We start from the raw sequence: 56,696 nt of genomic DNA on the forward strand, positions 1-56,696 counted from the left end.
GTATGGCAGCGCGCCGTTCTGCATGATGACGGAGTTGTTTCCGACACGCACACGCTACAGCGCCATGTCGGTAGGCTACAACGTGGCCATGGTGCTATTTGGCGGCACCGCTCCTTTAATCAGCGCTTCTCTGACGAAGCTGACCGGAAACCCTTCATCACCCGCCTATTTCATGATGGGGGGCGCAGTGTTGTCTATTTTTGCCATCTTGGCGTCTCCTGAAACGTCACGAGTACCGATTGATGAGCTCGGACAGTCGGACGAGCACATTCGCCGCGTGCGCATGGCGCTCAAGGCATCGGCTCGCGTTGAGTGATCTCCTGATTATGAAAACCGCTACATACGACTACATTGTTATCGGCGCCGGCTCGGCAGGGTGTGTTCTCGCTTCTCGGCTGAGTGAAGATCCCAGCGTCAAGGTACTGCTGATAGAGGCGGGCGCTCCCGCGTCATCCATCTTTGTTCAGATGCCGGCAGGGATCCGGGTTCTCTATAAGAGCCAAAAATTCAACTGGCGCTATTGGACGGAGCCCCAGACACAACTGGACAATCGGAATATTTATATACCCCGGGGCAAGGTGGTGGGCGGTTCATCCTCGATCAATTCCATGATTGCTATCCGGGGGAACCGATCCGATTACGACAACTGGGCATCTCAGGGCCTGTCGGGCTGGGACTATGAATCCCTTCGTCCGTACTTTCGAAAGATTGAGGATGCATCACTGGTAACGAAGGCGAGGAATGACGATCGCGGGTACGCGGGTCCGATTCGCCTGTCATACGGCACGCAGCAAAACGCCATATCGACTGCGTTCATAGAGAGCGCAGTATCGGCCGGTATGCCGGAGAACAACGGATTCAATGGGGCGTCGCAGGTAGGCGCAGGATTCTACGAGCTTACGATTGCCGAGGGAAAGCGATCCGGTGCTTATCGTTACCTGGATCGAGCAGGTAACCGATCCAATCTGACATTGATGGCGAACTGTAAAGTCCGCAGGATTCTCCTTGCCGGAAAGCGAGCGCAAGGCGTAGTGATTGAGGATGGATGGGAGGAGGTGGAGCTTCGCGCGGACCGCGAAGTGATTCTGACAGCAGGGGCCATTGCCTCACCGCAACTCCTGATGCTTTCGGGGATCGGACCGGCCAAACATCTGCAGTCGATTGGTATCGCTCCCGTGGTCGATCTGCAAGGCGTCGGTGAGAACCTTCAGGACCATCTTGATTGCGCGATTCGCTTAGAAGCGTCGCAGCCCAATACGCTCACGCCCTATATCGGCCTGGTAAGAGGCGGAATGGCAGGAGCTCGCTATCTTCTTTCAGGAGGCGGGCCGGCTTCCTCTCAAGGCGTTGAGGCAGGAGCATTTTACAACTCCGACAGAAATCCGGATCTGCCTGAGTGGCAGGCCCATCTGATCATTGCGCTGCGCAATCCACCGCCTAACGAAAAAGTTCCCCACGGATTTGCAGTCCGCGTATGCCAGCTGCGTCCAAAAAGTAGAGGCGTGCTGCGACTGCGTTCTTCAGATCCGTCCGATTCTCCCCGAATCGACCCTCGCTTCCTCTCAGACGAGTCTGACCTGGAGAGTTTGGTGCGCGGCGTGGAACGCACGTGCGAGATTGTCGACCAGCCGGCGCTCCGGAAGTACATCAAACGAAGGCTCGACATCGATGCTTTCTCCACCGGTGCAGCCCGTAAGGCATGGATACGCTCGCATGCGGAAACCATCTATCACCCGGTTGGCACGTGTCGCATGGGAGTCGACGACAACGCTGTTGTTGACGAGGAGTTGAAAGTGCGCGGGGTTGAGAACTTGAGAGTAATTGATGGATCTGTGATGCCAACGATCATCAGTGGGAACACGAACCTTCCCATTATGGCCATGGCAGAGAAGGCCGCAGACTTGATACGAAATTCACGCACATCCGCTCGTTGAAGTTTTCGGAGAACTCTGTTCACTGGCGTTTCGAGCTTGCTCCGTCGCCTTCTTCCCGGTTGTCCCCTTACACGGGGACGAAAGGTTGCAGCATAGATTTCCCAGCATCGAATGGGAACGTCTACGGGCTTGCGTCGTTTGATGGAAGCGTTGGGCCACACCCTTTCTCTCAAGCGCCGAAACCGCCGGAATGCCAAAGCGCGGGTTCCAGCAAAGAGGACCACGTGAACAAGGGACTCGCCAGTCAACACATACCCATCACGGGCGCGTCACAGGGCATCGGCCGCTGGACATTCCCTGTACTTCAATAACCTTAAGGAGATAAGAATGGTCAAGTTCACCTATCTGGTACTCACGAACGCGGTTCCGGGGCGTGAAGAAGAGTTCAATCGCTGGTATACCGAGCAGCACCTTCCAGACGTGTTGCGCGTACCGGGCGTGGTGAGCGCACAGCGCTTCAGTCGCACGGAGCAGCAGCGAAAAGCGGGGCCTCATCCGTGGCAGTACCTGGCACTCTATAACTGCGAGGCCGCTGACCCGCAGGTCGTCACAGATGGGATCCAGGCTCGCGTCAACACAGCGGAGATGCAAATGAGTGACACGGTGGGCGATGTCAAATATGGTTGCTATTTCGAGCCAATCACCGAGGTGATTCGCAGTAAGTAGACGGCATGGAAGTACCTGCTTTCCCGTCGTCTCAAAGATGAGTCGGGTAGAAGCTCAACAGCTTCTCCGCCACGTGAGGCGACGGGCCAGGGCGGGTCGCTTACTCCGCCGTAGCGGCGATGGAAGGCCATGCAACCCGGTGCGAGAGCTTGGGACTTGGGCCGAGGAGGCCAGCCTAAAACCTTCAGCGCTGCAATCACATGGGCGACTGCGCTGTTGCCCGTAGCGGATCACGCATCCATTTCGCGGCGCCAGGCTTGCGGGCTCTGCGATGTCCATCTCCGGAATGCGCGAGTAAATGCACTGTGCTCCGAGTACCCAAGTATCCAGGCCACCTCAGCGAGCGAAAGCCGTGGATCTTTTAGGTAATTCTCTGCAATCCGGCGTCTCGTGTCGTCACGTAGCTCGCGAAATTTCAGACCCAGTTTGTCGAGTCGCCGCTGCAACGTGCGGGGGGTCATGTGCATGGAGGAAGCCACTGTTTCAAGGCTCACTTCGCCTTGACGCGCGAGCCCGGCTACCGCTTGCCTGATGGCATGTTCCATGTCATCCATCTTCGGCATGGCACCCAGCAGAGCCTGTACCTGAAGCTCCATGATTCGCAGTAGCGCTTCATCAGGTTGACGCAGAGGCGCCTGCAAAAGGTCGACGGGGAAGCGCAGACTCGTCTCCGGTTGGTCGAACTTCACCGGGCAGCCGAAGTATGCAAGATAAGGGGTGGTGTCTTGAGGTGTTGCGTTAACAAAGCACACCTCCTCCAGCCTCACATCACCATCTGTCATGGCTCGCGTGAAACGGGTCATCGCAGCCAAGGCCATTTCGTCAACGAGCGGCCCCGTTGGTTCCGTCGAACGGGGCCACGTCATCACGACGGACTTACCTTCGGTTCTTAGCTCCGCCGGCGTTACGTTTGCAACCACACGGTCGTACTGTTGCCAGCGTTGCAAGACAGCCCCGACGTCAGGGCAAGCCCCAAGTGCGTATCCAAGCACGCCGAGATGCGCAGGCGCAATGCGCTGGCCAACGTGCAATCCGAGGAGCGGATCATTGCAAACCTCGGCGGCACGCTCAAGCAAACGCCGCCAGTGATCGAGCGCGTAGAGTCGCACTTCCTGGCAATTAGGGCTGGATTCCCCCAGCACATGCACGGCATCCAGCCCTTGGTCCTGCAAGTAGTCGAAAAGCAGGTTCACGTAGGTGCTGGCGTAGTAAGCGGTGGGCGCGGACATGGGATGACAATGAACAATGTCGCGAAGTGTCAAGAAAGTGTCGAGGACTGTCAATGCGGAGGGTCACCAGTTTGATCAAACTGTCGGCAAGCCAAGCGAACAGGAGTCTAAATTGCCGTCCGATATGATGAACTGGCTGCATTCCATATTTGGGAAGTCCGTGGATTGGAAGCAGGCGTTCATGCTCAGCATGGTTCCTCTCTTCATCATTGCATTCAGTCTCGAGACCCTGATCAATCGAAGGCGTAGAGCCGAATCGACACTGAACTGGAAAGAGGTGTGGGCGAACATCGCATTGGGCACCACTTACCAGATCATGGAGCCCCTGGGAGTGGCTCTTGTGACAGGATCCATCTATGCGTGGGTATATTCAAAACGTTTGTTTGATATCCCGGTGGACGGTTGGACCATTCTCCCAATCATTCTGTCGGTCGAGTTCTGCTACTACTGGTTTCATCGCGCCAGCCATCGAATCCGCTGGTTTTGGGCGGCGCACGTCGTTCATCATACCGGCGAGAACATGAACTTCACTACGGCGGCACGACAATCGATGCTCAATGTGGTCGCTGGGAGTTTCATCTTTTTCCTTCCTCCCGTGCTCCTCGGTGTGCCGCCGGCCGCAGTCGCACTCATCCTGGCCGTGAATCTGTCCTATCAGTATTTCATTCATACCGAACTGATCCGCCGCCTTCCTGGCTGGATTGAGTACATCTTCAATACACCGTCCCATCACCGTGCCCATCATGGCCGAAACGACCAATATATCGACAAGAACTACGGTGGCATGTTGATCATTTTCGATCGCATGTTTGGCACTTTCGAAGAAGAACGGGAGACGGTGCAATACGGCATCACCCAACAGATTAAGTCCTACAATATCCTGGTGCTGAATCTCCACGAGTTTGTCGACATGTGGCGTGACGTGATGTCACCGGGGCCCGTGTGGCAGCGACTGCAACACCTGTGGCGGCCGCCGGAATGGGTGCGCCGTGGTCATGAACCCATCCACACATGGACGGTGGACAGGAACGAGCCGACCGGCAGTGAGTCGACACCCACTCCGTCAACGTCCGCTACCTGAGAGCCAACTCATGCATCGCCTCTCTCAAATATACCTGGCCGTTTCGGCACTGGCTTTCCTGCTAATTGGCTTGCATACGTTTCACGACCCCGCTACGGCAATGGCGGGCCTCGATATGCAACCCCATTCGGTGAATGCCTTCAATGAGATCCGTGCCAACTACGGTGGCATGCATCTCGGTATCAGTCTGTTGCTGGCCCTGGGTCTACTCTCGAAGGCGTGGCGAAAGCCCTCGATGTGGATCAACGTCGTGTTCACCAGCGGCCTGGTGCTCGGGCGGCTGGTCAGCATTTCCGCTGACGGGTGGCCAAATGATCTCGTTCGAATGTTGCTTGGAATCGAAGCAGCAGCGGCATTCACCGGCCTAGCGCTGTTGTGCTTCCTCAACAAACATGATGCGCGCTCTTCCATGAGATGAGCGCTCACTTTGAGCGCCCGCGACGCGTGGACATGAGGTCATCGTTCACCCAGTCCTATCAAGTTAAACTCGCACCGATCAACCTCCACCTGTCCTGATACCGGTCTTGCGGACAACGCGCGAGATATCCGCGTTGACGGGCTTCACCGCTTTCTAAGCATCCTTTCATCGCGACGGGTCCGACGCAGCGAAGAGAACGCTAGCTCTCCCGAGAGCAGTCAAGGTGTTGGGGCCTGGCCCCAGTAGAGACTACGGAGGTTGCGTCCAGGACCGTAGTGTTCGGTCTCTTCTGGGGTCTTTCGATGCCGTGTCTGCAATTGCCACCCTCTGCGAAGTGCTTATTAGCAGGCGCAGATCTTTGCCGGCATCCGGCCGCCATTGTGAGAGTATAATTTCACGATAGTGAAACAACACAGAAAACCGCTCTCCACGCTGGTGTTCCTTTTGCAAGAACGACCTCCATGCCACGACCACTACCTGATCCGAAGCCACCGTCGCGTGCGACGATTCGCACCATTCACCAACTGGGCGACCGCATTCGAGCAACGCGGGCAGGGAAAAGGATGCCCATTGACCAGGCGGCAAGACATTGCGGGGTCTCGGTCGGCATGCTGTCCAAGCTCGAGAACGGCAAGGGCGTCAATCTCGAGCACGCCCTGCGTGCGTTGGACGGACTGGGTTTGGCGATGCTGGTCGTTCCCAGGGCGCATGCGCCTTGGCTTGAACAGGCAGCGGCCCATACGGCCAAGATCGGCGAGGACGCGGCCAGGCGACAGCACGCCTGGCTGGAAGAGTAGTAGAGGCCTGCGATCAGGCTGGGCATCAATCTCTGATGCGATCCCAGATCGGTGCGGAAATGCACTTCGCTTGGTGTGCTGACGCGCCTTATGCTTTCCTGATCCATCCGATGCGGTGCCGCTCCTGCGTGGCCTCGTGCCGCGCATCCTCTTCGCTGTGCAGATAGCCGCTCGTCGTCGACAGCGAGCTGTGCCCAAAGTTGTCGCGCACATAACGCAGGTCGACCTGCTGGTCGGTCATATGCGAGCCGGCGGTGTGGCGCAGCCAGTGGGCCGAGGCGCTGGCCAGCACCGCGGCCTGCGCCCCCCACTCGGGCCCGCGCGCCCGCAGGCGCTCCGCGGCCATGCCAAACACCTCTTTCAGGATCAGGTGCAGCGCGCCGCGTGACAGGGGTTTCTCGCCACCCTCTCTGCCAATCACCGGCAGCACCAGTGGCCGCGTCTCCCCGAACTGCGGGGTAGGCGGCAGGTCGTGGGCGCGACGGTAGCGCGCGAGTTCGGCAATCAGTTCGTCGGTCGCCGGCACCAGCCGGGTCTTGTTGCCTTTGCCGGTCACCTCGAGCCACCAGCGCTCGATGCCCTGGCCATCGCGCCGGCAGAAGAACGCGCCCATGGGGGTCGCCGTCAGCTCGGAGGCGCGCAGGCCGCCCAGATAGAGCACGGTCAGCACCCACCGGCAGCGCGCGGCGTGCCGGCGTTCCCGCGCGGTCTCGGTCGGCATGGCCGCGACGGTGTCTTTGACCGTTTCCCACAGGTCGTGGCTCAGATAGCGGGTGATGCGCGCTCGGGTGGGGGCGCGCCGGCGGCGGGCGAGGGCAAGCGGGTTGCCGGCCAGGTAGCCCGCCTCGGTCAGCCAGGCGAACAGCGCGTTCAGGATCACCATCGCGTGGCGCACGCTGGACGGCGACAGCGGCCCGGCAAACGGGCGCCAGTCGGGGTGGCCGCGTGCAAGCTTCTTGCTGCCGGCCAGCACCCAGCGCGCGGCGGGTTGCGGATCGGCGAGGAAGCGCTCGTAGGCGAGCAGGTCTTCGTGCGTCAGCGAGGACAAGGGCTTGCCCACCTGGAGCACGGTCCACAGGATCAGCCGCTCCACCTCGCGGCGATAAGTGGTGAGCGTCGCGGTGCTGTCGGCATAGCGCGCGAGCCAGGCGGTGACGGCGGCCAGGTCGTCGGCCGCGGCGATCCGCGTGGCGCTGGCGGGCGCGCGGTTGCTGCCGGCCGCGCCGGACAGCGCCGGGGTCAGGCGCAGGCGCTCCAGCGGGGTGGGAAGCGGGGCGGCCAGGCCATCCAAAGGTTTAATCGGGAGCAGTTCCATGGTGTATCGGCCTAAGCGTCGGTTTGCACAAATTTGTTCCCGCTGGTCGCACGCCAGCAAGCCGATTGCAGGGCGATGGTAACAATATTGCGTCGAGAAACGCTGCAAGAAATTGTTCCCCCAGCCGACACTTGAAGCAATTTTGTACCTTCCCCCAACGCATCGGTCCGTCGTCAGCCTTCACCCCGCCGACGGCGCGGGGCGATCCGATGGACGGGATTCAGCTGCGCAAAGCGATGACGTTCGCCGTCAGGCGTGCCACGCAAGCTAGCCGAGTCACGCCGCGCCTGCCGCCGGTGCGTGCGCTCCAGCGCGCCAGCCAGGCGTGCCCATGGGGGTCGGGAACAAAATTCTGCAAAAAGAGGGCACAAATTTATGCATACCGACAGGGGCAGCGTGGGGAGGCGATTCGAGCCAATATTATAGACATAAGCGTACTTATGTCTAAACTTTTACACGAATCTTGTTATCCACTACGTATTACGTAGTAATATTTAACTCTGAATGTCCAAAAAGGTGCTCGACCATGACGCCAGACGCTGTAGATCCCCTTCGCCTCGAAGCCGAGGTCGAGCAGTTGCGGCACCTTCACGCCGACACGCGCACGCTCTACCGCGAGGTGTGCGGGCTGCTGTTCTTTCGCTACGGCATCACGCCCACCACCAACAAGCTCTATCAACTGGTGCGCAAGGGCAGCATGGGCACGCCGGCCCAGGCGCTGCAGCAGTTCTGGCAAGACCTGCGCGCCCGTTCGCGGGTCACGATTGACCATCCCGATCTCCCCGACAGCCTGAAGCAGGTGGCTGCCGACGCCGTCCAGACCATCTGGCGCGCCGCCGGCGAAGCCGTCTTGGCCGAACTCGCCGCGACGCGCCAAGACATAGAGGCGCAGGAGCAAGTCGTCGCGGCCGAGCGGGATGCCGCGCAGATGGCTTTCGCCGACGCTCAAGCCGCGCTCACCGCGCTCGAGCGCGAGCGCGAGGCGTTGCGGGCTGAATGCCGCCAGTTGCAGGAGCAGGTGGCGCAGGCGCGCGGCGCCGAAGCAGCCGCATCGACGCACCGGGAGGCCTTGCAGAGCGAACTGCTGGCGGCGCGCGAGCAGGCGGGCGCCGCGCGCAGTGATTTCCTGGCGGAGCTGGAGCGCATGCGCGAGCAACTCGAAGCGATGGAGGCGCGCGGGGACGCTGCCGTGCGGCGTGCCCAACTGGAATTGGACCAGGAACGCACGGCGCGGCGCCAGAGTGACCGGGGACTCGATGCGGCGCGGGTGGAGGTGGATCGCTTGCGCGACATGCAGCGGCAGGAAGCGGTGGCCGCGGCCGAAGCGCTGGGTAGTTGGCAAGCCCAGGCGCAGGCGGCGCAGGTACGTTGCGCGGCGCTGCAGGACGCGCAGGAGAGCGGACAGCAACAACTGGGTGCCGCCCAGGAGGCCTTGGCAGAAATGACCCGGCGGGCCGAGCGTGCCGAGACTGAACGGGACCTGTCGCGCGAGTTGCTGGGCAATTGGCGCGACGGCGCCAAGGTGCGATCCGGGGCACGGCGCAAGGCCGCCGCCTAACCGCTTCGAGCCACCGCCCATGCACGCGCCCCATGAGATTGCCCGCGCCGACGCCATTCGCTGGGTGCGTATCAAGATGGCGCAATCGGGCCTGACACTGGCCGATTTATTGGCGGCCGGCTGTTTCGCGCCCACAGCGGCACGGCCACGCTACCGCAAAATGCCGAGGGGCAAACCTGGGATGGGCGAGGGGAGCGTCCCGACTGGTTTCAGCGGGCCATCAACGCCGGACAGCAGCCGGAATTCTTTCAGATCGACTGAGGAATCTGCGCCAAACGCCCCTGGCTCAATGACGCGGGGCGCGCTTGCGCGGGGGCGTCACGTCTGGCACGCGAAACAGTTCCGCGACCGGGACTTCCAGGGCGAGCGCCAGCCGTTCAATGACGTCGATCGACAAATTGCGGGCCGCCCTTTCGACGTGTGCCAGAAACGAACGGTCCATGTCCGCTTGCCAGGCCAGATCTTCCTGCGTCCATGCATAGGCCGCGCGCAGTCGCCGAATATTCAGGGCGAGCAATTCACGAGCGGAGGGCTGATGGACACGGGACATGCGTCCATATTGCGGACCGTTCCCTTATCTGTCAGTGGTCGTTGAGTCACAATATTTTCCTGCTATATAAGCTCGCCGTTTCCATGAAAGACAAGGCTTTCCGAACATATTCTTGCGTCAAGGTCTTCTCATTCTGTAGTCGTTGAGACACAATGCCGCCTTTGCAGCGGCCCTTAACCAAGGGCTTCGCGCGGCGTCACACTGCTGCGCACACCGATCGCCGCCCCGCGCGCATAGCACCGAGAGGGCCTGCCGCCGAACGGCGGATCTGGGGCGGCAGGCACGAGCGGCTACGCATTGCCCTGCGTCAGCGCAACGACACGATGCACGATGATTTTGTTTCTGGACTACGACGGTGTTCTGCACCCCGATGCGGCCTATCTGGTCAATGGCCGGCCTCAATTGCGTGCGGCAGGCTCGCTGTTCATGTGGGCGCCGATTCTCGTGGAAGCTCTCGCCCCCTATCCCCAGGTCCAGATTGTTCTCTCCACGTCGTGGGTGCGCGTGCTCAAGAGCTTCAGCCGAACCCAAGCCTATCTGCCCGCTGCGTTGCAGGCGCGCGTGATCGGCGCTACTTGGCATTCGGCCATGGCGCGACACCATGAGGGTGCGCACCGCATCGACGCGAGCTGGTTCAGCGAACTCACGCGGTATGCCCAGATCGCGCGATACGTTGCGCGATCTGGGCTGCGGGCCGAACATTGGCTGGCCATCGACGACGACAGCGAGGGCTGGCCCGTCGCGCTGCGCGACCACTTGGTCGAGACGGATGGGGCGCTGGGGCTTGCGAGCGCGTCGACACGGTGCGACCTGACCCAGCGACTGCAGGGGATGGCCGCAAGCACGCTCAGCGGGAAGTGAACACCATGCTACGCGTGACCGTGGAACTCATTCCAGACGGACAGGAAGACTGCCGCCGAACACTTGGGCAGCTTGAGATCGAGAACATCGCGGGCGATTCGCTGGTGACCGGTGCCTACCGAATCGTCATGGACGAGTTCGATGCGCGGGGCCCGGGGCCGCGCACAACGTTCCGGACCATCGCATCGCTAGACAATGTGGAACGGGACCTCGTTCGCCCAATGCAATTGGTCGGCATGGCGCTTAGCGTCGTGGCACCGGTTAAGCGCACGATGCATCGTTCGGAGGACGTGCCGCAGGGCACCGTGCTATCGCGCGAGTCGATCTAAGACGGTTTCGAGTTGCTGGGAGGGGTACCATGGCTGAAAAATTTGTATTCCGAGACCTGGCGTTTCGCGCGGGTGCACACCTATGGTCCAACCCCAAACTGCGCGGCACCCCGGCGGAAATCCCTATCATCCTCGCGCGTCCGACCCTGTTTGATGTGGTCCAACTCGCCCAACGCTACCCGCTGGAAACGTTGTACCGGGCGAATCGCCGGCTCCGGGCGACCCGGGAGATTTCCGAGCGCCAGTTTCTTCGCACGCAGGAGATTCTGCGCAACATCCAACGCGCAAAGAATGATGGTGCGCTCAGTTGCGAAGATTGCGTGACGGCGGTGACCGTAGGTTACGAAGATCCTCCGAGGGAGGAACGAACGTCGACACCAGCGCAACGACACTGCGCATTGGCGAATTGGTTGCCGGGCGGACTGCAAACCATCAAATCTGAACCCGAAGAATACATCCGCCTTGACGACGTGCCGTCGGAGTTCACGGTGCCTCTCCGTCGATGGCTACGGTGGCAACTCGATTGCGCGCCGGGCCAGTCGTCGGGGTGGCTGATCGATACGCCTGACGGCCAGGGTCTCTCACACGGCGGATGGTGCGCTTTCCTGTCCTGGCTAACCGACGCCTTGCTTTGTCGATTAGATCAAATCGAAGTTGGTATGTGACGAGCATCGCTCCGCCGCCGCTTCGACAACTTTCATGTAGCCGTCCGATGCAAAACTCTCTCGTTGTTCTTTCCCTTCCGGGCGCGTGGGTCTCCCGTGCCGAATTTCTATCCGCGCTAAGTTCTCAAGCGCCAAAGTATCGTCTTGTTGACGGCATGCTCACGGATTTGCACACGGGGGAGAGCGTCCTCATCGAGTTTCGGAAAGGACGTCGTAGGAATACCGTGCTGGATTTTTGGTGTTTTGGTCTGCACTGGCACGACACCAGCGAGATGCGTGCAGTGAGGCAGCACGCGTCGTGCGTCATTATCAAGGGCGCGGGGGGCAGTTTGCATCGGATGATGCATCTGATGGCTGCGGCAAGCGCTGTGGTTCAAGCTGGGGCGCTGGGTGTGCTCGTCGAGCACGTCGGCATTGCCCATACGCCGCAAAAATGGCTGGACTTCGCGAGCGAGGGCGTCGATGGGATTCTTCGGGCGTTTGTCGTGACGGTCGATGGGGCCGGCAGCGGTGCCTATAGTTGCGGTATGCATAATTTTGGGATGAAGGAAGTCAGTGCCCCGGCCGAAATCCCAAACTGTGCGAATGTTGTCGGAATCATTACCCGGCATTTGTTGGTGAAGGGCGCGAGCATTGCCCGCGGACAAACTATCGCCATCGGCGGGAAGGCAGACCGGTATCAATTTTGGGATGTGCGATCTGCGGTGGCTCCCGATGGGGCCGTATTCGACCACCAAATTGGCACGTGGAAGCTGCTGCGTGCCGAGGCCATCCATTAGAGTTCGAGGCAGCGCTGTGGACTGACGAGAACGGCCGTAGGAGGCGCCCTTCACCGACGTCAAATGCCGCCGTCCCGTACGACACTCTTGGTCGCTCATCATTCATGCGCCGAGAGTCCAGTTCGTGACTGAAAGGCGGTGCAACTCCCAACAGTCCCGGAAATCGATGTGTTTTACCGCTTTGTAAGCAGGACGGAAAATCAGCGTTCATGAACACTGGGCCGGGCAGTTAAGCGCTTAGCGGTCTCCTCCCCGAAGTCATTGTCGGGTGCTGATTCCGGGAGCCCGGCGAACGAAATCGTGGTTCGCAATTTGATCAAACATGAATTTGGCCAAGTCTTCACGGGCGACCGTCAGCGAATGCTTGGCGTGACCATACAAGCCGACGTTGAGTTGCTCCGCGGCGTGGCGATTCTTCAATACAGCCGCTCGAACCATTGTCCAATCAAGCGACGAGATACGGATCGCTCTTGCAAGTCCGATCATATCTTCGTAAGCACTTGGCATCGCGAACTTGATGATTGCGGCAGGCAGCCAGATCTTGAGGTCGAAATCATCGCCAGGATCAGCGGCTGTCCCGGTCGAGACCGCGATGAACCGCTTCACCTGCTCGCGTTCCATCGCTGAGATGATTGCCCGGGTCGCCGTAGTGATTGGCATACCTTTCGGGTGTGGCTGCCTGGCAGGGCCCAGCGCCGAAAGCACCGCATCTGATCCACGGATTGCGTCTCGCAACAAGTCAATATCGGTAAACTCGCCTCGGACAATCTGCACATTGGCGTTCTCAAACTTACTGCTGGAACGTGCAAAGACGGTGAGTTCGAAGCCGCGCTGCAGGCCCTCGTTTACAAGGGATGGCCCGGTTTTCCCGGTCGCTCCGAAAAGGGTAACTTTCATCTCTCTCTCAATTGCCGCTTCACAGCCTCAGGTGCTAGTGGCCCGATCAAATTTGATAGCATTGCATACGTGTTCGAACCACGGACAGTTGCTCCGAGCTATCGAGCGCTGTCGATGATCGAGCCGCCGTCGGGGGTAAGGCTGTATCCGGTCAAAAACTGGGCATCCTTACTCGCCAAGAACAGGACGACAGGCGCAATATCGTCTTCCGGCGAACCATAGCGGCCGAGCGGGTTGGTCGGCGGAGGGACGTTGGTTTCCGGACCCCATGTCTCGGCCACCGGCAGTACATTATTCACCGTGATCTTGTCGGGGCCCCACTCACGGGCAGCGGTGCGGGTGAGAGCGCGCACTGCCTCTTTGGCCATGTTGTACGGACCATATCCCACCAAGCCCAGGACACCAGCCATTGAGCCGAAGTTGATGACACGTCCTTCACCGCTCGCCTTGAGGTAGGGGTACGCCGCCTGCATCGTCCGCAGATACGCAATCGGTCCCATCTCGAAATTGCGCTGCAACTGTTCCGTCGACAGATCGGTAATGGAAGAGAACGGCGCGGATGAGTCGAAGGCATTGTTGACGAGGATGTCGATCCCGCCATAGGTAGCGACGACTTTATCCACCGCTGCCTTAATCTCGCCGGCATTGGCGATGTCGCAAAGCGCGCCGATTGCCGTTCCGCCATCAGCGCGAATGTCGGCAACGACCGCATCCACATTGGCCAGGGTGCGCGAAAGAACGGCCACTTTGGCGCCTTCTGCGGCAAACAGTTTTGCGGTGGCGCGGCCGATGCCGCGGCCGGCACCAGTGATGATCGCGACTTTTCCGTTGAGTCGAGCCATGGTTGATCTCCGTTAGTTGAGGGATGTTTGGCGCTCCGCAAATGGAGCGTAGGGGGACGGGGTCTCGCGAGCGATGTTCTGTGTTGCGAACGACGAAACGAGCAGCACAACGCCGACTACCGCAGGCAGCGCACCTCTCAGTTCACGGACGCCAAGGTGAGCCAAACCAGACAGCAGCAGGTGATAAAACATGCCGGCGTAGGCCAGGTCGCTTAGCGGCGCGCTGACGCGCGCCAAAATGGCGGCCACGCCCAGGAGCTTTACCGCAGTGAGAAACGGTACGAGATAGCCGGGATAGCCAAGGTCTGTAAGTGCCTGGACAACCCAAGCCCGTTTGGCTAAATACATCGTCGCGGAAGCGAGATAGAGCAAGGAGAGCAGCGCCGTGCTGATCCAGTACACGTAACTTTGAGTCATGAGGTTTCCTAAAGCTGGGGGATTGCATCGACACGCAACAGAATGTCGTCTAAGCTAAAAGTCAGCAAGTAGGATGAAAAACTGGTGGTTAGTATGGAAAAGAAGACTAATGGCGGCGATGAGATCAACATGCACGAGGAAATGCGCCGGGCATTTGCGCTACTGTCGGGAAAGTGGAAGCTGGAAATCATGTGGCTGCTCAACCAGCGGATCTATCGCTTTGGGGAACTGCGCAAGGCCATACCGGGGATCACTCAGCACATGTTGACGGCACAGCTTCGTGAATTGGAGGCGGATGGCCTAATATCGCGCACGGTGTTTGCTGAGGTGCCGCCGCGCGTCGAGTACGAGATCACGGCAAAGGCGCGCGGCTTGGGGGCCACGATGGAGGCGCTGACAGCGTGGTGGAATGAGTATGGGAGAAGTGTGCCGGCGAAGCCGACGTCGCGCGGGCGCAGGGCAAAGGGGAGTTAGCGCATCCGGCATGAGACTGCGTTTGCCCCGGCACCGGTTCGCATCACGCTCGCCAAGCGCAGGGGTGAGCATCGTCAACCCGCTAGTGAGGGAGAGTCTTAACGTGCCAGGAATTACACAAACTCCCGTCAACGGCGACCTGGAGTTCTCGTGCTTCGCATTGCGCGCCCCCATACGCCGGCACAACATGCAGTCAGAGGGCTATACCGCTGCTTGCCGTTGACCATCCCCAGCGACGAGCGGCTCAGAGCCGCAGCGGGCTCAATGAAAGCCGTAATCGATCAGTTGCCTGCCCGCGACGAAGCGCCCATCGTTGGAGGGTGCGCCGAGAACCACAGCGAAAACACGTCGCATCGCTTTGCCCTTGGCCACCGAGCGCTTTGCCGTGACCGCCAGGCAATAGCCTGCCTTGGCAGTATGGCCCGTCTTCAGGCCATCGATAGTTGGATCGTCCAGCAGCCGATTCTTGTTGTGTCTGGTGAAGCTGCCATAGCTGAAATCCCGCTGAGCGGAGAAGGCCAGGTAGACCGGAAAATCCTCCGTCAAGCGCACCGACAGGTGGGCAATGTCTCGGGCAGTCGAGTAGTGGTTTGGCGTGGTAATGCCGGAAGGGGTGGCGAAGTGACTGGCACTCAGCCCTAGACGATTGGCGTAATCGTTCATTTTCCCTAGAAATGCGTCCTCCGACCCGGCGACCGTACGGGCCAGGACCATTGCCGCATCGTTTGCTGAGACAACAATGAGACCCGTCAGTAGGTCCTGAATGCTGATGATCTGGCCGGCCTGGAGGCGCATGGTTGCCTCGTCGCCGCCCACATGAGCAAGGTCGCTGGCCTCCACACGCACCAACTGTTCCCACTTGATCGTGCTCGCCTTCAGGGCGTCAAGCACGACGTAGGCTGTCATCATTTTAGTTAGCGACGCGGGCTGTAGACGCTCGTCAGCATTCTTCTCGAGCATGACGCGATGCGAGCCGCTGTCGAGCAAAATGTAAGAGCGTGCTGCAATCTGTGGAGCCTGCGCGGCCGTTGCGGGGAGGGGGAGGGCGCCGAAAGCAAATGCCGAGGCGGCAAGAAAACGAGTGAAGCGCAAAAAAGGCATCAATGAACTGTCGTGCGTGGGCCGAGGCGTGAGGCCGCCTCGAGGAGAGCATTGTGTAGGTGACTACGCCTGGGCGGAGGACGCTAGCTGGACGCACCGTTTTGCAAGGACATCAGTTGGGTCCACTAGTGCGACGCTCGCGCTTCCGACCGGGAAGCTGTCGGTCTGCGAGAAAACGAGCGGGAGTTCGGTGCAGCCGAGGATCTGGACTTGCGCACCCTTATTTTGGAGGTGCTCGATGGCTGCCCGAAGCGACGCTGCACAGTGCCCCTGCGTGTAGCCAGCCTTCACGCCTGTCGGGCCATAGATTGCCTCCATCACCATCGCCTGGAAGTCGGGCGGCGGTGTGATCAGTTCTAGCTGCCCTGCGGCAGCATCGTGATATACCCGACTCTCCACCGTGCCCGACGTCGCAAGAAGTCCAACTTTCGTTCCCTTTCCATACTTGCCGACGATGTGTCCGATGGTTTCCGTCAGCATGTTGACGATCGGAATCGAGAGATGCGGCTGAATCCGCTCAACATACGCATGGGCGGTATTGCAGGGGATCGCAATGGCGTTTGCCCCCTCAGATTCCAGACGTTTGCAGGTTGCGTAGAGTGCAACTGTCGGGTCCGCTTCGTGGCGCAGCAGATTTGCCGTGCGATCCGGGATTTGCGGATTCTGCTCCACGACCATCTTAATGTGATCCTGGTCCTTGGACGCAACGGTGTTGCTCACGATCTTTCCCATAAAGTCCACCGTTGCAGCCGGGCCCACGCCGCCGACGATGCCGAGCTTGAACGCCGGATTGAATTGTCCGTCCGCCAGCGACGTCGCATAGTCAGCGTAGATCTGGTTCACGTCGACAATGGGGATACCACGACGTTGCAGGGCGGTGGCGACCAGTGACAGTTCGGTCATGCCTGGGACAATCAAGGAGGCCCCGGCGTCAAGCAACTCCAAGCACGATTGATGGACGTGCTCCAAGGAGAGCCCCTCGGTATTGCCGGCTTTGATGCCGTCGGCGCCGTACACCGCCTCCATCAGCACGGCCTGTGTCGTGGTGGTCGGATAGACTATCTCATAGCGTTGTCTGAAGTGTGTATCGAACAATGCGGCAACGCGAACGTAGTCTGATGCCAGGACACCAATACGCCCACCCTCCGGCAATGCGTCGCGCAACGCCTGGCCCAGTGCATCCATCATGTTGACAATGCGAATGGACAACTCCGACTGGAGTTCATCACGGAAGGTGTGAGATGCGAAACAGGGCATAAGCACCGCATCAACCTTCCTGCTCTCGAATGACTGGCAGGTCTTGAACACGTAGAGCTTACGGCTCGTCATGTTTGCGTCGCGGGTGAGCGGCTCCGCGACATCTCGAAAGGGATGCTGCTCGAACAGGAAGTGATATCGGCCCTGGTCGGCCATGACTGCACGGCTTTTCACAAGCTTGAGGAAAAGATCAGCCCCGGCAAGCGTCCCGAGGCCGCCGATCATTCCAAAGGTAAGGTCTTGCATTGCGTCTAGGTGATCCGGTTTCGAGGCTGATTTCGTGCAGAGAGATTCAAGCTTAGTTCATGGATGCGTGGCGGCTGACCTGTGCGGCGATCGCCCCTGCCGGCGCGACATCTGCGTCATCACCGACCGTTCCAGGTGACGTCTCGTTCTCAAGTTTTGCCACGACAGCGGTGGCGACACTGTTGCCAACGACGTTGGTCGCGGTCCGACCCATGTCGAAGAACTGGTCGATGCCAATGATGAGCAGGAGGCCAGCCTCCGGCAGATGAAACATGGGCAGCGTGGCAGCGACCACCACCAGCGATGCCCGTGCAACGCCAGCCATGCCCTTGCTCGTGACCATGAGCACCAGGAGGATGGTCAGTTGCTGGGTCAAGGACAGTTCGATGTTGTACGCCTGGGCAATGAACATGACGGCGAAAGCCTGGTACATCATCGACCCATCGAGGTTGAACGAGTATCCCAGCGGCAGGACGAAGCTCGACACGCGCTTGGAGACGCCAAAGCGTTCCAGGGCCGTGATGGTCTTCGGGTAGGCCGATTCGCTGCTGGCGGTCGAGAATGCGAGCAGAATGGGTTCACGAATCAGCTTCCCGAGTTGCCAGGTCCTACGGCCGAGGAACAGGAAACCCACACCGAACAGCATCGCCCAGAGGATCGCGAGCCCGAGGTAGAACTCGCCGATCAGCTTGCCGTAGCTGGCCAGAACACCGACGCCTTCCACCGTGATGGAAGCCGCCATCGCGGCGAAGACGCCGACCGGCGCGAAGCGCATCACATAGTCCGTAATGCGAAACATGACCTTCGTCAGTTCTTCAATTGCGTTGACGAGGGTGGAATTGCCGCTGCCCTTTACAAACGCCAACGCCGCGCCGAAGAAGAGTGAGAACACGAGAATCTGCAGAATCTCGTTGTTGGCCATGGCTTCGAAGATACTCTTCGGGAACACATGTGTGATAAAGCCCTTCAGGCTGAAGTCTCCAACCCTGAGGTTGGTCGCTGCCGCGCTGGCTTCGGGGATGGTGAGATTCAAATGGGCACCTGGCTGGAACAGGTTGACCAGCAGTATGCCAAGCGCGAGGGAGATCGCCGAGGCGGAAACGAACCAGACCATGGCCTTCAGGCCAATTCGGCCGACGGCGCCACCGTCAGCCATGCTGGCCAGCCCACCAACCAAGGTGGCGAACACCAGGGGGGCAATGATCATCTTGATCATGCGCAGGAAAATGTCGGTCACGATGCCGAAATAGCCGGCGATTTCCTTTGCGGCCTGGGCATCCTTGGCCAGGCTGTGGCACAGCCAGCCAACGGCTATGCCGGCCACCATTGCAACCACGATATGTGTGGTCAGTCGCTTCGTGTTCATTGTGTCCTCCACCTACAGATGGTCTGACCGGGAACTCGTCGATCCCCGGTGCTTATTTATTGAATGCGATCGGCGCGCGGGGCGACGTCAAGACTTCCGGCCGGAGAATCTCGTTCAGTGCTTCCTGCGACAGCAGGCCTCGCTCCAACACGATGTCGGCAACCTTGCGGCCCGTTTCTAGCGCCTCTCGTGCGACCTCGGTCGAATTTGCGTAACCGATGTAGGGGTTCAGCGCGGTCACAAGCACGATGGATCTGTCCAGCATCTCTCGCATATGGTCACGGTTCGCCGTAATGCCGCGTACGCACTTTTCCTCGAGCGTAGCGCAAGCCTGCGTCAAATGGCTGATACTGCGGAACAGCGAATAGGCAATGACCGGCTCAAAGGCGTTGAGCTGCAGTTGCCCGGCTTCAGCGGCCATCGTGATGGTCATATCATTGCCGATAACTTCAAAGGCCACCTGATTCACAACTTCCGGAATCACGGGATTTACCTTGCCAGGCATGATGCTGGAACCTGCCTGCACCGGCGGCAAGTTAATCTCGCCCAGCCCAGAGCGTGGACCACTCGAGAGAAGGCGCAGGTCGTTGCAAACTTTGGAGAGCTTGACGGCTATCCGCTTGAGCACCCCCGAGAGCTGAACGAATGCTCCGCAGTCTTGTGTCGCCTCAATGAGGTAGGGCGCGGTATGCAGCGGGAGTCCGCTTACGGTGCACAGGTGCTTGCGCACGAGCACTGCGTAGTCCGGATGGGCGTTGATGCCGGTGCCGATCGCTGTCGCGCCGAGATTCATTTCGCTGATGAGTGGCAGTGCTTCGCCCAATCGCTGGCGGTCTTCATTCAGCATGACGGCGTACGTACCAAACTCCTGTCCCAGCGTCATGGGCACGGCGTCTTGGAGTTGCGTGCGACCCACCTTCAGCATGTCGCGGAACTCTGCGGACTTGCGTTCGAAGGACGACTCAAGCAGCGCCATCTGGTCCAGCAATCGCAGCACGCTCCGACAGGTGGCAATCTTAAGCGCGGTTGGGTACACGTCGTTGGTCGATTGACTCATGTTGACGTGTTCATTCGGATGCAGCGCGTCGTATTCACCGCGCTGGCGTCCGAGAATTTCCAGCGCCTTGTTGCACACGACCTCATTGGCATTCATGTTGTGGTCGACGTGCCCGCGCCGCCCTGAATCAGATCGACGGCAAACTGGTCGGCGTGCTGGCCCGCGCGAATGGCCTTGCAGGCCTCGACAATGGCGTTGGCGCGCTGCTCATCAAGCAGTTCCAACTCGCGGTTTGCAAGCGCCGCGGCCTCCTTGATATCGACCAGGGCCACAATCAGCTCTGGGTACTTCGAGATTGGGTCGCCAGTGATCGGGAAGTTCTCCAGTGCCCTCAGCGTATGAATGCCGTAGTACGCGTCTGCCGGCACCTCGCGGTAGCCAAGCAAGTCATGCTCGCGCCGCGTTCCCTTGAAATCTTGTTGAATAGCCATCGCATTCCTCATCAGTGCGCCTTGTTTGCCAACCGGATTCTAGGAGCGCAATGGAATCCACTTTATGAGGATGTAAATTGAAACTATTCCATACCAGAATAGTTTTGCTTGGAGCGCCACATAGCGCACTTTATGCTGTACTTTGATGATCAGGATTCGCTTATTTCTTGCGTTTTCGGTCCATACATGGGGTTTACGTGGGCGTTCGGCTGCCCACTTGGGTACGTGTGACCCTCAGCGGCAAAGAGGTGCCAAATGCAACTGAAGTGGATCGAAGATCTTTTGGCGATCGAACAGACGCACAGCTTCTCCCGGGCCTCAGAGCTCCGATTTGTTACGCAATCAGCACTTTCTCGACGCGTAAAGTCGCTGGAAGATTGGGTTGGCGTCGAATTGGTAGACCGAGGCACCTACCCGGTCGAATTGACGCCTGCTGGCCGCAGGTTCTGCGAGCAAAGCAAAGAATCCGTCGGTGCCATTACGGAACTGCGTTCGGAACTGCGCCAGGAGGCAAAGATGCCAGGCCGTTCCATCCAGATCGCCGCCGGCCATACGCTCTCGTTGACGTTCTTGCCAAGGTGGTTGAAGCAGTTCCACCAACAAACCGGTGATTTCAATGCGCGAGTCGTCGCAGCGAACGTTCACGATGCCGTCGTCGCATTGGCTGAAGGCAGTTGCGACTTGATGATCGGCTATCACCATCCACTCGTGCCGATCCTGCTCGACCGCGACAAGTTCGCCGGCATCACGTTAGGCCATGAGGATTTCATCCCTGTATCTGCGCCAGACGACCGCGGCAAACCGATCTTTTCGCTGCCGGGCACGACCGACGCTCCGCTCCCGTACCTCGCGTACACGGCCACGACATTCATGGGACGCGTTGTCGATATGATCTTGAACAGCGCCGACGCACCGTACCATCTGCGTAGCTGCTACGAGGCGGACATGGCGATGTTGCTGATGAAGATGGTGGTCGAGCGATACGGCGTTGCGTGGTTACCGGTAAGCGCGGTTGCGGAGGAGATCGCAGCGGGACGCCTCGTCCAGGCGGGCCACGACACCTGGACTGCTCAATTGGAAATCAGGTGCTACCGGGCGATTGCCAACGCCAACCCTACGCTGCAAGACCTGTGGCAGTCATTGGACAATACTTCATCGTGTGAACACGTCGAAGATGATGCTCCAGTCTGAACAAGCGGCGAAGGGAAGGGGAGTCGCTGGGACCTGTTGGCAGAATGCGGGGAAGCAATGACCGCGGAATGGTTGCAAGGGTCATCCGTCGACACAGAACTAGAAAGGCCTACAGAATGCGCGCGTTCGAGATCGAGATCTCAAAGCCAACGAATGCTGACAGCTTCGAAAACATGTGCACGGATGTCTACGGTGTCGTGTTCGACGATCCGACTCCAAAGAGGAACGGCAGATCAGGGCAGAAGCAGGGCGGTGTAGACATTTTCGTTACATCAAGAGCCGGTCGAATTGGCATCCAGTGCAAGCGGTATGTCGATGGCGGGGTGACCACCAAGACAATTGATGATGAGGTTGCCGCGGCCGACGCGGCGGGTTGGAAGATTGTCCGTCTCATAATTGCCACGACAGCTGCAAGCGACACGGCGCTCGTCAAGCACGCACAGGAAGTCAGCGACCTTCGGCAGGCCAATGGCCAATTCTTGGTCGAAGTGGAATCGTGGACCGAGATATGCAACCACATCCAACGATACGACGCATTGCATCCGAAATACTCCCCAAACAGCGCGGGCGGTGCCATTGCGGTGCTACGTGAGCAGGGAGAAAGGACTGGGGCGCAGATCGCTGCCATGCCTGCGACGATGGAAGCAACATTCAAGGCGGCACTATTGCAGATGTTGCCTACAGGTCGGACAGATTCACCGAATGGGCTTGTGACGAGGCAGCTTGACAAGGTGAACGACCTGCTGCGCGGCCTGAAATTTCAGGCTGCGCAGGAGTTGCTTGCCACTCTCGAAACCGAGATCGCGAGCTTCGACAGACATCAGAAGGCGCGCTGGACTCTTCAGAATGGCATTGCACACTGGCAACAGAATCGTGAGGAGGTCGCTGCTGAGTGGTTTCTACGTGCCTATGACCTGTTTTGGGATGACGAGCGCATCGCCGCTAACAAAATCCGAGCGCATATCATCCAGGGAGACCTCAAGCTTGCCAACGCTGAAGGGGCACGCCTGCTAGGCCTATTCCCGCTTTCGCTCCATGTTTGGCTAGCGGCTACCAATGCTCGAATCTGCGAGAACGAGGACTTGACGGAAGCCGAATTGCCGGCGCGCTTCAGAGAAGAAGCAGATGCGCTGCAAATGATGGCCTACGCCTTTTATCGGCAACAGAGCGACTTGGCGGTAACCTACGCACGGCGAGCTTTACGCGCAAAGGATGCAGGCCTTTTCACCCGCAAAGGGGCCGCAGGCATCATCGTTAGCGTCGCAGGAAAGGACGGGATTTCCGCGGACTTCGACGCCTACGCCGAAGATTTGCGTGAGGGTCTCGATGAGGTAATCGCCGCGTTCGAGCCTGCGGCAACAGAACTATGGCGGATCGAAAATAGCCAGCACAGGGCCGAAGCTGCCTCGCACGTGGCGCTTGCCCACATGCTAACCGGCAAGCCTGGCGTGGCGCTCGCCATATGCGAGCGAATCGAAACGGAAATTCCTGAGTATGCCGATAACGTGGCCGCCCTACACATCGGATCCTTGCTCTTCCTCCGCCGGCACGAGGATCTTGTTAAATTTTCCATAGCCCACCTCAATGCGCTGGACGAAGACGGATTGCTCCTTGCGGCCGAAACGGCCGCAAACCGAGGCGAGTCCGAGGCATTTGCTCGCATCACTCACGCATTGCGCGAGCATGCGCCGGACGAGAAACCGGTTGTCAAGCTGCTTGAAATGGTGTGCGCGTGCAACTCCGGCCAATCCGAAAAGGTGGTCAAGGAAGTCAGTGAGACGCCCGCTGATGGCCTTGATCTGATTACACTCAGCGCCTTTGCGGGGCTGATGCTCAATGCCGGCCGTGACAGCGAAGCGCTCCGGTTTGTCGAGGTCATAAAGAAGCGAGTCTCCACCCATTCGAGTTCGCGCGAGCGTCTGATCGTCGCGGATATTTTGATTCGCGCCGATCAGTTCTCCGACGCCGTCGGCCTCTTGGAGTCGGTGGACCCCAGCGGCCGCAGCCTACCAATTCAGACGCGACGACTGCGTGCCCTATTGTTTGGTGGGTACCGGCGAAAGTCAAAAGACCTCCTGGAAAAAGTGCCACCCGAATGGCTTTCAGATGACGCCTTCCGCCGCCTAGCGATGGGCGTCGCACAAGAAGCCAATGACTGGAGCCAGCTCGAACTGCTTGCGAGACTGCATCGCGAGGCCCATCCAGAGCGGGCGGAAGCATGGGTCTTTTGGTACCAAGTTGTTCTTCATACCAGACCACCCGCACAAATCCGAAACGCCTTCAGCGAGGCGCCCGAGCGTCTTACGGGGACCCTGAAGCAGATCGCGCACTTGGCGGCGGCAGAGTTGCAGTATGGCAAGCCAGAGGTCGGGTACGCGCGGCTTTATCGCATGTTCCGCTCGAACATGGACGACGTCAGTGCCGCCTCCTCCTATCTAATGGGAGTTTTGATCGGTCACCGAGCCAGACACGGTAGAACACACTTTCCGGAGGTGAGGCCTGGCTCCATGGTGACGCTTGAGGGCGCGGACAGGAGCATCGTAAAAATCGTGATCGATCCTGCAGGCATGACGGATCTGCCGAAATCTGCGAGATTCCTTGCTGCGGACAGCCCGCTGGCGAAAACGATGCTAGGACTGGCATGCGGCGACACCGTTGACATCGAGGGAACGTTCGATGTTCGCAATTTCACGATTCGTGAGATCAGTGATGCTCATCAAGGACTGGGCGAGTACGCGCACGAACTCTTGTCGAAATCGCTAGAACCCGCGCCTGGTCTGCAGCTCTTCAGCCTGACCGAGAAAGAGGATGGGAACCTGGATGTCTCGCCCATCCATGACCGACTCAAGGCGCAAACGCAACGTAGCAAATCGGTAATGGAGCAATACGCCGAGAGCAAGCTTCCGCTTGGCTTGTGTGCGCAAATGCTCGGCGCCGACGGCATGCAAATGGTCTTCAGTTGGGACCAGCGCAACCCTCCGCTCGCAAGTGGTGTCACCACAGCGCCAGAGCTTGAGGCCGCAAGTGCATTGTTGCTCGACCAATCGTTCCCCGTTGTGATGGACGCGCTCACGCTGGCTGAACTTGTCCGCTTTGGACAGGGTGATCTTCTCTCAGTGTTGCCACGGGTGTATGTTTGCCGGGGGACCTACGATCGATTCAAACAAGCGGAAGTCGAGGCGTTGGATTCTCGCGCAGAGGGACATGCGGCCGATATAGATGGGCAGTTCGCATTCTTGCCTATCACGGAAGAGGCTCGCAAGTGGAAGGCAAGCCAATATACCGAAGCATTGAGGCTAATGGACGAACACTGCGAAGTTTGCCCGGTGTATGGGCCGGAGCAAATGCCTCACGAACTCATCCTTCTAAAGGATCTTCTCGATACAGATACCTATGACGCGCTCGCGTTGTGCCTCGAAAAGGGGGCAGCCTTGTTCTCGGTGGATGAACGCCTTAGGAACTGGGTCTATGGAGTGTTTGGTATCAAGGGTGTGTTCCCCTATCTCGTGGCGATGAAGGGCTTGCAGGACGGCAAGATCTCACGTGGTGATCACGCAGAGTTCGCCCTCAACTCGGCGCTGCACAATCGCACCGTTTTCGCCCTTCATGCAGATGACGTCTTTTGGGGACTCCAGCAGCCGCAGATGGCGGCGCGGACGCTTGAATTTGTTGCCACCCACCTCGCAACCGCGCTCAATCGCCGGTACGCGATCGGCCTAGCGCGCGACCTGATTCAAGGAATGCCAAACGTGTCCATGCAGTACGGCGCAGTTGTAGAGTTCGTGAAATTTATCGCCAATGGCTTGTTTCGCAGAAAGGATAACGTCACAGGAATGCGCGAGGGCTTTGCCCGATGGTTGCGGCAAGTAGCGGACATGTTGTTTGCTTATACCTCGCCGTATCCCGCTACACGAGAGATTCCCAGGGAAGACAAGGCTGAATTTCTCAACGTGCTGGAGCATGGCTTAGAAACGGGAATTGCATTGGCCGGGGAGGGCGGCGCGATAGAGCCGCCCGCGATCGGAGCGCTCTATTGCAGAACCGGCTTCGTCGTTCATCAGCCAAATGCGAAAGCGCTCACAAACGTCACGGTGTCACCGGCAACGGCAAGCTAATAGGACGGCGACGGGTCAACGCGTAGGGCAGGGCAGGCCAGCTTTCGTCGCATCACCTATACGTTGCGCATGAATGACGCACGTGCATTTGGCAATCCGCTGATATCGTGGCAGCAATGCGTGGCTAGTAGTCAATCATAAGCGTTCTGCTCGCGTCCACCGACGCTTTGCCGTGACCGCCAGGCAATTGGCTGCCTTGGCAGTGCGGCCCATCTTCAGGCTATCGGCGGCAGTTGGAATCTGCCCCCGTCTGCGAGATAGATGAAGCCCTGCTTCGCGATGGCATAATGGAAGCAGGCCTAGCCTACGAGGCCACCCCAATGTCTCATTGGTGGCCGCCAAAAGCCCGCGCAAGCGGGCTTTTGTTCGTCTCTATGGCTCAGAATTGCGCTGAAGGCGAACCTGAGCACTCGAGCGTGGCGCGATGTGTGAACGAGAAATAGCAGTTAGAGGATTTTCAGATTCAGCGCTAGTTGGCGGCGGCACAACACTCCACAGGCTCGTATAGCCGGTAACCCAGCCAGTGACAACGATGCCGAGACTATTCGCGTATCCATATGCCGAATGGTGGTGCCCTGGGCGGGTGCAGCGGTGCCGATATGCCGTAAGCTAAGCACTCATCCTTGGGATTGCGTAGACATTTTGCCGAGAATCTACGTTCATTCGACGATACGTGACCCTCAACCAATGGGGAGTTGCCTTCCTAAAACGGGCAGCTTCATCCGGATTTTTGTGTTCGATCCTGTCGGCAACGAGGTTCACGGCGTTTTTTACTATTCCATAGATTGAGTCCCGGCCTAAAGGAACAGCTTGCTCGTCTCCGTGGAGCCGGGATACCAAGGGCGTTGCTGACGGAGGAGGAGGAATGTGGATACCACGTGCCGCCAAGTATCTGTAAATGGCATACTTGGCCGAAGGATTCAGGACAATCTTCCTTGCCTGCTGCCCGCTCGCGTTCCTTAAAGAAAGCGACCACGTTTCATCTCCGGAGCTTGGTGACTTGTAGCAAAACAAATCGGACAGGCGGATACAGGCCAACTCCTCCCCGCGGATGCCAGTGTTTCCCATGAACCGAATTACGAAGAGCATCCGCTCGGCCTCGTCATGCGCTGGATGTCCGACTGGAAACTTCTCGCACTCTAACTCGAGCTCTCGGAGTAATCGAACAAACGACAAAAGGGGCAGGGATCTCGAGGGCTTTGTGGATCCCATGGCACTTTTCTTCCGACGGATTCGTCGCTCGCGGAAGAGGTTATATTGGATGTGCCGGAAATCGACCAGAAACGAAAATAAACTTTCCAAGACGCGAAATGCGAATGAGCAGCTCGCGTCCGACAAAGCTCCCTCGAACGGCCGCCAATCTCCGGCAGTACGACGCCGATTGCGCATTCCGCACCAGGAGTCTGGAGGATCCCGGAGAAATGCATCATAGAAGTCTAGGTCTGACGGGGTGATTTCGGCCAACAGCTTTCGATCGATGAAGAGCGCCCAGCAGTAAAACCTATGGACTTCCTTCTCATAGGCACGCTCCGTAGCATGGGTAGCAAATCCAGACAGCCACTGCAGTACAGTCCCCAGCTCCTGATACGCGCCATCATGTAAAGCGCGATCGACGGGATCGCAAGGATGCCCTGGTTGGCATAGAGTTCGGAGATCCCTCAGGGAAGAAGGAAACGGTGAGATGCTTAGCCCATCTTCTTGAGCGGCCATGTAAACTCCTGCGGCACGTATGCGTTGGACATCATCGCACGGGTCGAAGGCATTCGGCCGATAACAAAACTGTGGGCAGTAAGGGATGCAAATGAAAAAGTATGTTTGTTTTGGCGCGTATGAGCCGAAGAGCATTCGGACACGTATTTACGTCGCGATCAAACATAGTTTTGCGTCTTTCGACTGCATCCAAACGATATTGCGTTTCCAGGGGCACCCTGTACTTAACATAAGATTCATTATCGGCAGCAGTGATGTTGGCCATTTTTTCTAATGTCGTACTTGAGATCAATTCAAATGTCGTAGTGCTCTACCCGAATGATGCCAAGCTGGCCGCCTTGCCGCCAAGCCAGGAGCGCGATCATGGGACGAGCCGACACCATCACCATGAGCATGCGTGAGCTGGACCGGTGCAAGGTCATTCAGGCCGTTGTAGACGACGGCTTGATGGTCTGGCGTGCCGCGGAGAAGCTTGGCGTCTCCAGGCGCCACGTCGAGCGACTGGTGCTGCGATATCGACGGGACGGCCCGCAAGGCCTGGTCTCCCGCAAATGGGGTCAGCCTGGCCATCGGCAGTTGCCGCCGGGTCTGGAGTCGCGCGTGCGTGGGCTGATACGCGACAGCTATGCGGACTTCGGCCCGACGCTGGCTTGCGAGAAGCTGCGCGAGCGTCATGGTGTCGAGATGTCGCCTGCCTGTGTCCGCCGGATCATGATCGACGCCGGCTTCTGGGTGCCACGCAAGCTGCGCCCACCCAAAGTCCACCAGCCGCGGCACCGGCGCGCCTGCCTGGGCGAGCTGATCCAGATCGATGGCAGCGACCACCGCTGGTTCGAGGACCGAGGGCCGGTCAGCACGCTGCTCGTCTACGTCGACGATGCGACCGGGCAGCTGATGCAACTGCGGTTCGTGCCGACCGAGTCGACCTTCTCGTACTTTGCCGCGACGCGCTCGTATATCGAGCAGCACGGCAAGCCGGTGGCCTTCTACAGCGACAAGGCGGGCGTGTTCCGGTCAACGCGAAGGATGGGCCGGACGGGCGCGGTTATACGCAGTTTGGGCGGGCGCTGTTCGAGTTGAACATCGACATCCTGTGCGCCAATTCCAGCCAGGCCAAGGGGCGCGTGGAGCGAATGAATGGCACGCTGCAGGACCGGCTGGTCAAGGAGCTGCGGCTGCGCGGGATCGACACGCCGGCGGCAGCCAATGCCTATGCGCCGGCCTTCATCGCCGACTTTAACGCCCGCTTTGCCAAGGTGCCGCGCAGCGACTTCGATGCGCACCGGCCGGTGCGTGCGGACGAGGATCTGCGCCGGATTTTTACCTGGCGCGAATGGCGCAAGGTGTCGCAGAACCTGACCTTGCAGTACGACAAGGTCGTGTACCTGCTGCAGGACTGCGTGGCACACCGCAAGCTGATCCGCCGGACCATCGAGGTGGCCGAATACCCGGATGGGCGGATCGAGTTATGGGCCGATGGCGCTGCCCTGCCCTACAGCGTGTTCGATCCGCGCGAGACGATCCGGCAGGCGGACATCGTGGAGCACAAGCGGCTGGGGCACGTGCTGGAGATCGCGGCGCGGGTGCAGGCGTTGCGCGAGGATCGGCAGACGGCGGGGCCGTCCAGGACGCTCCATGGGGGGGCGGCAACTGCGATGAAGCCCACGCCGGGGGCCAAGCGCAAGCGGCAGATCAATCGGCTGGATCTGGACAGGGCCATCGCGGGGTCGGCCGCCCCACCCTGTTGAGACGGCATCAAGATCGGCCAGCTGGACTGCCTTACGTATCACGCCCACCGACAAAAAAAGCACGATCGGACTGACATTTGAATGTAGCCAGGGCGCAGACCTTTGAAAACCACCTAGACAAGTGATGTTGGAGCCAAGTTGTAATGTCACCTTGGGGCCAAATAGAACCGTCCTGTCGTAGCCCAAGGACGCTCACGTTTTCAACGGTGCTCAGGCGCGCGTCCGGCTTCGTTCCGCCACTTCGAACACCCCCATCCCGGCCAGCATGGCGAGGACGAACACAATCGCTTTGTGCTCGCCCATGCCGAGTGCCACGAGCGCCGGCCCCGGGCAGAAGCCGGCAATGCCCCAGCCGATACCGAACAGCAGACTGCCACCAACTAGGCGCCGGTCCAGTTGGGTAGCCGTTGGCAAGTGGATCTGCCACCCGAGCAGCGACACGGTGCGCCGGCGTGCCACGGCGAACGCGACGGCACCCACCAGAATGGCGCCCCCCATCACGAAGGCCAGCGACGGGTCCCAGGGGCCTGCCAGGTCGAGAAAGGCCAGCACCTTGGCCGGATTGGCCATGCCGGAAACGATCAGGCCGATGCCGAAGACGAGGCCGGCCAGCAGTGCGAAGAAGGCGGACATGTTCCCTCCCTAAAGGCCGATCATATGGCGCACGACAAAGACAGTGACAAAGCCGGAAGCCATGAACGCCGCCGTGGCGACCAGCGAACGGGGCGACAACCGGGAGACACCGCATACCCCGTGTCCGCTCGTGCATCCGGAGCCATACCGAGTACCTGTCCCCACGAGCAGGCCTGCAAGTACCAGTTCCACGTAACCGGCATCGATCTGCGGACGCGGCAGCGCCGTGGCGAGCGCGTAGACCAATGGCGCGCCCAGCAGTCCCGCGATAAAGGCCAGACGCCACGACACGTCGCCACGCGCTGGCCGGAGCAGTCCTCCCAGCACGCCGCTGATGCCGGCGATGCGGCCATTCAACAGGATCAACATCCCGGCGGCGATGCCGATGAGCATTCCGCCGGCAAGCGACGCCCATGGGGTAAATGCAGTCCAGTCAATGCTCATGCCCATGTTGACTCTCCTATTCCTTGGGGTAGTACAGGCGGTGCGGGTCGAGGCCCCGCCTTCCCTTGGCCCTGCAAATTCGCTCTGCAATCCGGCTTCGGATCTGCGTCAGGGCGTGCTGTCGCGCGCCAGCCATGCTGCGGCGGGGCGCTGTGTTGGCGATTCACATAGCCGTTCCACTTCCTTTCGTTCACACAGCGCGTTTCCGACGCTGCTGACGGTGGCGGCAGCTGCTGCCATTGCAACATTGAGCGCCTCTGCCATGGGTTCGCCTTGACTGATGGCCAGGACGAAGCCGGCAAGGAAGCTGTCGCGCGCGCCGACGGCACTCCGGACCTTGACCTGCACCGCAGGCGCACGCAGCACCTGATTCGAAGTGACGACGATCGCGCCGCGCTCGCCCAGCGTCAGGGCCACGATTTCGACGGCACCTCGCTTGACGATGGCTCTGGCCGCATCGATGCACTCCGGCTCCGTGCTCAGCTCCCGTCCAGCCAATTCGCTCAACTCGTTCAAGCTGGGCTTGACCAGCCATGCACCGAGGATCAATGCCGCAGCCAGCGCGCTGCCTGACGTATCCAGGACGATGCGCGCCCGCGCCGTGCCGGCCGCCCTTGCAATCCTTGCCCAAGTGTCAGCAGGCGCCCCGGCGGGAAGACTGCCGCTGAGGACCAGATAATGGCAAGTCGCGGCGGCAGTTCGAATTCTGCCCTCGCACGCCGCGATTTCCTCGGGCGACACCTCGGGTCCAGGCAGTACGAAGCGGAACTCTCGTCCGCTGGAAGCTTCCCGCACCGTGAAATTCTCGCGGGTCTCGCCGCGGATCTCAATCGGCATGGAGGGCACCGCCTCTTCGGCCAACATGGACGTAAGCCGGTTCCCGGTTGCTCCGCCGGCCAGATACACCGCGATACAGTCGCCTCCTAATCTGCGAATGACGCGCGCGACATTGACGCCACCTCCGCCCGGATATCGGACGGGAGAACTGCATCGCAGCTTCCTGGTGGGTTCCACGGTACCGACCGCCGCAAACACGTCCACTGCGGGGTTCAGCGTCACAGTCACGATGTCCGTCATGTCGCCTCCTCGGCCTTTCCCCGTCAGCGCGGTTCGCGGCAGACCGGCCGACCACACTGGACACGAGAACGCCGGTCGTCATGGCAGGCAGCGGCCGATGCAGCCGATCCCGCGCCTGCGTGCCCCGCAGCGGGCACCCGCGCGAGCCATCACCGTTGGCTTGATCCCGGTCAACATCATGCCCGCCGCCTGCTCTAAGCTGGCAATGATGTCATGCGGGGAGCTTCCCGTACGGTAACAAGGAACTCAGCCATGTACCGAAAGATACTTCTCGCGGTCGACGGCAGCGCCTGCGCGGACCTTGCCACGCAAGAGGCTATCGCCGTGGCCAAGGCTTGCGGCGCGGACGTGGAAGCCCTGCATGTCGCCGACAATGTCGACTCCTACTTCGATACCGGCAGTGATGAGGCGGCGCGGCTATCGAAAGCCATCGTGGCCTATGGCAAGCAAACACTGGAAGAGGCCGCCCGGCGGCTGGCCGATGCCGGCGTACCTCACCAGGTCCGCCTCATCGAGCGCGCGGTGTTGCCGGCCAGCATCGCCGACACCATCGTCTCCGAGGCGGATTCGTGCGGGGCCGACCTGGTCGTGCTCGGCACGCATGGCCGCCGTGGCGTGCGGCGGCTGGTGACTGGCAGCGTCGCGGAAGGGGTGTTGCGACAGGCGCGTAAGCCCGTGCTGCTGGTGCGCAGCGAGGCGGAGGAATGACAGCCGGGGTGGACGACGCGGATGACATGCACCGCCCCCGCCCAAAAACGGGCGCCACCGAACGTGGACTGACCGCAGCCCAGGCCGCTGCGCTGCTCGCCAGGATCGGGCCCAATGCGCTGCCGCAAGTGCCCCCGCCTTCCCTGGCGGCGGTCTTCCTGCGCCAGTTCCGCAGTCCGCTCATCTATATCCTGCTGGTCGCGGCGCTGGTATCGCTGGCATTGAGCGACGCGAAGGACGCCATTTTTATCGGTGCCGTGCTGCTGCTCAATGGCATCGTTGGCACCGCCCAGGAGTATTCGGCGGGCAAGGCCGCCGCCGCGCTGCGCCGCCTCGAGCAGCCGGACGCCTTGGTGATACGCGATGACCGGCAACGCCTCATCGCCGCGCGCGATCTGGTGCCGGGCGACCTCGTGCTGATCGAGGCCGGCGGCAGAGTGCCAGCAGATATCAGGCTGGTCGAGGCGGGAGACCTGCAATGCGACGAATCGCTGCTCACAGGCGCATCGCTGCCCGTCAACAAGTTCGCAACGGATGCGGAGGACAGGTGTGCCGAAGCGCATGGCTGCCTGGCTTATGCGGGGACGGTGGTAACGCGCGGGCGCGGCCAGGGTGTCGTCGTGGCCACCGGCGCCGCCACGGAAATCGGCCGCATCGCCAAGGACATCGGCAAGGGGTCGATCTCTCAGCCTCCCCTCATGATCCGGTTGGCGCGGTTCTCCCGCGCCATCGCTCTCTCCGTGGGGGTGGCGTTGGTACTTCTGGTCGCGGTAGGACTCTGGCGCGGGATGGACTTGCGCGACCTGTTCATGATGTCGGTCGGGTTGGCCGTCAGCGCGATCCCGGAGGGACTGCCCGTGGCAATCTCCGTTGCCCTGGCCATCGGCATGCGGCGTATGTCCCGCGCCAACGTCATCGTCCGGAAGATGTCGGCGGTGGAGTCGCTCGGCTCGTGCACGATGATTGCGACGGACAAGACCGGCACGCTCACCATGAACGCGCTGATGGTGACCGACATTTGCCTGCCCGACGGAACGGCGTTGCGTTGCCAGGTGGGACACGATCCCGAAGACGCCACGGTGCTCGGCGACGGCGTCGATGTCGACGAGGCGCGGCAGCGCATGGCCTCACTGGTCCTGGCGGCCACCCTGCCCAACGAAGCCGAACTGGTCAAGGACGGTGCCGTCTGGAAGGGTATCGGCGACACCGTCGATGTGGCACTGCTGACGATGGCGATCAACAGCGGGGCCCTGCCTGAGGACCTGCGCGAACGTCATCCTCTTGCTGCCCGGATTCCGTACGAGCCCGATTTGCGCTATGCGGCGTCCTTCCACGAATCCGGGCAGGTCTCACCGGAAGGGGCAATCCGCATTTTCGTCAAGGGTGCGCCGGAGACGCTGATCGCCATGTCGGATCGGATGGAAATGGGTGGTGGCGCGGTGCCGATCCGGCATGGCGAACTGCTTGCCCAGAAGGACAGGCTGGCCGCGCAGGGCCTTCGGGTGTTGGCCTTTGCCCAAGGCGAAATGGCCCCCGTGTCGGAAGCCGGCTATGGGCACGGCCATCTGATCAACCTCACCTTCCTGGGCCTCGTCGGCATGAAGGATCCCGTGAGGCCCGAGGTGCCGGCCGCGATACGCGCTTGCCACGATGCCGGCATTCAGGTCGCGATGGTGACCGGGGACGACCCCGCGACGGCAAGCGCCATCGCGGCCGAGGCGGGATTGGTGTTCTCATCGGACCAGGTGGTGACAGGCGACGCCGTCGCTCGCGCCGAGGAGAAAGGCGACACGGCCCTGGACCGGCTGACCGATCGGGCCCGCATCTATGCGCGCGTCAATCCCTCCCAGAAGCTCGCGATCGTGCTCTCGCTCGCACGCACCGGCCACTTTGTCGCGGTCACTGGCGACGGCGTCAATGACGCCCCCGCGCTCAAGCACGCGCATGTCGGCGTTGCAATGGGTAGAAAAGGAACTGAAGTGGCCAAGGAGAGCGCGGATATCGTCATTACGGACGAAAACTTCGCGTCTATCGTCCACGGCATCCGCGAAGGGCGCGTGGCGTACGCGAACATTCGCAAGGTCATTTTCATGCTGGTGTCGACTGGCGCGGCCGAAGTCGTGCTGTTCCTGCTGGCCATGCCGCTAGGCCTGCCGATGCCGCTGTTGCCGGTCCAGTTGCTGTGGCTCAATCTCGTCACCAACGGCATTCAGGACGTGGCGCTCGCCGCGGAGCGCGGGGAAGGCGACGAGTTGAGCCTTCCACCGCGCAAGCCTGCCGAGCCAATCTTCGACCGCGTGATGCTACGACGCATCCTGCACTCGACGATGGTAATGGGGGTCGGCGGCTGCGCCGTCTTCTACTGGCTGCTCCGCCACGGCTACACCGAGGAAGCGGCGCGCAACCTCCTGCTGCTGCTGTTCGTGCTGTTCGAGAACTTCCAGACCTTCAACAGCCGCTCCGAGCGCCACTCGATCTTTCGGCAGGGGTTCCTCGCCAATCCGCTGCTGGTGCTGACGGTACTTGGAGCGCAGGTTCTACACATAGCGGCACTCTACATCCCTGGCCTGAGTGCGACACTGCAACTGGCGCCGGTCTCGCTCGCCGAATGGTCCGTGCTACTGCTGCTGGCCGCCACCTTGTTCGCCGTGATGGAACTGGAGAAGCGTTGGGATGGGCGGATGGTGCCTGGGCGCGCAACTGCCCGTGGCGGTACGGCGGCGGGATAAGGCGGCTCGTGCGTGCTCCGGGCGAAGTGCCCATGCCGTGATCAGGTTCGCGACAATTCCGCGCAAGACATGCGAGACGGGATGGTCGCCCGCGTCGAGCACGGGAGCGGCGACAGATGCCGCCCCAGCCATTCGGTCAACACCGCAGCGACGCGCTGGAGCTCGGGCCGCTCGCTGAATGCCGACCGTTCCGCCTCGAGCACACGGTATTCCGCCTGGCCACCCAGTTCGTGCAGCGCCTGCTCATTCCGGCTCGCGAAGGGATCGCCCTCGGGAACTATCAACAAGGTCGGCATCCGGACTTGCCGCAAGTACTCCACGCCGGCCCGGTCAGGACGGCCCGCGATACTCACTACGGTGCAAAGCCCGCTCGCATCGACCGCGGCCTGGCGAAGCGCTGCTGCCGCCGCCATACCAGTGCCAATGCAGCCGAGCGGCAAATCCGCGTAGGGAGTGTGCGAATGGACAAACGTCACCACATCGCTCAGCCGCTGTGCGAGGCGCCGCACCTGACAGGCTTCGTCCCTCGGCTCCTTTTCTTCGTCAGGCGTCATCAGATCGACAAGAAGCGTCGCGATGCCCACCGCACGGAGCTTGCGGGCAATGTACTGACCTCGCGCGGTGAGCGCCGCCCCGCCCCCGGCATGAGCCATCAGTGCGATGCCGATGGGGGCCCTGGGCGCTTCCAGCGCGCCGCGCAGGTTGGCGGTGTCGCCACACGGAATTCGCAGGACCACGCTGCTCGCGGGCACGCTCGGGAGGGCAACCGTTGCCGTCGGACCGGGCGGCGAGGCCATGAGCATCGCTCTGACCGCGTCGTCGGCGGGCAGCGGGAGATGCTGATAACGATCCCCCAGGCAATGCAGACGCTCCGCGACATCAAGGCAGATCACATCGTCGGCCAGCGGCCGCACGAAGTCGAGCGCCGCCTTGCTCGCGACCGGTACGGCACAGAGCAGTTGCGCCGGCTGCCGCCGACGCACCGCCGCCAGCGCTGCGCCCATCGCAACGCCCTGCAGCAGGCCGTCGTCCACCACGATGACGACCCTCCCCCGCGGGTCGGCGGGGTTGCTGCCGGCGGCGAGAACGGCCCGCTGCCTGCGCAGCAGGTCCAACTGCGCGTCGCGGTCATGCCGCATCGCGGGGGGCATGTCCCAGGGCGACAACGGGGCCAGCGCGTGCCGACCGATATAGGTATTGCCGCGATCATCGATCACGCCTACGCCGCCGCAGCACATCGCCTGCGGGGTCAACTGCTTGACCGGCGCGAAATCAAGTTCTCCGTCCAGGTAATCGGCAACCACGCGACCGATCGTTACTCCCGCAGGGGTGATCGCGCGGATCAGGGGATGGCGTCCGCGATAGGCCATGAGCGCCGCTGCGAGGTCTACCGCCGCATATTCGCGGTTGGGAAACCGGGTAGTGGTGTTGGCAATCATATGAACTCGCAACGGCACGCAGGAGCGCAGCCGGATCCCGGCAGCCTGCGCGGGCTTGATTGAGTCGGTGTGCCTGCAGACAGCCCGTGTCCGACTATTCGTCGATTTCGCTGCGGACCAGCAGCACGGGCTTGCGGGACAGCCGCAGCACGCCCTCTGCCACGCTGCCCATCACCATGCGCCGTATGCCCCGGCGTCCGTGCGTGCCAAGGACGATCAAATCGGCATTGCCGGCATCGGCTTCGCTGACGATGGTGGCCGCGATCCGCCCCGGCGCCACTGGCTTCTCGATCAGCCGGGTGGCGTGCCGCACCCCATCGGCGGACAGTCGCCTGGCCGCGGACGCCAGCGCATCCTGGCCAAACCTGACGATGGCTTGGCGCAACTCCACTGGATCGAAATACCCCACATCGAACATGACGTCGCTATCGTCAGCAACGAAAACGACCATCACGTCGCTGTCCATGGCTTTGGCCAGGGTGCTCGCTTCGATGAGCGCCAGATCGGAGGACAGGCTGCCATCGACGGCAAGCAGAATTTTTCTGTACATGGTGGCGTCTCCTGGGTCGTGCGCCGGCTACGTTGTCGAACCGAAGGGTCCGATGAGATTGCGACATGCGGCGATGCCAGCAGCGTAGTCCATCGAGCCTTCGACGCTTTGACCCACATCAAGGTGTGTGTGTGGGCTTCCGACAGCGGCTGTGCGCGGCGACTCGCGCGGAAGAACGCAGTGTGGACCTTGATCCAGCGCAAGGGAGAAGGCGTCCACGCTTGCGCCATGCCGCGTCTTCTCCCTACAGTGAAGTCAACCGCCAGCAGACTTTTGGGCAAACCGCCTCGAGCAACAGGGAGCCGTCATGCCGTACCGCACCATCATGCTGCTTCTGGACGCCCGCCGGGAGGCATACCACCGACTCGCGATCGCGGCCCAGTTGGCCGTGCGGCACGATGCCCTGCTCATCGGCATGCTGGCGCAGCCCCCGCTTCCGCCTGCGCGCGATGGCACGAGCCACGACGCCTCTGAACAGGCTCGCAGAGACCGGGAGGAAGATGCCGAGGTGATGCGGCATGCCTTCAATGGCGAGACAGAGCATCTTCCCATCGCCACGCAATGGCACAGGTGCGCGGGCGACCCGCTCGCTATCGCCGAGGGCGAGGCGCGCCTTGCCGATCTGCTGGTAGTGGGCCAGCAGGATCAGGGCGATGCGCAGATGGCCGTGCCGAAGGGATTCGTGGAGGCGATGATCATGGGCAGCGGCAGGCCCGTGCTGGTCATTCCGGCGCACGGCTGGTTCGCCACGGTGGGCACTCGTGTGCTGGTGGCCTGGAACGGCAGTCGCGAAGCCGCACGCGCCCTTCATGATGCACTGCCCCTTCTGCAGCAAGCCAAGTCGGTAATGCTGGTGTCCTGCGCGGAATCCAGGCCAGACGCAGCCGTCGTCGCGCATCGCACGGATGGCCGCCCAACGTCGATGGCACGGTATCCGCAGGAGTGGCTCCAGCGCCAGGGTATCAGGGCCGGCACGATACCGCTGGCCTACCTGGACGGCGGCGATGTCGGCGAGCGCCTGCTGTCGCTCGCTGCGGACGAAAACATGGATCTCATCGTCGCCGGGGCCTACGGTCACAGCCGCGTTCGGGAGCAGGTGCTTGGTGGAGTGACCCGGACGCTATTGCGCTCCATGACCGTACCCGTGCTCTTTTCCCATTGACCGGTTTGCCCCAAGGAGGAGGTATCCATGGACTTCAGCACCATACTGGTCGATCTCGAAAGCGACCGCGGATATGCGGCGCGGGTCGACGTGGCAGCCGACATCGCCAGGCGTTTCGCCGGGCATGTGGTAGGGCTCACTACGTTGGGCGTGAGCCTGGAGCCCTTCCGCGGCGCTGGCGACGAAGCGGGCAAGTACGCGGAATTGGCGCGTCGCAAGATGGAGGCGCGGCGCGCCGCCGCGCAGCAGGCCTTCGATACGGCCATGGCCGCGGCCGGTCAGGCAATCGGTTACACGCATCTCGTGATGGAAGAGGAAAGCGGGTGGGCGCTGGCGCACGAGGCACGCGCGGCCGATATCGTGGTCCTTGGCCAGCCCGACGGCGATCAAGGCATGCCGGCTCTGATGGCCGAATCGGCAGAGTACGTGCTGCTCGAAGCGGGAAGGCCCATCCTGCTGGTACCGCACGACGTCCACCGTCTCGCTCTTGGGAGCGTGGCCATGGCATGGGATGGCAGCCGGGAGGCGGCCCGCGCGATGGCCGACGCCATGCCGCTGCTGCGTCAAGCGGAGCAGGTCACCATCATGACGGTTCACAAGCGCGGAGCCGCTTACGATGAAATCGCCGAAGACGCCCTGCCCGCAGTGCAGCGCTATCTCGAGCGCCACGGCGTTATCGCTGGCGTCCGGCTGGAGGAGACGGCCGGCGAAATCGCGCCGGCCTTGCTGGATGCCGCGCACGCTGTGCACGCCGATCTGCTCGTCTGCGGCGGCTACGGCCATTCGCGGGTGCGGCAGCTGGTGATGGGCGGCACCACCCGCACGTTGATGCGCAGTGCTCCCATCCTGTTGCTGATGTCGCACTGATCGCTGCCATGGACGTCCAGTTCCTCGGAGCCACCGACACCGTCACCGGCTCGAAATACGTGCTCGATACCGGCCGCTCCAGGGTGATGGTCGACTGCGGGCTGTTCCAGGGCTACAAGCGTCTGCGGTTGCGCAACTGGGAGCCGTTGCCGGTCGACCCGGCATCGCTGGACGCCGTGGTCCTCACGCACGCCCATATCGATCACAGCGGGTACCTGCCGCTGCTGGTGCGCAACGGCTTCCGCGGGCGGGTCTATTGCACGATGGGTACGGCGCAGCTTTGCGGCATCCTGCTGCCCGACTGCGCGCATCTGGCGGAGGAGGATGCGGCGTACGCAGGACGAAAGGGATTTTCGCGACATCGGCCCCCGCTGCCCCTTTACAACACCGCCGATGCCGCCCGGGCGCTGCGCCGCATAGCGCCGGTGCACTTCGGCGAACGCACGGCAGTGGCGGCCGACGTCGAGGCCGAGTTCCACCGGGCAGGCCATATCGTCGGTTCGGCTATCGTGACGCTGCACGTGCACGGCGAGCGCATCGTCTTCTCAGGCGATCTCGGGCGCCAGAACGACCTGCTGATGCGGGCTCCGGAGCCTGTCCGGCAGGCCGACGTCCTGCTCGTGGAATCGACATATGGCAACCGGCGCCATCCTGCGATCGATCCGATCGACGCACTGGGGGAGGTCGTGGCGAGAACCGTCGGCCGTGGCGGCACCCTGGTGATTCCCGCGTTTGCGGTGGGGCGCACTCAGGTGCTGCTGTACTGCCTGCACCAGCTGCGGGAACAGGGCCGGTTGCCGCCGGTGCCGGTGTACCTGAACAGTCCGATGGCGCTGGACGCCACCGAGGTGCTTGCCCTGCATCCGGACGAACTTCGCATCGACCGCGCGACTTGCGCGGCCGCCTGCAGCCTGCCGGTGATCGTGCGGAGCATGGAGGAATCCATCGCCCTGAACCGCGACCGCTCGCCCAAGATCATTCTCGCCGGGAGCGGCATGGCCGCTGGCGGTCGGGTGGTCCATCACATCGAGACGTATGGACCCGATCCGCGCAGCACCATCCTGCTATCCGGCTTTCAGGCCGCCGGCACGCGAGGCGCTGCGCTCGCCGGCGGACAGCGGCAACTGCGCATGCACGGGCAAGAGGTGCACATCCGCGCTGACGTCGCGCAGATCGACAATCTCTCCGCGCATGCGGATGCCGATCAGCTGATGGCATGGCTGGCCGGCTTCGCCCGCCCGCCACGGCGGACATTTGTCGTGCACGGCGAACCGGACGCCAGCGATGCGCTGCGCCAGCGCATCGAGCGGGAGCTGGGCTGGGCCGTGACGATGCCGGAGTACCGGCAGGTCTATCGGGTTGCTTGACACCGGTCGCGCGGTCAGAGCGAGCGATGAAGCCTGACCTCCTCACCCGGCGCCTGCCGGTCCACGGCGAAGCCGCATGCCGAGGCCAGCTGGATCATCGCGACGTTGTCGGGCAGCGTCGCTCCCACCAGGTCCCTGGTGCCCTGCGCGCGGCAGTACGCGATGACCTTGTCCAGCAGCAGATGGCCCAGCCCCCTGCCCTTGCAGTCCGACCGGACGGACACGGCGAATTCCGCGCGGATATTGTCCGGATCCGTCACCGCTCGCGCCTCGCCAAGCATCTCCCAGGTACCGGCATGGTCCAGGGCCACTGCCACGAAACCCATTTCGCGGGCATAGTCGATCTGCGTCATGCGAGCAAGCTGCCCATGAGACGGCTGGCGGAAGACACAGAAATAGCGAAGATGAATGTCCTCGGGCGCCTGGGCCGCGAAGAAGGCCAGATAGCGCCCCTCGTCGTCCGGCCGGACCGGCCGCAGCAGCAACGTGCGACCGTTCCACATCACCGTTTCCTCCAGCTCCTTCGGATATGGCCGGATGGCCAGGCGCGCGGCCCCGGGCGCCGTGGCCGGCCGCACAGCGATACGCGCGTCGAGCGCCACTACCCCATGCTCGTCCGCAATGAGCGGGTTGATGTCGAGTTCGACGATCTCGGCAAGATCGATGACCAGTTGAGAGACCCGGATCAACACGTCGTGCAGCGCGCCATGGTCGATGGCCGGCCGATGGCGGTAGCCGGTCAGCAGCCTGGAGATACGCGTGCGCCCGACCAGGTCGCGCGCAAGGACGTCGTCGAGCGGCGGCAGCGCGATCGCTCGATCGGCAATACGCTCCACCGCCGTGCCACCCTGGCCGAACAGCAGCACCGGTCCGAACACCGGATCGGTCGCGACCCCGATGATCAGTTCGAATGCGCCGGCGCGCGCGGCCATGCGTTGCACCGTGAACCCCGTAAGGCGCGCCCGCGGCGATTCGCGCTTGACACGGGCCTGCATCTGCTGCGCCGCGATGCGCACCTGTTCGGCGGAGGCGAGGTCCATCGCCACGCCGCCCACGTCCGATTTGTGCGTGATATCCGGCGACAGTATCTTGAGCGCTACCGGAAAGCCGAGGACGCTCGCCTCGACGGCTGCCGCATCCGCATCCGCCGCGACATGGGTCTGCACGACAGGGATGCCGTAGGCAGCGAGTACCTCCTTGGCCTGCGCCTCGCCGAGCATGGCGTGTCCCGCGGCCAGAGCCTCCCGGACGACCGCCAGGGCGCGAGCGCGGTCCGGCGCGATGCCGTCGGGCACCGACGGCGGAGTCTGCGTCAGCAACGCCTGGTTGCGCCGATACTCCGCCGCTTGCAGGAACCCGCGCACCGCCTGCTCTGGCGTGTCGTAGGTCGGGATGCCGGCCTCGCGGCACCGCTGGCGTGCCGAAGCGACGGCGTCGCCGCCGAGCCAGGCGGTAAAGAGTGGGCGGGCACTGCCGCTCGCCGCTTGCGCGACCGCATCTGCGATATCGCCGCTGGGCACGATTGCCGTGGGAGCGTGGATCAGCAACACGGCATCCGCCTCGGGCGCCGCCTCCAGTACCCTCAATGTGTGCAGATAGCGTTCGGTGGGCGCGTCGCCAACGATATCGGCCGGATTGCCGTGCGACCACGTGGCGGGCAAGCCGGCATCGAGCTGCCGCAGGGTCGCTGCCGAGAAGGCCGCCAGCTCCCCGCCGCCCAGGATCAACGCATCGGTTGCCATCACGCCGGCGCCGCCGCCATTCGTCATGATGGCCAGGCGCTCGCCTTGCAGCGGGCGCGCCCGCGCCAGCGTCTCGACGGCGTCGAACAGTTCGCCGGTCGTGCCGACACGCAGCATGCCGGCGCGCCGGATCGCCGCATCGTAGACATCGTCGGCGCCCGCAAGCGCCCCGGTGTGGGAAGCCGCCGCCTTGGCGCCTTCCGCCACCCGACCGGACTTGACGATCAGGACCGGCTTGTTTCGCGCCGCGGCGCGCGCGGCGGACATGAACTTGCGGCCGTTGGCGATGGCTTCCAGGTACAGCAGGATGGCGTGCGTCCCGGCATCCCCGGCCAGGTAGTCGATCACGTCGGCGGCATCGACATCGGCGCTGTCGCCCAGCGAGACGAAATGCGAGAAGCCGATCTGCCGCGAACGGGCCCAGTCGAGCACTGCCGTGGCCAGCGCGCCGGATTGCGAGACGAACGCCAGCGAGCCGGGCAGCGCGGCGGCGTTCGCGAAGCTCGCGTTCAGGCCCATGCCCGGCACGAGCAGACCTACGCAGTTGGGCCCCAGGATACGCAGCAGATAGGGCCGCGATGCCTGCAACATGGCTTGCTGTATTGTCCTGCCGCGCCGGTCCGCTACGCGGCCAAGGCCGGCCGTCAGCACGATGGCGGCACGCGTGCCGCGATCGCCCAGCTCGGCGATCAATCCGGGCACAGTGTCGGGCGGGGTACAGATGATCGCCAGATCCGGCGTTTGCGGCAGCGCCGCGACGCTGGCATGGCAAGGCAGATCGCCCAGCTCGCGGTACTTCGGGTTCACCGCATACAGGGGCCCCGCAAAGCCGGCCGCCAGAAGGTTGGCTAGAACTGTGGCGCCCACGCTATGTGGCTTGGCCGATGCGCCTATCAGTGCCACGCTCGCAGGGGCAAACAAGTGATCGAGGTTGCGGATGCTCATGGATGCGCCCATAAATTAGCTGTCGCCAACGATACCCGCAATCGCGCCCTGCCGGCTTGCGATGCATCAACGCTGCGGCTATCGCCGTTTCGCGTCGTCCCGATACCGCATGCCTGACCGGAGCCCTGCCATGCCGCTGCGGTTTCGCCAGTCCGAACTTGGTCTGTTACCGGTCGCCGCCACGACGCTGGTGGCGGGCCTGCTGCTGTTCGCGGGTGGCGAAGCGCTCGCCGCCCGGCTGGCATGGGGCATGGGCGCGGTGGCAGTCCTTGCCGGCCTGGCGCTCTCAATCGTGCAATCGCTGCGCCATCGAAAGGCGGGCGTCGATGTGCTGGCGCTGCTCGCCATGGCACTGGCGCTTGGGCTGGGCCAGTACCTCGCCGCCGCGGTCCTGGCCTTGATGATCGAGAGTGGCAGGGCGATCGAGAGCTATGCGCGCGGGCGGTCAGAGCGCGAGATGTCCGCGCTGCTTGCCCGCGCGCCGCAGTTTGCCAACCGGTTCGAAGACGGCCAGTGGCGCACGGTGTCGCTGGCTGCCGTGGCCCCCGGGGACCGCCTGCTGGTCCGGCATGGCGAAGCTGTGCCCGTCGATGGCACGCTGCTTGCCGCCGCGATGCTCGATGAGGCCGCGTTGACCGGCGAGTCGTTGCCTCGTCGTCGGCTTGCCGGAGACACGGTACGAAGCGGGGTGCTCAACGCCACCGCTCCGTTCGAGATGGTAGCCGCCACCACCGCGGCGGACAGCAGCTTTGCCGGCATCGCGCGGCTCGTGCGGGAGGCGCGCGCCGAGCGTCCGCCTTCGGCACGGCTGGCAGACCGCTATGCCTTGTGGCTCGTACCGCTGACATTGATCATCGCCGGCGTGGCCTGGTTCGCCACCGGCGATCTTTCGCGGGCGCTGGCGGTGCTGGTCGTCGCCACGCCCTGCCCGCTCATCCTTGCCGTGCCGGTGGCGATCATGGCGGGCGTGTCGCGCTGCGCCCGGCGAGGCGTGTTGGTCAAAGGCGGAGGCGCGCTCGAGCGACTGGCGCAGGCGAGCATCCTGTTCTTCGACAAGACCGGCACACTGACCGGCGGCAATGTCCGTCTTGGCTCGATAGCATGCGCGCCCGGATGGACGCCCGCAGCGCTGCTGCAAATCTCGGCGTCGCTGGCACAGGCATCCGGCCATGTCGTCGCCGAGGCCATCACCACGGCGGCGCGCGAGCGCGGCTTGCCGATGGAGCTGCCGGCGGACGTCACGGAGACGGCCGGGGCCGGCATCGCTGGCCGCGTCGGCGCCCGCGCCGTATTGCTGGGGTCCCCTGCCTTCGCCGGTGGGCACGAGGACGTGCCGCAATGGTGTCGGGCCATGCAGCAGCGGGCGGCCTATGAGGGTGCCTCGGTCTCGCTGGTGACGGTGGACTGCGCGGTCGTCGGCGCGCTGCAGTTCGTCGACAGGATACGCACCGACACGCCCCGCGCGCTGCGGTTGCTGCGCCACGCCGGCATGCGCAGGGTCGCCATGCTCACCGGCGACCGGCGCGACGTTGCCGAGACCGTCGGGGCGATGCTCGGCGTTGCCGAAGTGCACGCCGACCTTTCCGCCGCCGACAAGCTCGCCGCCATCGAAGCCGCCCGCAGGGAAGGGGTGGTCCTGATGGTGGGCGACGGCGTCAACGACGCGCCGGCGTTGGCGGCCGCGGACGTGGGCGTCGCCATGGGGGCCCGTGGCGCCGCTGCGTCGGCGGAAGCGGCGGATGTGGTGCTGCTGGTGGACCGGCTGGACAGGCTGGTCGAGGGCGTGCGCATTGCGCGCCGGTCCCGCCGGCTGGCGACGCAGAGCGCCATGACCGGCATGGGCCTGTCGTTCGTGGCGATGGCAGCCGCCGCGCTCGGCTATCTGCCGCCCCTGGCGGGCGCGGCGCTGCAAGAAGCAATCGATCTCGTGGTGATCGCCAATGCGCTGCGCGCGTTGCGCGGCGAGCGCGCTTTACCGTCCCTGCGCCTGTCCACGGCCGACGCCGAGCGGCTGACCCGCGAGCACGCCGCGCTGGCGCCATTGATGGAGCGGATTCGCGCCCTGGCGGACGGCTTGCCGACGATGCCCGCGGACGTAGCGGGCGCCGAACTGCGCCTGCTGTGCGCGTCCCTCACCGCGACGCTGCTACCCCACGAGCAGCACGACGACATGGCGCTCTATCCGCAACTCGCGCGCCTGATCGGTGGCGACGACCCCATGGCCGCCATGAGCGCGATGCATCGCGAGATCTTCCGGGTCGTCCGCCTGCTGCAGCGCATGGCGGACGACTTGCCGCGCGATGGCCCGGACGAGCAGCGCATCAGGGAATACCAGCGCCTGTTGTATGGGCTGGACGCGGTCCTGCGCCTGCATTGCGCGCAGGAGGAAGAACTATTCCACGCGCTGCGCGATGACGGGCCCGTGGACCGCCGCGCCATGGCGAGCGCGTAGGCCGGCGCATGGTGGCGAGTGGCGCTGTAGCGCCATGGGACTGCCCGTCCCGCCCTTGTGACGCGGCGGTGCGGGCGCACCGTCTCTCAGGCAGGTGGCGCGCGCACCAGCAGCACGGGCGCGTTGGCCTGGGCGACGACACCCTGCGCGACGCTGCCCATGACGAGCCGCCGCATGCCGCGGCGACCATGCGTGCCCATCGCGATCAGGTCCGCGCCCCAGCCATTCGCTTCCGCGGCAATGGTGACGGCAATGTCGCCCTCGACCATCGGCCGACCCAGCAAGGCGGTCTGGTGGCGCAGGCGCGCGGCGGCCAGCCTGCCAGCGGCGCCTGCCAGTACGCTCTCGCCCGCGGTCGTGAGATCTTCGATCAGCCTCACGGGGTCCAGGCCGGTGACGTCCAGAAACGGACTCCGGTCGTCGACCACGTGCACCACCTCCACCTGGGCGTTGGCGGCCCGCGCGATCACCATGGCCTGCTCCAGGGCCAGTTCGGACGCCGCGCCGCCGTCCATGGCGACAAGGATTCGCTGGTACATGGCAGTCTCTCCTGCAAGGCCAGTTCGAGTGGATAACGGTGGGTACGCCCACACGCTAAGCGTAGGCACGCCCGGCTGCTCCGGCCTTGATGCGGGTCAAGGGCAACGCGCAGCGTGGTCCGGCCCGCAAGCAACGACGGGCAGGTTGATGCGCGTCAATGGGGCGGCGATCGCAGCGCCTAGGCTGCAACCCATGACCCTTTCATCCCCAACCCTGCGGAGCCCTGTCATGACCCGAGCGATCGTGTATTACTCCCGCACCGGAACCTCCCGCAAGGTGGCGGAAGCCCTCGCCGCGCGCACTGGCTGGCCGCTGGCGGAAGTCGCGGACGCCACCAGCCGTGCAGGCTTGCCCGGTGATCTGCGATGCGTGATCGACGCCCTCCTCCGGCGCCGGGTGGCGTACCGTTACGGCGGCCCGCCACTGCAGGAATGCGACCACGTGGTGGTGATCGCGCCCGTGTGGGTCGGACGGCTCGCCGCCCCCATGCGCAGTTTCCTTGCTGCCAGTGCGGCATCGAAGCCCCTGCGCGCGCGGGTCTCGGCAGTCTGCGTCATGGCGGCGCGCGGGGGCTTCCGCGCCGAGGCCGATGTTGCGCAGCTGACCGGGCAAAACCCCGCCCCGGCTCTGCTTCTGCTCGAGCGCGACGTGCTTAGCGGCGAGGCGGCGGCAGACATCGACGACTTCGTGCGGGCCCTGCGGCTCGAGGATAGCGAGCCCAAGCACCAGGAACGCGCCGTCTGGCTTTCGCCCAGCGAGCCCTGATTCGCCTGGGCCGCGGCGCCTGCCGCTGCGGGGTCCGACCGGCCGGACGTCGATCCGGCCTCGGCCGCTTGTCAGGTACCGCGACGCGTGGGCCCATCCCGCACCAGCAGGACGGGCCGTGCTGTCTGGCTGACGACGAGCTCGGATACCGAGCCCAGCAACATCCGCCGCACGCCCCGGTGCCCATGGGTACCCATCACGATGACATCCGCGCTCCAACGATCTGCCTCTGCGACGATGGCTTCGGCCACCGTCGCATCCCCGTGGGGCGCCTCGGTCAGTCGGGTAGTCCAGCGCACGCCCGCCGCGCTCAGGCGCTCGCCGGCCCGCGACAGCACACCCTTTCCATAGGCGACGACGTCGGCCATCAGCCAGGCCGGGTTGCCGGGAACCGTCTCGAAGGACGGGTCGGTGTCGTCCGCCACAAAGACGGCGCTCACCTCGGCGCGGGTCGCTAGCGCCATGGCGACGGCCTGCTCCATGGCACGGCCGGAAGCGCGGCTGCCGTCGATGGCCACCAGGATGCGTCGGTACATGGCAACCTCGTCTCGGAGTGGGTTTTGACAGGGTATGTGGCTTGCGCGCACAGGACTTGATGGCGATCAACGAAGCTGCCGACGGCTATCGCGGCCTACGACGCGTCTTATGGGGCGACCCGGCGCGCGACGCCCTTGCGGCAGTGCACGGGCTTTGATGCAGAGCAAATGGCGATCGCCACGATTTGCCAAAGTAGCAGCATGCGGCGCACTCGGCGCCGCCACTTCAGGAGATCGAGATGAGCAACATCAAGCGCTACGACCCGTTTTCCATCGAACCGCTGGGCGACATGCTGCAGGGCATGCTGCGCAACTGGCGGATGCCGCCGGAGCTCGATCTGCCATTCAAGGTCGACGTGACCGAATCAGAGTCCGCCTACGCCGTCACCGCGGACCTGCCCGGCGTGAAGAAGGAAGACATCAATGTCAATGTGGATCGCGGCACCGTGATGATCTCTGCCAAGCTGGAAAAGGCGTCGGAGCAAAAGGAAGGCGACCGCGTGATCCGCCAGGAGCGGTACAGCGGTTCGATGCAGCGCGCCTTCACGCTGGACGGCAACATCGATACGGAGAAGATCGATGCGAGCTTCCAGGATGGCGTGCTTCGCGTCACGCTGCCCAAGAAGGAATCGTCGCAGCAGCAGCGCATCACGGTGCGCTGAAACTGCCACTACGGCGCCGACGGCGGCGCATTGCCTTTGCGGGAGTTTGCATATGAAGACAGATCACCAGATCCGGAAGGAGGTCGAGGAGGAGCTCGACTGGGACCCGTCGATCGAGGCGGCGTCCATCGGCGTGGAAGTGCACGATGGCATTGTGTCGCTGGACGGGCACCTGCCCAGCTATGCCCAGAAGCTGGCGGCGGAGCGCGCCGCAGAACGCGTCGCGGGTGTTCGCGCGGTAGTGGTCAAGCTCGACGTCCACCCGCCCGGCACCTTTCTGGACGAAGCCATCGCACAGGCGGCCCGCGAGGCGCTGCAGTGGCATGTGCACGTGCCCACGGACGCGGTCAAGGTCCGCGTGGAGCGCGGCTGGGTCACGCTTTCGGGGCATGTGGACTGGGGCTACCAGAGAAGGCTGGCGGAGCGCATGGTCAGCCAGTTGCGCGGCGTGGCCGGCGTCGTCAACAACATCCGCATGAGCGAGAAGACCGCACCGCCCGACGTGGAAAAGCGCATCGAGGAGGCGCTGCGCCGCCATGCCCTGCGCGAGGCGCACCGCATCAGCGTCGATGTGCGGGATGGCACCGCGACCCTGAGCGGCCGGGTCGATTCCCTGCAGGACCGCCGCGCCGCGATCGGGGCGGCGTGGTCCGCCCGCGGCATCTCGACGGTGGTCGACAAGCTCGAAGTCACGGCAGGGAGACGGACGTCATGACAGGCGATATCCAGCTCAAGGAGCATGTGGTGGAGGAACTGGCCTGGAATCCGGCTGTGGATGCCACGCAGATCGGTGTCCAGGTACGCGACGGCATCGTGACTCTGACCGGCCACCTCGACAGCCACGCCGCCAAATACGCCGCCGAGGAAGCCATCGGGCGGGTACCCGGTGTGAAGGGACTGGCCGTGGAGATCGACGTGCGCCTGCCCGACGACGCACGGCGCACGGACGCCGATATCGCTCGGGCCGCCAGCAACATCCTGGCGTGGACCTCAGTGCTTCCCGCTGACCGCATCCGCGTGATGGTCGAGGGCGGCTGCGTCACGCTGAGCGGCACGGTCGATTGGCAGTATCAGCGGCAGGCGGCGGAACGCGCCGTGGCGGGCCTGTACGGTGTGGTGAGCGTGGCCAACGCGATTTCGGTGCGGCCCGCAGTTTCGCCCGACGATGTGAGGCAACGCATCGCAAACGCCATCGAGCGCCAGGCTCAGGAGGATGCCAGCCACGTTACCGTCAGCGTCAAGGACGGCGTGGTGACACTGTCCGGTAGCGTGCGCACCTGGGCCGAACGCGTCGCCGCGTTCGACGCGGCCTGGTCGGCGCCCGGCGTGGTCAAGGTATCGAACCTGATTCAGGTAAACCTCTGATGCCCCTGCGCAGGCCGGAGAGCGGAGCGGTGCACGCGCGGCGGCCGCGCCCTACCGGCCTGGGCGCACGACCACTCGCGTCTCGGCTCGCCGTGAACGTCCTTGCCCTTGACCTTCGTCAAGCCTCGTCCGCCACCGCTACCTATGCTGGTGTCGTGCGCCTCCGACTACGTGCAGGGGCGCGTCCTTCAGGAGATCCCCCATGTATCGAAAAATCCTGCTTGCCGTCGATGGCAGCCGCTCGGCCGATCTTGCCCTGACAGAGGCCGCTCGGATCGCGAAGGCCATGGGTGCGGAGGTAGAGGTCCTGTTCGTCGCGGACGACAGCGATGTCTTCCTCGGCGCGCCGCATTTCGATCCGACGAAACTGCGGCAAGGCATCGTGGCGCTCGGACACCGGACGCTGCGGGCCGCGGGGGAAACGCTGGAAGCGGAAGGCGTGCGTGCCACCACCCGGCTGCTGGAGCAGCCCGTGGCACCCGGCAAGTTTGCAGCCACCATCGTCGCCGAGGCGGACCGCTGGGGCGCGGACCTCATCGCAATGGGGACGCACGGGCGGCGCGGCATCAATCGCGTGGTCATGGGCAGTGTCTCCGAGGGTGTGATCCGTGCCACCACCACCCCCGTGCTGCTGACACGCGCGCCAGGCGAAGAGTAGGCACCGGGACAGCTACTGCAGCCACGAAAGTCACGACAGCCGCGTCCGATCGAGGGCGTGCGCCCGCAGGCGCCGCCACACCGATCCGCAATGCCGCACAGCGTCGGCCGTCCAATCCTCTGAGCGGAGTAACAGACAATGGCAAGTACATACAGGCACTTCCGGATGATCGGGATGACCTTGCTGGCGATCGCCACAGCAGTTGCACAGGCGCAACCTCCGGACAACCGCCCAGGGCCGCGTGGCGGGCCGCCGGCGACGAGAGGCGCGGACATGATCACCAGCGAGGAGCGAGCCGCCTTTTGCACCCGCATGCGCGAGAGCCGAACGCCGGAGGAACGCGAGGCCATCATGCGTGGCATGCACGAGCTGATGCAATCGCGGGCCCGCGAGCGCGGCGTGCCGCCGCCGCAGGGCCAGGGATATGGCCCCCGTGGCTTGGATCAAGGAATGGGCTGCGGGCCGATGATGGAAGGTGGGCCGCGCGGTCCCGCAAGATCGGGCGCCCCGCCCGCGGCGGCCGGAGCCGGCAGCGGCGCGGCGGCGATACCTCCCACCGCCGGCGGGGTGGCCTCTCCACGCGAACGGCAGGTCGACGGGCTGGTCTACCTGAGCGGCGGCATCGGCACCGACGAAGCCGCGGCGATGCGCAGCGCTGCAGACCGCTACAGCTTGCGGCTCACCTTCAGTGGCAGGGGGGCGAATACCTGGCCGATGTCGAATCGCGCATCTACCGCCCCGACGGCAAGCAGATATTCGCGGCGATCTCGGACGGCCCTTTCCTGTTTGTGCGACTGCCTCCCGGCAGCTACCGGGTCGTGGCCACGTGGGAGGGAACGGAGAGGACGGCGCAGGTGACCGTCCCGGCCAGGGGCGGTGTGGCACGCAATCTGACCTGGCCATCGTAGGAGACCCTTGCCACCGGGAGAGAAGCGACCATGCCGGATACCATGCGCGCCATGATCTTCGACGGAGCCCATCCCGCGTTGCGGCTGGACCGCGTTCCCATCCCCGTTCCCGGGCCGGGCGAAGTTTGTATCGCGGTCTCGGCATGCGGTGTCTGCCGGACCGATCTTCACCTGGTCGACGGCGAACTCCCGCAGCCGAAGGCGCCGGTGATGCCTGGTCACGAGATCGTGGGGCGCGTGCATGCGCGCGGCGCGGGTGTGACGGCATTTCGCGAAGGCGACCGGGTGGGCGTCCCATGGCTGGGATACACCTGCGGCCACTGTGCCTTCTGTGCGGCCGGGCGCGAGAACCTGTGCGATTCACCGCAATTCACCGGCTACACCCGGGACGGCGGCTATGCGGACTATGCTGTTGCCGACGCGCGGTATTGCTTTGCCGTGCCCGACCACTATGACGACGTGCATGCCGCTCCCCTGCTGTGCGCCGGCCTGATCGGCTATCGCACACTGCGCATGGCCGGACCCGCACGACGCCTGGGCATCTACGGATACGGCGCCGCCGCCCACCTCGTAGCGCAGATCGCGCTGGCGCAGGGCCGGGAGGTCCATGCGTTTACGCGGCCCGGTGACAGCGCGGCCCAGCAGCTTGCCCGCGAGACGGGTGCGGCGACGGTGTGCGGGAGCGACGAGCCGGCGCAGGCACCGCTCGATGCCGCGCTCATCTTCGCTCCGGTCGGCGCCCTGGTGCCCGTGGCGCTCGGCGCGGTCGTCAAGGGCGGCACGGTGGTCTGCGGTGGCATCCACATGAGCGACATCCCCGCTTTTCCCTATCGACTGCTGTGGCAGGAGCGCCGGCTACTGTCGGTCGCCAATCTGACCCGCGCCGACGGTCTGGAGTTGATGCGGATTGCCGCGCAGACGCCGCTGCGCACACATGTCACGCCCTACCCGCTGGAGCGCGCCAACGCAGCGTTGGACGACCTGCGCCAGGGCCGCCTCGCGGGAGCGGCGGTTCTCGTCACCGGCAATGCGCCCGGAATTGGCCAGGGCGCGCGGGGGGCCGAACGTCGACAATCCCCGCCATGACCGCATGGCGGCCCGCGCAGTGCCGCCCGCTTGCGTCGGCTTCGGCTTGCCGAAGCGCCTGGGCGCCGTTGTCCTTACCTTGACCGGAGTGCCAGCACCATGAAAACCATCGAATTTCCCGACGTGCAACCCTCCTACTCCTCGGCGGAACCATGCCTGCAATGCGTGGCCACCGTCGGTGGAGACCCCGCCTCCTTCGCCGTCACGGCGGAGGCGCTGGAGGACCACTTCGGAGCGCGCTCGTATCAGGCGGAGGATCTGCTGGCAGCCTTTCATGAACACCGGGAAGAAATCCTCTGCGTCGCGCGGAACATGCTCGAGCTAAGCGACTCGCACAACGTCATGCTGCACAGCGGGCATTTCCGCTTTGCGCTGTAGCGGGGCAGCACCATCCGGACCACGGCTGGCTGGCGCCAGCTGTTGAGCCGTGGCCCGCGCAACGATGGGATGCCCGCCGCGCGTGGCGGCGGGTGGGGCGGCAGGCAGTACTGCCGCCGGCTTCGACTTCGGCCGCGGCGGCCGCAGGTAGTCGGGCGCACCAGCGCAGCCTGCGAGCGCCAAAGCGAAAGCCAGCGCCATCCCGGCATGAACGCGACAGCGCGCGGCCTGCGCGATGCTGGTCGCCGCACCTGGATTGGGCCGCAACAGGTTCTTCGGCGGCGAAGGCCGTGCGTATGGCCGCATCGACGTGGCGATTGTCATGTCTTCTCCGACAGGGGCCGCGGCACGCGAACCTGTCACCGCGGCGATGGGGTCAGTGGGACATCAGCACTGGAACCGTCATCGACTGCAACAAGGTATGTGTCACGCCGCCCAGCACGAGCTCGCGCAGCCTGCCACGCCCATACGCGCCCATCACGATCAGATCCGCGCCGAAGTCGGCAGCGCGTGACAGAATCTGCTCTCCGACGGCGAGATCGCTGCCGCTTGTGCCGTGCTCGACCTCGTGCGCAATGCCATGGCGGCTCAGCGCCGATGCCGCGTGGCTCGCCGGCGCGGCATCCGGCCGCAGGCCGGAAGGCGGCGGGGCGCATAGCACGCGGACCCTGCCGGCTGTCATCAGCGGGACGGCATCGTGCAGCGCCCGTGCCGACTCGCGGCTGCCGTTCCACGCCAACACCACCCGCTGTCCCAGCGACGTAAAGGTACCTGCATGCGGGACGACGAGCACTGGCCTGCCGGCTTCCAGCACTACGGTCTCCAGGAATTGCGGTGCAATAAAACCTGCCGGGTCGCCGGAATCGAATTGGCCTGCGACGACCAGATCTGCTTCGCGTACATGACGCAGGACAGCTGGAATGGGAAAGCCTTGGGTTTCCCTCCATTCGGCATCGAGGTCCAGCGCTTTCGTCACCTCGTGGAACTTGCGCCGCACGCCATCGCAGACCGCATGGTGGTGCCGGCGGTCCGCCTCGATGTATCGAGCGGCGTCCTCCATCAGATAGAACCACGCTGGATCCGGCTCGAAAATCGCGAAGAGGCCGCTCAGGCGGCAACCTTGGGCGGCAGCCAGCCTCGCGGCGACTTCCAGCCTGTGTGTTGCCCTGGCGCTTCCGTCCAGATGGACCATGATGCTGGCATATGTCATGACGCTCTCCCTCGCCCCGGATGTCGTCAGTCTATGAAGGCATCGGGCCGTGCAGGTTGACTTACGTCAAGCCATGCAATGCGAAACCTTGGGACGCCCTCCCCTCCCGAGAAAGGCCAACCGCACCGAAGCAACGTGCGCGTCCACGCGTTTGACCTGAATCAATCCACGCCGGTGCATGCCCCCTACTCTTCGGTGCAAGCGGATGCTTCCGCCCGCTATTCTTTGGGGGACATAGGCCATGCAGCAGCACATGCGGCCGTCAGCCGACGGCGAATTCGCTACTGGACGGGCATCCGCGCGGCCAATGCTGGTGGCGCTGATCGCCATCATGGCTACCTCGGCCGCCGTCTCGTTGGCAGCCGGAGAAGATGCCCGGTCCCCCGGCGCCGCGCAGCCCCTTCCCGCCCCCATGGTGCAGGAGAGAAATGGCATTACGTTCGTCACCGGCGGCGTCACCGATCAGGAGGCGGAAGCGGTGCGCGCAATGGCCCACCGCTTCAATGTACGGCTTGGCTTCTACAACGCTCGGCGCGGCCAGCCACTCTCCGGCGTGGCGGTCACGCTGTCGGAAGATGACGGCGCGCGGCTGCTGCAGGTGACCACAACCGGCCCGCTGCTGTTCATGGCTGTGCCGCGCGGGACCTACCGCGTGCACGCCGAACTGGGAGGCGACGCGCAGACGTACCGGTTCATGCTTAACGACGAGGCAGTCGACTATTCCTTCCGGCTGCGCGTCAACGAGATGGAGGAGGAGTGGCTCCTTTGCCGCACCGAATGCCCCGCCCCGGCAGGCCGATGACAGGAGCCAATGGCGAGCAAGGCGGCGCGTGCGGCGTGGGCCCGGGGCAGCCGCGCGACCAGGAGGAAAGATGAGCAATATCGTTTTGGCTACGGATGGCTCGCGGTTCAGCGATGCGGCGGCTAGGGCAATCGCCGCGAAATGGATGTTCCACGACGGCGTCATCGTGCATGTGGTGCATTGCGAGCCGGATCTGTCACCGGAGGTAAAGCCCTTTGTCAGCCACAAAGAACTCGTCAAGTGGCAAACCGAGCAGAATGCGGCCGCCATGCGTTCCGTCGTTGACATCCTTCGCCGGGCAGGCGTGACCTTCGAGGTTCACGGATTGGTGGGCTTCGCGCCCGAGCGCATCGTTGAACTCGCCAGAGCCGTCAACGCGGTGGCTATCGTGATGGGAACGCATGGACGGGACGCCTTTCTGGACGCCGTGGTCGGCTGGGTCGCCCGCCGTGTGCTGTCCACGGCGTCGTGCCCGGTGGTGCTGGTTAAGCCGCCTGGGATAGCCAGCTGACCGACCGCCATCCAAGGCGGACCATCGCCCCATGTCTCACAGATCCGACTCCTCGCCGAACAGCCGATGCCGTATGGCGTAGCGCACGAGGGCCGCCTCGCTAGGAAGCTGCAGCTTGTCCATTAGCCGCATCTTGTATGTGCTGACAGTCTTGGCGCTCACGCACAGGGCGGCCGCAATGGCGGTGAGGGGCTCGCCCAGCACGAGCCGTCGATACACCTCCATCTCCCGGTCGGACAACCGCTCGTGCAAGGCTTCGTTCCCCTGGTCCTGCAGTCCGGTCGCGAGCTTCTCGGCCATCGCCTGGCTCACGTAGGTGCCGCCATTGGCGACTTTGCCGATGGCGTTCACCAGCTCCGTTGCGGCGCTCTCCTTGGTCAGATATCCCGCGGCTCCGGCGCGAAAGGCGCGGACGATGTACTGCTCCTCGGCATGCATGGTCAGGACGATGATGCGCAGCGACGGCTGTTCAGAGCGCAACTGCCGTATGAGTTCCAGGCCGGTGCGTCCCGGCATGGACAGGTCCATCAGGATCACGTCGGCCGGGGTACTCCTGGCTACATGGGACACCTGGGCTCCGTCGACAGCTTCCCCAACCACTTCGAATCCGCCCTGACGCTCCAGAATGTGGCGCACGCCGTCGCGCACCACGGCATGGTCATCGGCGATCAAGACGCGAATCATCTGTCTGTCCCCCCAGAGTTGACGCTTTCACGATCGGCTTCAGCGCCGGCATCACGGACCCATGCTCCGTCCCGGGCGTGGGATCGCCCGGGACGCGCTTCTGGCGTGGCGCGGGGGAAGCGGACCACCAGCCGAAAACCCTGCCCGGGCGTATGGCGCACCCATGCCCGCCCCTGCAGCAGCCTTGCCCGCTCCCGGATGCCAATCAGTCCGAACGACTTGCGCGTTGGGGTGGGGCGCCGCGCGCCATCCCAGCCGCAACCGTCGTCGGTGACGCTCAGCTCGTAGTCCTCGCCATCCCGGACCAGCTCGATGTCCACCGTGGTGGCATTGGCGTGGCGGACGACATTGTTCAGCGCTTCCTGGACGATGCGAAATACCGCCACCGTGGTCGGCTCGCCCACGTCGTCCTCGTCGGCGGCCCGAATCGTCACGGTGATGCCATAGCGGTTGGCGAAATCCTTGGCCAGCCACTGGATCGCCGGGACCATGCCGAGCTCGTCCAGCAGCGCAGGACGCAGATCGGCAGCGATCCGCCGGACCGAGCCCACCGTTTCGTCGATGACGCCGTGCATGGTATCGATCTGGTCCAGCAGCGCATCCGCAGCGCCGCTATCGCGCAGATCCGCCCCCAGCATTGCCAGGTCCATCTTCAATGCACTCAACCGCTGTCCCAGATCGTCGTGCAGCTCCCTCGCGATACGGCGCCTTTCATCCTCGCGTGACGCAATGACGCTGTCGGATAGTTGCTGCAATTCCTCCCGCGAATGCCGCAGCGCGTCCTCCGCGCGCACCCTGTCGGTGATATCGCGCAACATCACCGTGTAGAGCTTTCCGCCGCCATCGGCGGTCTGCGAAATGGAGGCCTCGATGGGAAACTCGACGCCGTCCGTCCGCAGCGCGTAGAGTTTGCGTTGCCGTCCCATCTCCCGCTCGGAGACACCCGTAACGCCGAAGCGCCGCACATGCTGTTCGTGCACGGTGCGGAACCGTTCGGGGAGGAAATCGCCAAGCGGGCGGCCGATGGCGTCGCCGGCGGTGCAGGCAAAGAGCTTTTCCGCCATCGGGTTGAAGAGGACGATGCGCTGGTCCGCATCGATCGAGATGATCGCCTCCATCGAGGAGCGGATGATGCCGGCCAGCCTGGCGGCATCCTGGTCCAGTCGTACGAGGCTGGGCGTCTCAGCGGCTGCACGCATGCGCTTGGCCCGCCATCTAAACCACGCCAAAGCGGACAGCGCAAACATGGCAAGTGTCTGCTTGAGCGCTAACTGTCCTCGCCCGGTGGACAGGGATGCCGCTGGCGGCTCATGTTGTTCTGGGGTTCCCTCACTACCTTCCTTTGTCATCGCGTCTCCGTCGTTCGAGATCGCGGCGTATCGCCAGCGTATAACCGGCGGGCCGGCACCTTAGAAACTAGTGCATTCCCCGCCGATGGAAAG

The 56,696-nt window shown here is 63.2% G+C and carries 49 protein-coding genes and 3 pseudogenes (1 of these 52 only partly in view); 31 read left to right on the top strand and 21 right to left on the bottom strand.

From position 1 onward, the window contains the following. The 3 genes from LDO27_RS01950 to LDO27_RS01960 all read left to right on the top strand — a co-directional run. Positions 1-316, top strand: partial view of an MFS transporter gene (locus LDO27_RS01950; protein ID WP_063778466.1) — the end only. Its footprint begins 1,061 nt before the window's first position; the window shows 316 of its 1,377 coding nt (coding positions 1,062-1,377); the start codon falls outside the window, past its left edge; its stop codon occupies positions 314-316. Then, positions 309-1,934 carry a GMC family oxidoreductase gene (locus LDO27_RS01955; protein WP_196765235.1) on the top strand — a complete coding sequence of 542 codons (1,626 nt, stop codon included), beginning with the start codon at positions 309-311 and terminating at the stop codon, positions 1,932-1,934. Before LDO27_RS01950 ends, LDO27_RS01955 begins: the two co-directional genes overlap by 8 nt. Positions 1,935-2,261: 327 nt before the next feature. Then, positions 2,262-2,600: a DUF4286 family protein gene (locus tag LDO27_RS01960; protein WP_052495067.1), complete on the top strand. Its 339-nt coding sequence runs from the start codon at positions 2,262-2,264 to the stop codon at positions 2,598-2,600. Between the two features lie 230 nt (positions 2,601-2,830). Here LDO27_RS01960 and LDO27_RS01965 read toward each other — a convergent pair whose 3' ends face one another. Continuing rightward, positions 2,831-3,862: an AraC family transcriptional regulator gene (locus LDO27_RS01965; RefSeq protein ID WP_224039299.1), complete on the bottom strand. Its 1,032-nt coding sequence runs from the start codon at positions 3,860-3,862 to the stop codon at positions 2,831-2,833. Positions 3,863-3,953: 91 nt separating this feature from the next. On the opposite strand from LDO27_RS01965, the gene LDO27_RS01970 reads away from it, so the two are divergent. The 3 genes from LDO27_RS01970 (at position 3,954) to LDO27_RS01980 (ending at position 6,125) form a co-directional block, all read left to right on the top strand. Beyond that, positions 3,954-4,910 (top strand): sterol desaturase family protein, encoded by a 957-nt coding sequence (locus tag LDO27_RS01970; RefSeq protein WP_313817267.1) that lies wholly within the window; start codon positions 3,954-3,956, stop codon positions 4,908-4,910. A gap of 10 nt (positions 4,911-4,920) precedes the next feature. Further along, positions 4,921-5,328 carry a DUF4345 domain-containing protein gene (locus LDO27_RS01975; RefSeq protein ID WP_043355321.1) on the top strand — a complete coding sequence of 136 codons (408 nt, stop codon included), beginning with the start codon at positions 4,921-4,923 and terminating at the stop codon, positions 5,326-5,328. A gap of 461 nt (positions 5,329-5,789) precedes the next feature. After that, complete coding sequence (locus tag LDO27_RS01980; RefSeq protein ID WP_043355318.1) at positions 5,790-6,125, top strand: helix-turn-helix domain-containing protein; 336 nt, start codon at positions 5,790-5,792, stop codon at positions 6,123-6,125. Between the two features lie 88 nt (positions 6,126-6,213). On the opposite strand, the gene LDO27_RS01985 is transcribed toward LDO27_RS01980, so the two are convergent. Then, positions 6,214-7,440 (bottom strand): tyrosine-type recombinase/integrase, encoded by a 1,227-nt coding sequence (locus LDO27_RS01985; protein WP_043355303.1) that lies wholly within the window; start codon positions 7,438-7,440, stop codon positions 6,214-6,216. Between the two features lie 526 nt (positions 7,441-7,966). On the opposite strand from LDO27_RS01985, the gene LDO27_RS01990 reads away from it, so the two are divergent. Beyond that, entirely contained in the window at positions 7,967-8,998 is a 1,032-nt protein-coding gene (locus tag LDO27_RS01990) for a DNA-binding protein (RefSeq protein ID WP_043358190.1), read from the top strand. A gap of 120 nt (positions 8,999-9,118) precedes the next feature. Beyond that, positions 9,119-9,259, top strand: a complete 141-nt coding sequence (locus LDO27_RS25665; protein ID WP_370459387.1) for an H-NS family nucleoid-associated regulatory protein — start codon at positions 9,119-9,121, stop codon at positions 9,257-9,259. A gap of 25 nt (positions 9,260-9,284) precedes the next feature. Here the strand turns inward: LDO27_RS25665 and LDO27_RS02000 are convergent, their stop codons facing one another. Next, positions 9,285-9,548 carry a helix-turn-helix domain-containing protein gene (locus LDO27_RS02000; protein WP_043355301.1) on the bottom strand — a complete coding sequence of 88 codons (264 nt, stop codon included), beginning with the start codon at positions 9,546-9,548 and terminating at the stop codon, positions 9,285-9,287. A 330-nt stretch (positions 9,549-9,878) separates the two neighbouring features. Here LDO27_RS02000 and LDO27_RS02005 point away from each other — a divergent pair, with 330 nt between their 5' ends. The 4 genes from LDO27_RS02005 to LDO27_RS02020 are packed head-to-tail and all read left to right on the top strand — an operon-like array spanning position 9,879 to position 12,182. Then, entirely contained in the window at positions 9,879-10,409 is a 531-nt protein-coding gene (locus tag LDO27_RS02005; RefSeq protein ID WP_043355300.1) for an HAD domain-containing protein, read from the top strand. A 5-nt stretch (positions 10,410-10,414) separates the two neighbouring features. Further along, a complete protein-coding gene (locus tag LDO27_RS02010; protein WP_066735635.1) occupies positions 10,415-10,738 on the top strand; it encodes a hypothetical protein in 324 nt (107 codons plus the stop codon). A gap of 29 nt (positions 10,739-10,767) precedes the next feature. Then, positions 10,768-11,403 (top strand): hypothetical protein, encoded by a 636-nt coding sequence (locus LDO27_RS02015; RefSeq protein WP_043355296.1) that lies wholly within the window; start codon positions 10,768-10,770, stop codon positions 11,401-11,403. A 47-nt stretch (positions 11,404-11,450) separates the two neighbouring features. Then, on the top strand, positions 11,451-12,182 hold the full coding sequence (locus LDO27_RS02020; RefSeq protein WP_066735637.1) for a hypothetical protein: 732 nt from the start codon (positions 11,451-11,453) through the stop codon (positions 12,180-12,182). A 258-nt stretch (positions 12,183-12,440) separates the two neighbouring features. On the opposite strand, the gene LDO27_RS02025 is transcribed toward LDO27_RS02020, so the two are convergent. From LDO27_RS02025 to LDO27_RS02035, 3 genes are all read right to left on the bottom strand, one after another. Next, the gene (locus tag LDO27_RS02025) at positions 12,441-13,079 is read right to left on the bottom strand and encodes an NAD(P)-dependent oxidoreductase (RefSeq protein WP_043355292.1); all 639 of its coding nucleotides are present in this window, start codon (positions 13,077-13,079) and stop codon (positions 12,441-12,443) included. Positions 13,080-13,177: 98 nt separating this feature from the next. Continuing rightward, positions 13,178-13,921: an SDR family NAD(P)-dependent oxidoreductase gene (locus tag LDO27_RS02030; protein ID WP_224039300.1), complete on the bottom strand. Its 744-nt coding sequence runs from the start codon at positions 13,919-13,921 to the stop codon at positions 13,178-13,180. A gap of 12 nt (positions 13,922-13,933) precedes the next feature. Next, a complete protein-coding gene (locus LDO27_RS02035; protein ID WP_043355290.1) occupies positions 13,934-14,338 on the bottom strand; it encodes a DoxX family protein in 405 nt (134 codons plus the stop codon). A 93-nt stretch (positions 14,339-14,431) separates the two neighbouring features. Here LDO27_RS02035 and LDO27_RS02040 point away from each other — a divergent pair, with 93 nt between their 5' ends. Next, positions 14,432-14,812: a winged helix-turn-helix transcriptional regulator gene (locus LDO27_RS02040; RefSeq protein WP_043355288.1), complete on the top strand. Its 381-nt coding sequence runs from the start codon at positions 14,432-14,434 to the stop codon at positions 14,810-14,812. Positions 14,813-15,073: 261 nt separating this feature from the next. On the opposite strand, the gene LDO27_RS02045 is transcribed toward LDO27_RS02040, so the two are convergent. The 4 genes and pseudogenes from LDO27_RS02045 to aspA all read right to left on the bottom strand — a co-directional run bounded on the left by LDO27_RS02045 (position 15,074) and on the right by aspA (position 20,270). Beyond that, a complete protein-coding gene (locus tag LDO27_RS02045) occupies positions 15,074-15,913 on the bottom strand; it encodes a D-alanyl-D-alanine carboxypeptidase family protein (RefSeq protein ID WP_052495066.1) in 840 nt (279 codons plus the stop codon). Between the two features lie 63 nt (positions 15,914-15,976). Further along, on the bottom strand, positions 15,977-17,416 hold the full coding sequence (cuyB, locus tag LDO27_RS02050) for a cysteate racemase (RefSeq protein ID WP_224039301.1): 1,440 nt from the start codon (positions 17,414-17,416) through the stop codon (positions 15,977-15,979). A gap of 52 nt (positions 17,417-17,468) precedes the next feature. Then, positions 17,469-18,782, bottom strand: a complete 1,314-nt coding sequence (locus LDO27_RS02055; RefSeq protein ID WP_224039302.1) for a dicarboxylate/amino acid:cation symporter — start codon at positions 18,780-18,782, stop codon at positions 17,469-17,471. A 52-nt stretch (positions 18,783-18,834) separates the two neighbouring features. Next, positions 18,835-20,270, bottom strand: a pseudogene (gene aspA / locus LDO27_RS02060) (aspartate ammonia-lyase). A 255-nt stretch (positions 20,271-20,525) separates the two neighbouring features. Between aspA and LDO27_RS02065 the strand changes: the two are divergent. The 3 genes and pseudogenes from LDO27_RS02065 to LDO27_RS02075 all read left to right on the top strand — a co-directional run bounded on the left by LDO27_RS02065 (position 20,526) and on the right by LDO27_RS02075 (position 29,034). Next, entirely contained in the window at positions 20,526-21,461 is a 936-nt protein-coding gene (locus LDO27_RS02065) for a LysR substrate-binding domain-containing protein (RefSeq protein ID WP_052495059.1), read from the top strand. A gap of 116 nt (positions 21,462-21,577) precedes the next feature. Next, positions 21,578-25,576 carry a PIN domain-containing protein gene (locus LDO27_RS02070; protein ID WP_043355224.1) on the top strand — a complete coding sequence of 1,333 codons (3,999 nt, stop codon included), beginning with the start codon at positions 21,578-21,580 and terminating at the stop codon, positions 25,574-25,576. Between the two features lie 2,073 nt (positions 25,577-27,649). Continuing rightward, positions 27,650-29,034, top strand: a pseudogene (locus tag LDO27_RS02075) (ISNCY family transposase). 210 nt (positions 29,035-29,244) lie between these two features. On the opposite strand, the gene LDO27_RS02080 reads toward LDO27_RS02075, so the two are convergent. From LDO27_RS02080 to LDO27_RS02090, 3 genes are all read right to left on the bottom strand, one after another. Continuing rightward, on the bottom strand, positions 29,245-29,667 hold the full coding sequence (locus LDO27_RS02080) for a YeeE/YedE family protein (protein WP_224039303.1): 423 nt from the start codon (positions 29,665-29,667) through the stop codon (positions 29,245-29,247). 9 nt (positions 29,668-29,676) lie between these two features. Further along, complete coding sequence (locus LDO27_RS02085; RefSeq protein ID WP_224040761.1) at positions 29,677-30,111, bottom strand: YeeE/YedE family protein; 435 nt, start codon at positions 30,109-30,111, stop codon at positions 29,677-29,679. A 108-nt stretch (positions 30,112-30,219) separates the two neighbouring features. Beyond that, entirely contained in the window at positions 30,220-31,188 is a 969-nt protein-coding gene (locus LDO27_RS02090; protein WP_224039304.1) for a 1-phosphofructokinase family hexose kinase, read from the bottom strand. A 252-nt stretch (positions 31,189-31,440) separates the two neighbouring features. Between LDO27_RS02090 and LDO27_RS02095 the strand changes: the two genes are divergently transcribed. Then, positions 31,441-31,896: a universal stress protein gene (locus LDO27_RS02095; RefSeq protein WP_224039305.1), complete on the top strand. Its 456-nt coding sequence runs from the start codon at positions 31,441-31,443 to the stop codon at positions 31,894-31,896. Further along, entirely contained in the window at positions 31,893-34,625 is a 2,733-nt protein-coding gene (locus tag LDO27_RS02100) for a cation-translocating P-type ATPase (RefSeq protein WP_224039306.1), read from the top strand. Before LDO27_RS02095 ends, LDO27_RS02100 begins: the two co-directional genes overlap by 4 nt. A gap of 41 nt (positions 34,626-34,666) precedes the next feature. Here LDO27_RS02100 and LDO27_RS02105 read toward each other — a convergent pair whose 3' ends face one another. Together LDO27_RS02105 and LDO27_RS02110 are read right to left on the bottom strand one after the other, a co-directional pair. Next, the gene (locus LDO27_RS02105; protein ID WP_224039308.1) at positions 34,667-36,064 is read right to left on the bottom strand and encodes a phosphoribosyltransferase family protein; all 1,398 of its coding nucleotides are present in this window, start codon (positions 36,062-36,064) and stop codon (positions 34,667-34,669) included. A 94-nt stretch (positions 36,065-36,158) separates the two neighbouring features. Next, positions 36,159-36,614, bottom strand: a complete 456-nt coding sequence (locus LDO27_RS02110) for a universal stress protein (RefSeq protein WP_224039310.1) — start codon at positions 36,612-36,614, stop codon at positions 36,159-36,161. Between the two features lie 307 nt (positions 36,615-36,921). Here LDO27_RS02110 and LDO27_RS02115 point away from each other — a divergent pair, with 307 nt between their 5' ends. From LDO27_RS02115 to LDO27_RS02125, 3 genes are read left to right on the top strand one after another with little or no spacing between them, the layout of a single operon-like run. Then, a complete protein-coding gene (locus LDO27_RS02115) occupies positions 36,922-37,776 on the top strand; it encodes a universal stress protein (protein WP_224039312.1) in 855 nt (284 codons plus the stop codon). A 27-nt stretch (positions 37,777-37,803) separates the two neighbouring features. After that, entirely contained in the window at positions 37,804-38,643 is an 840-nt protein-coding gene (locus tag LDO27_RS02120; RefSeq protein WP_224039314.1) for a universal stress protein, read from the top strand. A gap of 8 nt (positions 38,644-38,651) precedes the next feature. Continuing rightward, positions 38,652-40,010, top strand: a complete 1,359-nt coding sequence (locus LDO27_RS02125; protein WP_224039316.1) for an MBL fold metallo-hydrolase RNA specificity domain-containing protein — start codon at positions 38,652-38,654, stop codon at positions 40,008-40,010. A gap of 14 nt (positions 40,011-40,024) precedes the next feature. On the opposite strand, the gene LDO27_RS02130 is transcribed toward LDO27_RS02125, so the two are convergent. Continuing rightward, positions 40,025-42,697 carry a bifunctional acetate--CoA ligase family protein/GNAT family N-acetyltransferase gene (locus LDO27_RS02130; protein ID WP_224039318.1) on the bottom strand — a complete coding sequence of 891 codons (2,673 nt, stop codon included), beginning with the start codon at positions 42,695-42,697 and terminating at the stop codon, positions 40,025-40,027. A gap of 130 nt (positions 42,698-42,827) precedes the next feature. On the opposite strand from LDO27_RS02130, the gene LDO27_RS02135 reads away from it, so the two are divergent. Beyond that, the gene (locus tag LDO27_RS02135) at positions 42,828-45,149 is read left to right on the top strand and encodes a heavy metal translocating P-type ATPase (protein WP_224039320.1); all 2,322 of its coding nucleotides are present in this window, start codon (positions 42,828-42,830) and stop codon (positions 45,147-45,149) included. A gap of 86 nt (positions 45,150-45,235) precedes the next feature. Here LDO27_RS02135 and LDO27_RS02140 read toward each other — a convergent pair whose 3' ends face one another. Continuing rightward, entirely contained in the window at positions 45,236-45,688 is a 453-nt protein-coding gene (locus tag LDO27_RS02140) for a universal stress protein (protein WP_224039322.1), read from the bottom strand. Positions 45,689-45,917: 229 nt separating this feature from the next. Between LDO27_RS02140 and LDO27_RS02145 the strand changes: the two genes are divergently transcribed. After that, positions 45,918-46,454, top strand: a complete 537-nt coding sequence (locus LDO27_RS02145; protein ID WP_224039323.1) for a flavodoxin family protein — start codon at positions 45,918-45,920, stop codon at positions 46,452-46,454. Positions 46,455-46,525: 71 nt separating this feature from the next. Here LDO27_RS02145 and LDO27_RS02150 read toward each other — a convergent pair whose 3' ends face one another. Then, positions 46,526-46,990, bottom strand: coding sequence for a universal stress protein (locus LDO27_RS02150; RefSeq protein ID WP_224039324.1), 465 nt, complete (start codon positions 46,988-46,990; stop codon positions 46,526-46,528). Positions 46,991-47,229: 239 nt separating this feature from the next. Between LDO27_RS02150 and LDO27_RS02155 the strand changes: the two genes are divergently transcribed. The 6 genes from LDO27_RS02155 (at position 47,230) to LDO27_RS02180 (ending at position 52,047) form a co-directional block, all read left to right on the top strand. Next, positions 47,230-47,652: an Hsp20/alpha crystallin family protein gene (locus LDO27_RS02155; RefSeq protein ID WP_222205909.1), complete on the top strand. Its 423-nt coding sequence runs from the start codon at positions 47,230-47,232 to the stop codon at positions 47,650-47,652. A 52-nt stretch (positions 47,653-47,704) separates the two neighbouring features. After that, a complete protein-coding gene (locus tag LDO27_RS02160; protein WP_224039325.1) occupies positions 47,705-48,367 on the top strand; it encodes a BON domain-containing protein in 663 nt (220 codons plus the stop codon). After that, positions 48,364-49,017 carry a BON domain-containing protein gene (locus LDO27_RS02165; protein WP_224039326.1) on the top strand — a complete coding sequence of 218 codons (654 nt, stop codon included), beginning with the start codon at positions 48,364-48,366 and terminating at the stop codon, positions 49,015-49,017. Before LDO27_RS02160 ends, LDO27_RS02165 begins: the two co-directional genes overlap by 4 nt. A 202-nt stretch (positions 49,018-49,219) precedes the next feature. After that, complete coding sequence (locus LDO27_RS02170) at positions 49,220-49,675, top strand: universal stress protein (protein ID WP_222205918.1); 456 nt, start codon at positions 49,220-49,222, stop codon at positions 49,673-49,675. Between the two features lie 938 nt (positions 49,676-50,613). Further along, the gene (locus LDO27_RS02175) at positions 50,614-51,669 is read left to right on the top strand and encodes a zinc-dependent alcohol dehydrogenase family protein (RefSeq protein WP_224039327.1); all 1,056 of its coding nucleotides are present in this window, start codon (positions 50,614-50,616) and stop codon (positions 51,667-51,669) included. A 99-nt stretch (positions 51,670-51,768) separates the two neighbouring features. Then, positions 51,769-52,047, top strand: coding sequence for a DUF1488 family protein (locus tag LDO27_RS02180; RefSeq protein WP_222205926.1), 279 nt, complete (start codon positions 51,769-51,771; stop codon positions 52,045-52,047). Between the two features lie 376 nt (positions 52,048-52,423). Here LDO27_RS02180 and LDO27_RS02185 read toward each other — a convergent pair whose 3' ends face one another. Further along, positions 52,424-53,257, bottom strand: a complete 834-nt coding sequence (locus LDO27_RS02185; RefSeq protein WP_224039328.1) for a universal stress protein — start codon at positions 53,255-53,257, stop codon at positions 52,424-52,426. 241 nt (positions 53,258-53,498) lie between these two features. On the opposite strand from LDO27_RS02185, the gene LDO27_RS02190 reads away from it, so the two are divergent. Then, positions 53,499-54,059, top strand: a complete 561-nt coding sequence (locus tag LDO27_RS02190) for a hypothetical protein (protein ID WP_222205931.1) — start codon at positions 53,499-53,501, stop codon at positions 54,057-54,059. A 70-nt stretch (positions 54,060-54,129) separates the two neighbouring features. Continuing rightward, positions 54,130-54,570 (top strand): universal stress protein, encoded by a 441-nt coding sequence (locus LDO27_RS02195; protein ID WP_224039329.1) that lies wholly within the window; start codon positions 54,130-54,132, stop codon positions 54,568-54,570. Positions 54,571-54,606: 36 nt separating this feature from the next. On the opposite strand, the gene LDO27_RS02200 is transcribed toward LDO27_RS02195, so the two are convergent. Both LDO27_RS02200 and LDO27_RS02205 read right to left on the bottom strand, forming a co-directional pair. Then, positions 54,607-55,254, bottom strand: coding sequence for a response regulator (locus LDO27_RS02200; protein WP_222205937.1), 648 nt, complete (start codon positions 55,252-55,254; stop codon positions 54,607-54,609). 98 nt (positions 55,255-55,352) lie between these two features. Continuing rightward, positions 55,353-56,525 (bottom strand): annotated as a pseudogene (locus LDO27_RS02205) (PAS domain-containing sensor histidine kinase); the annotation flags it as partial. Positions 56,526-56,696: the final 171 nt, after the last annotated feature.

Source organism: Cupriavidus respiraculi (assembly GCF_914271545.1).
In the GTDB taxonomy this organism is placed as follows: domain Bacteria; phylum Pseudomonadota; class Gammaproteobacteria; order Burkholderiales; family Burkholderiaceae; genus Cupriavidus; species Cupriavidus respiraculi.

Bases quoted from the DNA above. Each gene is read 5' to 3' on its own strand.
- LDO27_RS02190 (WP_222205931.1), top strand. From the start codon at position 53,499: ATGCAGCAGCACATGCGGCCGTCAGCCGACGGCGAATTCGCTACTGGA.
- LDO27_RS02090 (WP_224039304.1), bottom strand. From the start codon at position 31,188: ATGACGGACATCGTGACTGTGACGCTGAACCCCGCAGTGGACGTGTTT.
- LDO27_RS02125 (WP_224039316.1), top strand. From the start codon at position 38,652: ATGGACGTCCAGTTCCTCGGAGCCACCGACACCGTCACCGGCTCGAAA.
- LDO27_RS02005 (WP_043355300.1), top strand. From the start codon at position 9,879: ATGATTTTGTTTCTGGACTACGACGGTGTTCTGCACCCCGATGCGGCC.
- cuyB (WP_224039301.1), bottom strand. From the start codon at position 17,416: ATGCAAGACCTTACCTTTGGAATGATCGGCGGCCTCGGGACGCTTGCC.
- LDO27_RS02140 (WP_224039322.1), bottom strand. From the start codon at position 45,688: ATGTACCAGCGAATCCTTGTCGCCATGGACGGCGGCGCGGCGTCCGAA.
- LDO27_RS02145 (WP_224039323.1), top strand. From the start codon at position 45,918: ATGACCCGAGCGATCGTGTATTACTCCCGCACCGGAACCTCCCGCAAG.
- LDO27_RS02185 (WP_224039328.1), bottom strand. From the start codon at position 53,257: ATGACATATGCCAGCATCATGGTCCATCTGGACGGAAGCGCCAGGGCA.
- LDO27_RS01985 (WP_043355303.1), bottom strand. From the start codon at position 7,440: ATGGAACTGCTCCCGATTAAACCTTTGGATGGCCTGGCCGCCCCGCTT.
- LDO27_RS02170 (WP_222205918.1), top strand. From the start codon at position 49,220: ATGTATCGAAAAATCCTGCTTGCCGTCGATGGCAGCCGCTCGGCCGAT.
- LDO27_RS02065 (WP_052495059.1), top strand. From the start codon at position 20,526: ATGCAACTGAAGTGGATCGAAGATCTTTTGGCGATCGAACAGACGCAC.
- LDO27_RS01970 (WP_313817267.1), top strand. From the start codon at position 3,954: ATGATGAACTGGCTGCATTCCATATTTGGGAAGTCCGTGGATTGGAAG.
- LDO27_RS02045 (WP_052495066.1), bottom strand. From the start codon at position 15,913: ATGCCTTTTTTGCGCTTCACTCGTTTTCTTGCCGCCTCGGCATTTGCT.
- LDO27_RS02080 (WP_224039303.1), bottom strand. From the start codon at position 29,667: ATGTCCGCCTTCTTCGCACTGCTGGCCGGCCTCGTCTTCGGCATCGGC.
- LDO27_RS01960 (WP_052495067.1), top strand. From the start codon at position 2,262: ATGGTCAAGTTCACCTATCTGGTACTCACGAACGCGGTTCCGGGGCGT.
- LDO27_RS02195 (WP_224039329.1), top strand. From the start codon at position 54,130: ATGAGCAATATCGTTTTGGCTACGGATGGCTCGCGGTTCAGCGATGCG.
- LDO27_RS02010 (WP_066735635.1), top strand. From the start codon at position 10,415: ATGCTACGCGTGACCGTGGAACTCATTCCAGACGGACAGGAAGACTGC.
- LDO27_RS02165 (WP_224039326.1), top strand. From the start codon at position 48,364: ATGACAGGCGATATCCAGCTCAAGGAGCATGTGGTGGAGGAACTGGCC.
- LDO27_RS01975 (WP_043355321.1), top strand. From the start codon at position 4,921: ATGCATCGCCTCTCTCAAATATACCTGGCCGTTTCGGCACTGGCTTTC.
- LDO27_RS02100 (WP_224039306.1), top strand. From the start codon at position 31,893: ATGACAGCCGGGGTGGACGACGCGGATGACATGCACCGCCCCCGCCCA.
- LDO27_RS02110 (WP_224039310.1), bottom strand. From the start codon at position 36,614: ATGTACAGAAAAATTCTGCTTGCCGTCGATGGCAGCCTGTCCTCCGAT.
- LDO27_RS02175 (WP_224039327.1), top strand. From the start codon at position 50,614: ATGCCGGATACCATGCGCGCCATGATCTTCGACGGAGCCCATCCCGCG.
- LDO27_RS02155 (WP_222205909.1), top strand. From the start codon at position 47,230: ATGAGCAACATCAAGCGCTACGACCCGTTTTCCATCGAACCGCTGGGC.
- LDO27_RS02035 (WP_043355290.1), bottom strand. From the start codon at position 14,338: ATGACTCAAAGTTACGTGTACTGGATCAGCACGGCGCTGCTCTCCTTG.
- LDO27_RS02135 (WP_224039320.1), top strand. From the start codon at position 42,828: ATGCCGCTGCGGTTTCGCCAGTCCGAACTTGGTCTGTTACCGGTCGCC.
- LDO27_RS01990 (WP_043358190.1), top strand. From the start codon at position 7,967: ATGACGCCAGACGCTGTAGATCCCCTTCGCCTCGAAGCCGAGGTCGAG.
- LDO27_RS02015 (WP_043355296.1), top strand. From the start codon at position 10,768: ATGGCTGAAAAATTTGTATTCCGAGACCTGGCGTTTCGCGCGGGTGCA.
- LDO27_RS02130 (WP_224039318.1), bottom strand. From the start codon at position 42,697: ATGAGCATCCGCAACCTCGATCACTTGTTTGCCCCTGCGAGCGTGGCA.
- LDO27_RS02095 (WP_224039305.1), top strand. From the start codon at position 31,441: ATGTACCGAAAGATACTTCTCGCGGTCGACGGCAGCGCCTGCGCGGAC.
- LDO27_RS02030 (WP_224039300.1), bottom strand. From the start codon at position 13,921: ATGGCTCGACTCAACGGAAAAGTCGCGATCATCACTGGTGCCGGCCGC.
- LDO27_RS02085 (WP_224040761.1), bottom strand. From the start codon at position 30,111: ATGAGCATTGACTGGACTGCATTTACCCCATGGGCGTCGCTTGCCGGC.
- LDO27_RS02105 (WP_224039308.1), bottom strand. From the start codon at position 36,064: ATGATTGCCAACACCACTACCCGGTTTCCCAACCGCGAATATGCGGCG.
- LDO27_RS02055 (WP_224039302.1), bottom strand. From the start codon at position 18,782: ATGAACACGAAGCGACTGACCACACATATCGTGGTTGCAATGGTGGCC.
- LDO27_RS02070 (WP_043355224.1), top strand. From the start codon at position 21,578: ATGCGCGCGTTCGAGATCGAGATCTCAAAGCCAACGAATGCTGACAGC.
- LDO27_RS02115 (WP_224039312.1), top strand. From the start codon at position 36,922: ATGCCGTACCGCACCATCATGCTGCTTCTGGACGCCCGCCGGGAGGCA.
- LDO27_RS02000 (WP_043355301.1), bottom strand. From the start codon at position 9,548: ATGTCCCGTGTCCATCAGCCCTCCGCTCGTGAATTGCTCGCCCTGAAT.
- LDO27_RS01980 (WP_043355318.1), top strand. From the start codon at position 5,790: ATGCCACGACCACTACCTGATCCGAAGCCACCGTCGCGTGCGACGATT.
- LDO27_RS02160 (WP_224039325.1), top strand. From the start codon at position 47,705: ATGAAGACAGATCACCAGATCCGGAAGGAGGTCGAGGAGGAGCTCGAC.
- LDO27_RS02120 (WP_224039314.1), top strand. From the start codon at position 37,804: ATGGACTTCAGCACCATACTGGTCGATCTCGAAAGCGACCGCGGATAT.
- LDO27_RS02040 (WP_043355288.1), top strand. From the start codon at position 14,432: ATGGAAAAGAAGACTAATGGCGGCGATGAGATCAACATGCACGAGGAA.
- LDO27_RS02200 (WP_222205937.1), bottom strand. From the start codon at position 55,254: ATGATTCGCGTCTTGATCGCCGATGACCATGCCGTGGTGCGCGACGGC.
- LDO27_RS02020 (WP_066735637.1), top strand. From the start codon at position 11,451: ATGCAAAACTCTCTCGTTGTTCTTTCCCTTCCGGGCGCGTGGGTCTCC.
- LDO27_RS02150 (WP_224039324.1), bottom strand. From the start codon at position 46,990: ATGTACCGACGCATCCTGGTGGCCATCGACGGCAGCCGCGCTTCCGGC.
- LDO27_RS02025 (WP_043355292.1), bottom strand. From the start codon at position 13,079: ATGAAAGTTACCCTTTTCGGAGCGACCGGGAAAACCGGGCCATCCCTT.
- LDO27_RS02180 (WP_222205926.1), top strand. From the start codon at position 51,769: ATGAAAACCATCGAATTTCCCGACGTGCAACCCTCCTACTCCTCGGCG.